Below are 57,432 nucleotides of genomic sequence, written 5' to 3' on the forward strand. Positions count from 1 at the left end.
GGTTCGTGTTCGCGCTGCTCTCCGCCTACACGTTCACGCACGTGTGGACGGTCAACACGCCGGCCGCGAACCAGATCTTCGCGATCCAGATCGGCGGTTACCTCGCGTTCTCGCTCGTGCTCTACGCGTTCTTCCGCCTGCGCCCCGGCGCCTACGCGGGCTGGCTCAAGTACGTGAGCATCTTCGTCGACCTGGCGCTCCTCACGCTCACGGCGCTGGCGACGGCGAGGAACCACTCGGGGATGATCGAGTACTTCTCGAGCTACCTCGCGACCGTCTACGTGCTCTGGAACCTGATGTCGGGCTTCCGTTACAGCCTCGCGGCGTGCCTGTACTCGGCGGGGCTGTCGGTGCTCTTCAACTCGATCGTGCTCGCGATCACGGTCTACACCGGCGCGATCCCGATCAGCCCGGTGTCCGTCTACGGACACAACGCCATCAACATCGCGGACCAGTGCCAGCAGGTCCTGTTCATCGCGCTCCCGGGCGTCGTCGCCGGCATCATCGCGCGGATGTCGCGCAACCTGGTCCTCCGCGCCGAGCTCGAGTCGATGGCCCGCCTCCGCCTCGAGCGCGAGAAGCAGGAGCTCGGCCGGTACCTCTCGAAGGACCTCGTCGATTTCGTCCTGTCCGACCCGGGGCGGCTCAAGCTCGGCGGCACGCGCCGGCACGTCTCGGTGATGTTCACCGACATCCGCAACTTCACGCCGCTCACCGAGTCGGTCGAGCCCGAGGCCGTGGTCTCGTTCCTGAACGAGTACTTCACCGAGATGGTCGAGATCGTGTTCCGCTACGGGGGCACCCTCGACAAGTACATCGGCGACGGCCTGATGGCGGTGTTCGGCGCGCCGCTCTCGGTCGAGGACGCGCCGAAGCGCGCCGTCATCGCGGCGATCGAGATGGTGCAGGCCCTCGAGCGCATGAACCAGCGGCAGCTCCTCGGCTGCGGCGAGATCAAGATGGGCGTCGGGATCGCGACCGGCACCGTCATCTCCGGCAACATCGGGTCGCTCCAGCGAATGGAGTACACCTGCATCGGAGATACGGTGAACACGGCGTCGCGCCTCGAGCAGTTCAACAAGGAGCTCGGCTCCAAGATCATCATCTGCCAGGCGACGTACGCGAACCTCGACGACTGCGTCCCGGCGACGCCGACCGGCGCCCTGAGCATCCGGGGCAAGAGCCGCCAGGTCCACCCTTACATCGTGGACCACCAGGAGCTCTCGCCGGCGCGCCTGGAGGAGCTCCGGCGAGAGCTCCTCTCGCGGCCCCGCCGCATGGAATCGATGCCGCCGCGGGCCGACGCCGCGCGGGCGCCGGCCGCCTTGCAGAGCACGGGGCGCGGCGGCGCGCGGTAGCGGCGCGGCGTCAGGGGGGCGCCGCTCGGAAGCGGCGCGGCGTCAGGAGGGCGCCGCGCGGCAGCGGCGCGGCGTCAGGAGGGCGTCGCTCGGAAGCGGCGCACCCGGGCCGAGCCGGGGCCGCCGTCCTGCGTCGACAGGCCGAGCGCGGTGCGCGCCGGCGCGTGCAGGCGCTGGAGGACGCGATCGAGCAGGCGGAGCGCGCCGTCGCTCATCTTCACGCCGCGCGGCGAGCGGTAGCCGAACGCGACGCCGTCCACGACCTTGTAGGCGTTCTCCGTGGGCGAGGCGGGGCGCATCTCGACGACCAGCGCGCCGTCGCGCGTCTTCATGATGACGACGATCTCGCCCGGGCGCGCGGAGGCCTCCACGAAGGTCCACCCGCCGGAGGTCGCCTCCTTGATCCCGAGCTCGAGCACGCGCTGCAGATCCTGCCCCGCGGGCGCGAGCGTCGTCGCGCCCTCGACCCGGATCTCCCCGCCCGGCGGGACCACGCCGGTGCCGAGCGGCATCGCCGGCCGCCGCATCTCGCGCGGCCCGGGGAACGACCACATGTCCGGCGTGATCTCCCCGCCCTCGCGGTACGCCATCTCGATGAGGCGGCTGCGCTCGCGCGAGAGCGCGTCCTCGGACCAGCCGAGGCACGAGCGCATCATCAGCGTGAACGGGTCGAAGCGGAGCTCGAACGACGCCGGCGCGCGCGTCATGAGGTCGTCCGGGAGGACCAGGCTGTGGAAGATGCGGACCTTGCACGGGAGCTCGCGCGCGCGCTCGAGCGTGCGGCGGAACGTGATGGGTCCGTCGCCCGGGAGGCCGAGGAGGATGTCCACCTCGATGTCCGTGAAGGTCGAGAGCTCCTCGATCACCTTCGCGAACTTCGACTCCCGGAAGGGGCGCTGCGTGCCGTCGCCGGTGTCCTTGTTGAGCGGCGGCAAGCGCGCGTCGAGCGACACGCGCGCGACGCCGCGGAGGAACTCGAGGTGCTCGTCGTGCACGTGCTCGGGATCGATCGACGCCGAGAGCGTCGCTTGCTTGAAGAAGCCGACCTGCTTCTCCGCGGCCACGAGGTTCCGGAACGCCTCCGCGTTCAGGTTGAGCGGCGCGTCCACGATCTGCGCGCCCGGGGCGCCGGCGGCGCGGAGCGCGCTCAGCTCCTCGACGAGGTAGGCCTCCGAGAAGACGCCGGCGGAGGCGTCGCCCGTCGAGACGCCGCAGGTCGGGCAGCTCATGACGCCGCCGCGACAGATCTCGATCGGCACGATGCGATCGGTCGGGAGCAGCTTCATCCGGATCGGCGACGGGAGCTCGTCGGGCGCCACGTGAGGCGCTTCGCCCGTCGAGACCCAGCCGCCGGCGGTGAAGACGTGCAGCCCGGGCACGGTGCGCAGCGCCTCGGGCGAGCGATCGCTCAGGCGGACGATGTTCCGGAACGTGAGCTCGTTGCCGTGCACGAGGGCGTCGATGCAGGCGGCGGCGTCGCGCCACGGCGCGAGCGCGAACATCGCGGGGCGCGCGAGGGGACCGCAGAGGACGATCGTGCGCCCCGGCCGGTTGCGCTGGAGGTGGCGCGCGACCTCGACGAACGTTGGAAAGGACCAGACGTGCGCGGCGAGGCCGACGATGTCGGCATCCACGGTCTCGACCTCGGCGACCGACGCGTCGACATCCCTCGTCTGCGCGTCGATCACATGGATCGGCACACCGGCGAGCTCCGGATCGGCGAGCAAAGAGGCTTCGACACGACGGATTCCATGGCTGAACGGCGCTCCCCCACCGTCCGGCATGGTTGGCTCCATCGCGAGTAGCGCGACGCGGCGTTCGCCAGGCATCCATGGGAGTCTACCAGGGTGTCTCCCCCGTCGGGGAGTCCGTTCGCGCTCTCTGTTTGCTCCCAACTCCCGGTCCGCTCTGCCCGACGTCCGGGGTACGCCCGGGCTTACGTCCGGGGCCCGTCCGGAGTTGCATCCCGAGCGCGGCCGGGCTTTCATAGTGCCCGGGGCGAAAGAGGGGGAGGGACTACGCCGGATCGCCGGAGTGCGGCGGTCTGTCTGTCGGGCTGCGCGCTTCGTCATCGTGGACGCGGCGCGCTGCGGCGAGCGCTCCGGAGCGCGTAAATCCGTTCGCCTGGCCGCTCGTCGCGCCGCGCCGTCCTCGAGGGGCCTGTGCCGCGCCGGCGACCGGCCTGTCGGGGCGCGCGCCGCGCGCTCGTCCGGCGCGGGACAGGAGGGCGCGCCGCCCTGCAGAGCGGCCCCGCTTCCGAGGAAAGCCGAGGGGAGCCATGCGTGGCAAGCACGTGATCCTGGTTGCAGAGGACGACATCGACACGGCGGCGATGCTGGAGGAGCTCCTGACGCTGGAGGGGTACGAGGTCGAGCTGACCGCGACCGCGCGCGCGGCGCTCGACGCGCTCGCGGAGCGGCGCTTCCACGCGGTCCTCCTCGATCTGACGATGCCGGGCATGACGACGGACCGGTTCGTCTCCGAGATCGCGGGGCTCGGCACGCCCTCTCCCCTCATGATCTTCTCGGCCCGCCGGCCCCACGAGATGAAGGCGATCGCCGAGCGGCTGCACGCGGCCGCGCTCATCCCGAAGCCGGTGGACATCGACGTGTTGCTGAGCACCCTCTCGAAGGTGGTGCTCGGCTCCGCGGGCGAGGCAGGTTGACGCTGCCCGCTCGATCCGCGCCGCACGCGCGCGCAGCCGCTCGGGTGGCGTCGCGCGGCTGCGCTCCAGCGCGCCGGTGGTACCATCGCCGGCGCATGACCTGGCGGAGCACGACCGAGCCGCGCGATGCTCACCCTGGCTGGCCGCAGATCGGGCAGAGAGCGTCTTCGCCGGAGCGTCACCCTGCTGTAACATCGGGCTCGACCGCCGACGATCGAGCACGATGCGCACGCCCGAACCCCTCCTGCCCGACCTGTCCGGCGTGAGGGCCGTCGACTCCGCGCGGGTCCACGGCCCCACGGTGGCGCGCGGCGCTCGAGCGGGCTCCGTTCCGAGGCGCCCCCGCGGCGCTCCTTGCCGCAGAGAGACCTTCATGCGCGCCCCTTCTCGCAGAACAGGCCTGATAAAGCGGACCCCGAGCAGGGATTCAGGGCTTTCCCTGTTTCGCCGTGACGTCAGGCTTTCGCATAGTGGTTGATGCACCGTGCCTGCCACTCCCTTGAAGAGGATCCTCGTTGTCGATGATGATCCGGATATTCGAGAGACCCTCGCCGAGCTCCTGCAAGAGGAGGGCTACGCCGTCACGTCGGCGGCGCACGGCGGCGAGGCGCTCAGCGCGCTTCGAACGGAGCCCAAGCCCGGTCTCATCCTGCTCGATCTCATGATGCCGATCATGGATGGCTGGCAGTTCAGGGCGGAGCAGAAGAAGGACCCGGAGCTCGCCTCGATCCCGGTCGTGATCATCTCGGCGACGGGCCGCGACGAGTTCGTGTCGTCGCTCGGCGCGGCGCAGTTCCTCAAGAAGCCGATCAACCTCGAGCAGCTGCTCGCCGCGGTCGAACAGCACTGCCGGTGACGGCGCCGTGCCCCTGTTCGTCTACGGCACGCTGATGCGGGGCGAGCGCTCGCACCGGCTGCTCGGGCGCGCGCCTTTCCTCGGGGTCGCCCGCACTGCCCGGTCGTTCGAGCTCGCCGACCTCGGCGCCTACCCGGCGCTCGTGCGCGGGGGCTCGGCCGCGGTCGTCGGGGAGCTCTACGAGCCGGATCGGGAGACCCTCGCGTCGCTCGACGTCTACGAGGGCTGCCCCGACCTCTTCCGGCGCGAGGTGATCGAGCTCGACGGCGGCGCGCGCTGCGAGGCGTACCTGATGCCCGCCGGCCAGGTGCTCGGATATCCCCGCCTCGCCTCGGGGGACTGGCGGGCGCGCGGGCGGTGAGCGCGTCAGTCGGAGCCGGCGCGGCGCGCAGGCCGTAGCCCCGCCTGCGGGGGCTCGTCCTTCTCGGGCCCCGTCCTGTCCTCGACGACGAGCAGCAGGGCCGGGAGCTCGCCCTCGTCGGCCTGGAGCCGGAAGGCGGAGAACGACAGCGTCCGGCGTCCGGCGTGCGCGAGCACGGCCTCGACGCGGAAGTCGACGAGGGCGGCGCTGCGGCGGAGCACGTCCCGGAGCCGCTGCTCCAGCTGCGGGGTGTTCCACCCGGCGTCGATGGCCGAGAGGGGCCGCCCCTCGATGTCCCCGAGCGAGACCATGAACAGCTCGCAGTAGCGCCGCGTGGCCGCGCGGATCCGGAGCTCGCCGTCGAGCAGGAGGAACGGGTGGCGCAGCACCTCGAAGACGGCGGAGATGCGGTCGCGCGCGCCCGCGAGCTCGCGCCCGTCGCGGTCCTCGACGCGCCGCTCGACGCCGCTCCTCGTGTCGAGCACCTCGGCGACGATCGGCGCGATGTCGGCCGCGCTCCTCGGCCTCACCTCGAGGATCGATCGGCCCACGTCGCTCGCGGCGAGGCCGAGCAGCTTGTCGGCCACGCCGGCGACGCGGCGGATCCGGAGGTCCGCGTCGAGCATCAGCACCGGGGTGCTCATGCTGCCGAGGAGGTTGCGCAGCTCGTCGTTGGCGAGCCCGAGCGCGACGTTGCTGCTGTGGAGCTCCTCGTTGATGGCCGTCAGCTCCTGGTTCGCGGACCGGAGCTCTTCGTGGGTTGACTCGAGCGCGTCCTTCATCCTGTGCAGCTCGTCGTTGCTCGCGAGGAGCTCCTCGTTCGCGCACAGGAGCTCCTCGTTCGTCGCCTCGAGCTCGTCGATGATCGACTGGAGGTGCTCCCTCGTGGTCACGAGCTCCCGGCGGAGCTGGGCGACCTCGAGGCCCTTCTGGGGGTCGCTCTGGGCCGGGTCGTCGCCTGGCCGGTCCAGCCTGGCACCGCCCGACTCGGAGAAGACGACGAGGAAGCAGCGCCCCTGCGGGAGCCGCACCTTGAGCGGCCACACCTCGATGTCGACGTAGCGGAGCTTGTCTCCCTGCCGGACCTTGATCTGCTCCTTGCGGGCCATCACCTCCGAGTTCATCGACGTGTCGATGGCGGCCCGGAGGCCGAGCAGGAGCCCTTCTCGGGCCATCTTGAAGAGGTGCAGGCTGGCGTCGCCGGGCGTCGGCTCGAGGTAGGGCCCTGTCTTGCCCCGGAACTGGACGATCTGCATCTCCTCGTCGACCACCACGCCCGCGGGGGCGTAGCGGGCCATCACGATGGCGTCGGCCTCCTTGCGCAGCGCGTCCATGAGGAGCCCCTCGGTGCTCCGCGGCTCGTCCTTGTCCAGCTTGTCCAGCGCGGGCGCAGGCGGGGCGGGGAGGGCGGGCGCGGCAAGGTCGTGCGCGCTGGCCGCCTCCGATGCGGCGCGCTTGCAGAAGATCCTGTGGGTCCTGTCCACCACCCCGAACAGGTCGGACATCGCGCTGACGCTCTCGGAGGAGCCGAGGAGCAAGAAGCCCGTGAGCTTGAGGGCCTGGTGGAAGGTGTGCAGCAGCCGGCGCTGCAGGCTCGGCTCCATATAGATCATCAGGTTGCGGCAGCTGACGAGATCGAGCTTCGCGAGGGGCGGATCGGCCGCGGCGTTGTGGCGCGAGAAGATGCACAGATCGCGGACCGACTTGTTGACCTGGAAGCCGCCGTGCACCCGGACGAAGAAGCGGCGCAGCCGGTCGGGCGAGACGTCGAACGAGATGCCGTCGACGTAGATCCCGGCCCGCGCCTGCTGGATGGCGGCCTCGCTCAGGTCGGTGCCGAAGATCTGGATGGCGTGATCGTTCGCGTCGTCCTCGAGGAACTCGAGCAGCGAGATCGCGAGAGAGTAGACCTCCTCGCCCGTCGAGCAGCCCGGCACCCAGATGCGAACCGGGGAGTCCTGCGGCCTGTTGTGCATGAGCACCGGGAACACGTGGGTCTTCAGCGCGGCGAAGGCGCCCGGATCGCGGAAGAACGTGGTCACCTTGATGAGGAGGTCCTGATAGAGGTGCTCGATCTCGTCCGGGTGCGCTCTCAGGTGATCGAGGTACTCCTGCAGGGACGCGAGCCGGTGGAGCGTCATTCGGCGCTGGATACGGCGCCTCAGCGTGCTCTTCTTGTAGTGGCTGAAGTCGACGCCCACCGCGGCGTGGAGCAGCCTGAAGAGCTTGCCGAGCTCCGGGTCGACCCCCAGGGCCGTGCCCTGCGCGGGCCACAGGGCGGGCGCGTGACCGGGGCGGCCCATCCTCGCGAGCTCCGCGGCGATCGCCTCGACGCCGCGGATGAAATCGACGCCTCCGGCCGCGATGGCGTTGCGCGGGAGCGCCGGCCGCTCGGCGGTGCGCGGATCCTCCGCGAAGGTGACCCCGCCCTCCGCCTTCACGTCCTTCAGCCCGAGGGCGCCGTCGCTCCCGGTGCCGGACAGCACGACGCCCGCCGCGCTCGACCCCAGCTCGCGCGCGAGCGAGCGCAGGAAGGCATCGGCAGGGCCCGGACCGGACTCGCCGCGCGGCGCGAGCTCGACGCGCGCGCCGTCCAGCGTCGCTCGCGTGTCCGGGGGCAGGACCTGGACGTGACCTGGCATGAGCCTCGCCCCGGATCGAAGCTCGGTCGTGGGGAGCGGGCTGCTCTGCGCCGCGAGCTCGAAGACCGGGATCTCCCCTGGCTCTGCGCTGTAGACCAGCACGAGGGAGAGGCTCGTGTCCCTGCTCGGCAGCCGCCGGAGCAGCTCCGCGATCGCGCCGCGCCCGCCGGCCGACGCGACGACGCAGACGACCGGAAACCGCTGCTCGTTGCCGAGGTGCGGCTCCGCCGCGGCGGCCTGCTCGCCGGCGTCCTCGGACGAGTCCGGCGCGCGCCGCTGCGCAGCCGCCCTGCCGGCGTGGGGCGCGGCGTCGCTGTGGCCCGGTGCCCTGAATTGCGTCCGGCGTGACTTCTTCGGTTCCGGCATGGTTGCTTGAACGGTTAAGCGCTCTCTCGGGCGTCCCCAGCCGCGGGGCACAGGCGAAGCCAATGTTGCGGCGATCGATCGGTCGATATGCCGGTCCTTGCCTTCGCGGAGCGCCCGACACGGTGTCTTACCGCCACCTCACCTCGATCAACGCGCCCCTTCAAGGCGCTTCAGGAGTTGCTCGAGCTGCTCGAGGACACGCGCCGACCGATCGGACGCGATGCGGGCGGAGTCGTTGAGCCTCATCAGCGTCATCTCATCCATCTTCCCGCCGGGCTCTAGCCTGCTCATGGCTTCCAGCGCGGCCTCGTGGCGCGCTCGGGCCGCCTGCGCTGCCGCCATCGCGCGGCGCAGGCGCGCGCGCGGGGGCTCCGCGCCCTCGACCGTGGGCGACCTCCTCTCCGGCGGCTCGCGCCGCGCCTTGTCCTCGGCCCGCGCCTCGCGCTCGGCGGGCGCCGGGGCCTCGTGCGCCTCGAGCAGCGCTGGCGCCTTGGCCCCCCGCGGCGCGGGAGCCGCCTGAGCCCCCGCGTCGCGCGCGCGATCCCCGCGCTGGTCGTCGGCCTCGACGTGGGTGCTGACGTCGATCTCCCGGTCCGCGCCGGGCCCTCGGGCGTCCTCCCACGCTCGCTCGTCGACGACCTGCTTCGTCGCGTCGTTGACGAGGAACACCTGATCCGCGTCGTGGAACCGCTCGGCCCGCAAGGCCTGTAGCGAGGTGCGCGCCGACTCGAGCGAGCGGATGTGCTTCATGAGCGCGAGCCGTCTGCCCCGGAACCGAACGTAGATGCTGTAGGTGGTCTGGAGCGCCATCTGCATCGCCTCGTGGGCCTGACCCCGTCATGCGGTGTTCATCGCTCTTCTTGGCAGCTGCTTCGAGGGATCGGCGCTCCTCGGCGCCGGCGCGAGCCGGCGAGATCCGAGCGTTGCCCGGTTCGCGCCGGTCCGTCGCCGTGAGCCCTCAGCGCGGGCTCTGGGCGCGCCCCCTGCTCTCCGCCTCACGCCTCGGGCACCGTCGTCAGCAGCACCAGCCGTCCGGCGCTCCGCTCGGCCGTCCTGCAGGCGGTGCGCACGAGGGGCCACTCTGCCTTCACGAGCTCCGCCATCAGCGATCTGTCCTGGGAGAGGGCTTTGCACAGGGACTCCTCGGCGTCTTCTCCGAAGGAGAGCACGCGTATCGCGATGGCGAGCGCGAGGTCCCTGGTCAGCTGGACGCGCAGGTCGACGTCCGGCGTGAACACGTGGAGCGCGTGCTCCGCGAGGGCAGCATCGAGCCTGTCTGCGATCGACCTCTCCGTGTCAGCGCGCCACTCCAACGAACGGCACGTCTGCCGGAGCAGCTCCTGGATCAACCGTCTCTCGCAGCCCGATCGTGTGCTCATACAGCCCCCCTCGACAGCCCCATTCCCCGCGGAGAGCGCCTGTTGTCGTCCAGCGCGCGCGATGGTCGCCATGGCGCGGTCGAACGATCAGGCAGCTCCCCAGGCTGCGCTCTTCCGGGTCGCCTGAGCGGTTCCCCTCCGGCGCCCCGATTCACCCCCTCACTGTCCCGAGGCCGAAGTCCCCGTTGACTGTTAGCTCTAGCTCAGCTGCAGCCCGACCGACCGCTAGGGCAATGAGGAATCACGGGTCAGGGATTCCCTGTACAATTTGCCCGGTGCGCACCGGGGATCCGCGTGCTCCGCTCAGGCGACGCCCTACAAGGCGCACCGTGCCGCGGCTGTCGGGCGGCTCGCCGCCGGAAGGCAGCGCGGATGCCACATGGGCGGTGCGCGCTTCATCCGCCCTGGACGTTCGTGCGCCGGGCGGCGAGCGTCTCAGGTCGCCTTGGCCTTGGAGCGCCGGCGCTCGCCGCCCGGCGCTGACGCGGGCGCCGCGCCGGCGGTCTGACGCGCGCTGCGCGGCGGCGCTTCGGCGCCAGCGGTCTGACGCGCGCTGCGCGGCGGCGCTTCCGTGACCGGCAGGTCAGCGAAGGCGCGCGCCTCCGGGGTGAGCAGGCCGTGCAGGAAGAGCTGGAGCACCTGACCACACCAGGCGGCGATGTCTGGCCGGGACGGCGCGTCGATGAGCTTGCGGACCAGGCGATCGAAGGCGCCGGAGATGAGCGCCGCGAGGACGCTGGGATCGAGATCGCGCCGGTAGAGGCCGATGTCGATCGCGTACCGGACGCGGGTCTCCACGAGGCGCGAGACGCGCTGGGCGAACTCGTCGATCAGGTAGGCGTAGGGGGCTCCGCCGCCGCCCGCGAGCATCATCTTGAGCAGCGCCCGGTTCTGCCAGCAGAACTCGAGCACCTCGACGTCGTGGGCGAGGAGCCGCTTGAAGTACGCGTCGACCGACCCCCGATCGACGCCCTCGACGGCGATGGGCGGCAGCTCCACGCACCCCGCGAGCCGCGCGATGAAGGTCTCGACGATCTGCTTGAAGCAGTCGTCCTTGCTCTGGAAGTGCAGGTAGAAGGCGCCCTTCGAGACGCCTGCCCGCTCGGTGATGTCCTCGACCCTCGCCGCGGCGAGGCCGCGCTCGGTGAACGCCGCCTCGGCGGCGCGGAGCAACTCGATCCTGGCGCGGCGATCGGCGAGGCGGGGCATTCTGACCGGTGGGTCAACTAGAGGGACTCGGGCACTATGGGAAGGCCGCCCGGGGCCGTCAAGCCGGCTCGGCCGTGCGCCGTCGCGACGCGCTGCGTTCGAGCGCGTCGCGACGGCGCGCGGGTGGCACGCGCGATGCTGCTCGGGGAAACCATGGCGACCGTGGCGAGACGAAATGCAGCAGGGCGCGACGCCGACGCCGGCGAGGCGACGGCGGCGGCCCTGGTCCCCAGCCATCCTTCCTTGCCGCGCCTGCGCGAGGCCGCGGCGGGCTGCCGGGCTTGCCCGCTGTGGGAGCGGGGGACGCAGACGGTGTTCGGCGAGGGCGCGGCGCGCTCGGACGTGCTCCTCGTCGGCGAGCAGCCGGGCGACAAGGAGGATCTTGCCGGCAAGCCGTTCGTGGGCCCGGCGGGGCAGCTGCTCGATCGGGCGCTCGAGGCGGCGGGGATCGACCGGCGGCGGACATACGTGACCAACGTGGTCAAGCACTTCAAGTGGGAGCCGCGCGGCAAGCGCCGCCTCCACAAGAAGCCCGACGCGCGCGAGATCCGCGCGTGCCTCCCGTGGCTCGCCGCGGAGATCGCGGCGGTGCAGCCGGGGATCGTGGTGTGCCTCGGCGCGACGGCGGCGCAGGCGCTGCTCGGCAGCTCGTTCCGGGTCACGCGCGATCGCGGCCGGCTCGTCGCCTCGCCGCTCGCGCCGCGCACGCTCGCGACCGTGCACCCTGCGTCGATCCTGCGCATGCCGGACGAGGCTTCCAGGCAAGCCGAGCTCTCCCGCTTCATCGACGATCTCGCCGCGGCGGCGCGCGCGCTCGGCTGAGGTGGCGCGCCGCGCCTCCTCGCGGTGAGCGTTCGCGATGGAGTAGGATTCGCCCCGATGACGACAAGCCCACAACCGGCCGAGGGCGCAGAGCGCCGCGCGGCGTCCGCGTCGGCCGAGCGCGCCCACGGCTCGAGCCCGAAGAAGATGTGGCCGCTGATGCTCGCGGCGCTCGGCGTCGTCTACGGCGACATCGGCACGAGCCCCCTCTACGCGATGAAGGAGTGCTTCAGCCCGAGCAGCCCGCACCACGTCGCTCCGACGCCGGACAACGTGCTCGGCGTGCTCTCGCTGATGTTCTGGTCGCTGATGATGGTGGTGACCGTCAAGTACCTGACGTTCATCACGCGGGCCGACAACGAGGGGGCGGGCGGCATCCTCGCGCTCCTCGCGCTCGTGCCGAGCAGCGACCGCAAGGGCGACGGCCGCGGCCTGCTCGTGCTCCTCGTCCTCTTCGGCGCCTCGCTCCTCTACGGCGACGGCGTGATCACGCCGGCGATCTCGGTGCTCTCGGCGGTCGAGGGCCTCGAGGTCGCGACGTCGACGCTGAAGCCCGCCGTCGTGCCGATCACCTGCGCCGTGCTGTTGGCCGTGTTCCTCGTGCAGAAGCGCGGCACGGCCGGCGTCGGGACGATCTTCGGGCCGGTGACGCTCGTGTGGTTCATGGCGCTCGCGCTGCTCGGGGCCAAGGAGATCCTCCACAGCCCCGGCGTGCTCCGGGCCGTCTCACCGACCTACGCGGTGAGCTTCTTCGCCGAGAACGAGGTGCACGGCTTCCTGATCCTCGGCGCCGTCGTCCTCTGCATCACGGGCGGCGAGGCGCTGTACGCCGACATGGGCCACTTCGGCCGCGGGCCCATCAAGTACACCTGGTACACGATCGTCTGGCCGGGGCTGCTCATCAACTACTTCGGTCAGGGCGCCAAGCTCCTCGAGGACCCCGCCGCCGCGGCGAACCCGTTCTACGCGCTGGTCCCGTCGTGGGCGCTCTACCCCACGGTGGCGATCGCGACCGCGGCGACGGTCGTGGCATCTCAGGCGCTCATCTCCGGGGCCTTCTCGCTGACGCAGCAGGCCGTGCAGCTCGGGTACTTCCCGCGCGTCACGGTGATCCACACCTCGAAGGACGAGGCGGGGCAGATCTACATCCCCGAGGTGAACAGCGGGCTCCTGATCTCGTGCATCGTGCTGGTGCTCACCTTCAAGAGCTCGAGCGCGCTCGCGGCCGCGTACGGCATCGCCGTGACGGGCACGATGGGGATCACCACGGTGGTCTACTACGTGGTCACGCGGAAGACGTGGGGCTGGCCGGTCTGGAAGTCGCTCCCGCTGGCCGGGCTCTTCCTCGTGATCGATCTCGCGTTCTTCGCGGCGAACAGCGCCAAGTTCTTCCACGGCGGCTGGGTGCCCATCGTGATGGGCGCGGCGATCTTCACCGTGATGACGACCTGGAAGACGGGGCGCAAGCTCCTCGCCGCGGCGATCAAATCGGCGATCTTGCCGCTCGACACGTTCCTCGAGGACGTGAAGCGCACGAAGCCGCACCGGGTGCGCGGGACGGCGGTCTTCATGGCGTCGAGCCCGGAGGGCACGCCGCCGATCCTGCTGCACCACGTGAAGCACAACCAGGTGCTGCACGAGCAGGTGGTGCTCCTCTCGATCCAGGTGCTGAACGTGCCGGAGGTGCCGGCGGAGCGGCGCACGACGGTGATCCCGCGGGGCGAGGGCATCTACCAGGTGACGGCGTGTTACGGCTTCATGCAGACGCCGAACGCCCCGTCGGTGCTGGAGGGGTGCAAGCGGCACGGGCTCCACATCGATCTCGGGCGGACGAGCTACTACCTCGGCCGGGAGACGCTGCTGACGACGGGGCGGTCGAAGATGTCCCGGTGGCGGAAGGGGCTGTTCGCGTTCATCTCGCGCAACGCGCGGCCGGCGACGGCGTACTTCGGCCTGCCGCCGAACCGCGTGGTCGAGCTCGGCATGCAGGTCGATTTCTAGAGCGCGGCCGTCACGGCCCCGTGTACCGGGCGCGGGGCCGCAGCATGTACCCGGCCTCCCGCTGCTCGAAGGCGTGGGCGATCCAGCCCGCGGCGCGGCCCACCGCGAAGAGCGCCGCCGCCGAGCCGGACGGCAGGCCGAGCGCGGCCGTGATCGCGACGAGGCCCATGTCGAGCGACGGCGGGTCGTGGCCGGCGTCGCGGAGCGCGTCGACGAGCGCGAGCACCGTGCGCAGCGCCGCGCTCTGCGGCGCGAGCGCCCGGGCCGTGTCGAGCAGCGCCTGAGCGCGGGGGTCGCCCTCCGGGTAGAGCCTGTGCCCGAAGCCGGGGATGGGCTCCCCGCGGCGCAGCCGCTCGTGGACCGCGGCGGCGGCGCGCTCGGGCCGGGCTGCCTCGGCGACCAGGGCCTCCACGCGATCGGTGGCGCCGCCGTGCCTCGGGCCGGAGAGCGCCGCGAGCCCTGCGCTGACGCAGGCGTAGAGATCGGCGCCGGTGGACGCCGCCACCCGGACCGCGAACGTCGAGGCGTTCAGCTCGTGATCGGCCGAGATCGAGAGCGCCCGGTTCACGGCGCGCTCGGCCTTCTTCGAGGGGCTCGCGCCGAGGGCGACGAGCAGGCGCCGCGCCGCCCCCTCGGCCTCGAGGGCCGCGGTCGCCCTGGCCGGGTCCCGCCCGAGGCCGACGAGCGCCGCGAGCGAGCGCACGAGCGCCCGCGCCCGCGCGCGCTCCGCGTCGCTCGTGGGGATGCGCCCGTCGCCCGAGGGCGCGCCCACGTGACGGGCCGGGTCGTGCGCGCCGAGCGCGGGCACCACGAGCGCGAGCGCGGCGAGCGGCGGCGTGCCCTCCGGGAGGAGCGCCGCGAGCTTCGCCGGGCGGACGCCCAGCCGGCCGGGTCGCGCCGCCGGCGCGCCTCCCGCCGGCAGCTCGCCGGTCCACAAGAGCTCCGCGACCGCCTCGAACGGCGCGTCCTCGAGCGCCAGCGCGACCGCCTCCTTGCCCCGGTAGACGGGCCCGCGCGGGCCGATCGCGGTGAGCGCCGACTCGAGCACCGGCTCGCCCCACCGGAGCGCCTCGGCCGCGACCGGCCCGTGGCCGGCCCGCGCGTCGTGCCGCGCCTTGAGCCGCTCGATGTCCGCCCGGAGGTACAGCCGCGCGCGCCCTCGGCCGCCGGGCACGCCCCGGAGCACGCCGCGGCTCGCGTACGCGTAGAGCGTCTCCCGCTTCACGCCGAGGAGCTCCGCCGCCTCGGCGCCGGTCACGTACGCCGAGGGCCGCTGCTCCGAGTCAGGTAGATCAACCATGATGGGCCATCAACGTCAGGTCCGAACCCTGTCCGCCGATCCAGGAGGCGCGGCCCGCGGATCGCCGGACGCATGCGTCCCTCCTAGCACCGGATTCCCCGGTCCTCGCCGGGATTCTTCGCCGAGGTACGGCCCGCGCGCCGCGCGTTTTGCCCACGCCTACCCCTCGGCGCGCGGCGTCCTCCGCGCGCCGCGCCCGGGCCGGGGCGCGGGCCGGGCGATCGCGCCCCGGCGGCGTCCTCGATGCGCTTCGATAGCGTGCATGGTTGATTGTACAATCAAGGTTGATCAACCTCATGCGATGCCCAACATGTCCCTGGCGGAGGTGATCGGATGAAGGACGTGGCGGCGCCGCTCGCGAGCGGCCTGGAGGGTGTGGTGGTGGCGGAGACGCGGCTCTCGGAGGTGGACGGCGAGCGGGGGAGGCTCACGCTCGCCGGCCACGACATCGAGGCGCTCGCCGGCGGCGGCGGGGTGACGTTCGAGGACGCGTGCGGGCTGCTCTGGGGCGGCGCGCTGCCCTCGGCGACGGAGCGGGAGTCGCTCCGGGGCGCGATCGCCGAGGGGCGGACGCGGGCGTTCGCGCTGCTCGGCCGGCTCGGGGACGCGCTCCACGCGGGCGACGGCATGGACGCGCTCCGCGCCGCGGTCGCGCACCTGCGCGGCGACGCGCCGCCCGCGGCGATCGCCGGGGCGGTCGCGACGTTCGCGGCGGCCTGGTCGCGGCGCCGCGCGGGCGAGGAGCCGGTCGCGCCCGATCCGGCGCTCCGGCTCTCGGCCGACTACCTGCGCATGGTGCGCGGCGCGGCGGCGAGCGAGGCCGAAGCGCGCGAGCTCGACACGTACCTCGTGACGGTCTCGGACCACGGCATGAACGCGTCCACCTTCACCGCGCGCGTGGTCACCTCGACGGGGTCGGACGCGATCTCGGCGGTGGTCGCGGCGATCGGCGCGCTGAAGGGGCCGCTCCACGGCGGCGCGCCGGGGCCGGTGCTCGACATGCTCGACGCCATCGGGGCCGCGGCGGGCGAGGGCGGCGCGCCGTCGCCTGGCAGCGCCGAGCGCTGGATCCAGGCGGAGCTCGCGGCGGGGCGGCGGATCATGGGCATGGGGCACCGGATCTACCGGGTGAGGGATCCGCGGGCGGCGGTGCTCGAGCGGGCGATCGAGCGGCTCGGTCGGACGGCGGGCGGGGCGCAGGGCGCCCGGCTCGCGCTGGCGCGCGCGGTCGAGCGGGCGGCGGAGGCGGCGCTCCGCGCGCGGCACCCGGAGCGCCCGTTGCGCGCGAACGTCGAGTTCTACACGGCGGTGCTGCTCGACGCGCTCGGGCTGCCGCGCGCGCTCTTCGCGCCGACCTTCGCGGTGGGCAGGGTCGCCGGCTGGTACGCGCACATCGACGAGCAACGGCGCGTCGGACGGCTCATCCGGCCGAGCTCGCGTTACGTTGGGGACGTTCCAAGGGCTGCCGCTGCCCCCGGAGCGGCAGCCCCGCCGCACTGACGCCGGAGCGGCAGGAGCCCTCGCCCGCGCGCCGGCGACAGGAGCGCCGCGACGTCCTGACCCGCCCTAGGTCGACAGGGCGCCGGAAGGACTTATTGAAGAACCCGGGACGGCATTCCCCTCATCCCCGCCGTCCTGTCATCCCTGCCGCCCAAAGATCACCGACGGCAGCCATCCCGCCGTCCTGCAACGGCGAAAGGGGAACGCGCCGGGCGCGGGTAGGACGTTGTTCGTCCTGCAAAGTTGGCAGCTTCGCGAGGGTACTGGTACCATGTTCAGTATGTCGCCCGTCGCTCTTGCCGCTCCTCTCGCCCGGGACCTGCTGCGCCACACCCTCCCCGAGTTCGAAGCGCGCGCCAAGACGCTCCCGCTCAGTATACAGGAAATTAACGACGCGCTCCCGGAAGGGGGTCTGCCGCGCGGGGGGGTAGTGGAGCTCGCCGCGCCGCGGGGGCTCGGGCGTTCCACCTCCATCGCCCTCTCCGCGTGCGCGTCGGCGCAGGCGGAGGCGCGGCTGCGCGGGACGAGCGCGACGGCGGGGGCGTGGTGCGCGTGGATCGACCCGAGCGGCTCGCTGTTCGCGCCGGCGGTCGCGCGCGCGGGGGTCGACCTGAGCCGGCTGCTCGTGGCGCGGCCCCCCGCGGAGATGCTCGCCAAGGTCGCGGTCCGGATGGCGATGAGCCGGGCGTTCGCGGTGCTCGTGATCGACGTGGCCGGGGTCCCGGGGGCCTTCGGTCAGGGGGCGGGGAAGGGGGAGCGGGGCGCGTCCGCGGCGGGGCGCCGCGAGGAGGACCTCGCGCGGTGGGTCAACGTGGTGCGCAAGCTCGCCCTGGCCACCGAGGGGAGCGACGGGACGATCCTGCTCCTCACCGACCGCCAGGCGGCGCGGCCGATGCCGTTGCCGGTCGCGATGCGGCTGGAGCTCGAGCAGGTCGCCGAGGGGCGGCTCATGGTGCGCGTGGCCAAGGATCGGCGCGGGCGCGTGACCTCGCCGACGCCGGTGGTGCTCGGGGAGCGGGCGCGGGAGAAGGCGGAGCGGGCGGCGGGAAGCGAGCCGCGGCCCGCGCTGTCGCGGGCGTGAGGAGGAGAGGCGATGGCGGCGAGGCGAATTGTGGCGATCGTGCTCCCGCAGCTCGCGTGCGAGCTGGTGAAGCAGCGTGGGCCGGTCTCACCGAGCGGGAAGGCGCCGCTCGCGGTGATCATCGGCGGCGAGGAGGAGCGCCGGGCCGCGCTCGCCGCGCGGTCCGAGCGCGAGGCGCCGGCGCCGGTGGCCGTGATCGACGTCGTCGACGACGAGGCGCGGCGGTACGGGGTCAGGCCGGGGCAGAAGGTCGTCGAGGCGGCGGCGCTGGTCGCGCACCTCGCGATCCACCGGGTGACGTTCGCCGAGATCGACGCGGCGCTCGGCCGGGTCGCCGAGGTGGCGCTCGGGCTCGGGGCGACGGCGGCGATCCAGCTCGGCGAGCAGGGCGCGCCGGCGCGCGCCGGCGCGCGCGCGGGGGCGCCGCGGGCGAGCCGCCCCGGCGAGCGCGCCGCGAGCGTGGCGAGGAGCCCCTGGGGCGACGGCCCGTACGACACGGTGTGGCTCGACATCACCGGGGCGTCGCACCTCGTCGGCGGCGAGGAGGCGCTGCTCGGCGATCTCGGCGAGCGCGTGGCGGCGCTCGGCCACCGGGCGCGGCTCGCGATCGCCGACGGGCCGCGGCTCGCGCAGGCGCTGGCGCGCTTCGGCGCGCACGCGGACGGCGCGCCGGGGGCAGACGCCCCGATCGCGCCGCCGGGCAAGGGGGCGCAGGCGATCGGGCCCCTGCCGGTGCAGGCGCTCCCGGTCGAGCGCGAGGTGGCGAGCTTCCTCGTCCGGCTCGGCGTGCTCCGCGTCGAGGACCTCGCGCGCCTGCCGCGGGCGCAGGTGGCGGCGCGGCTGGGCCCGCGGACGGTCGAGGTGATGGAGCTCCTCGCCGGGCGCGATCCCGTGCCGCTCCTGCCGTACGAGGTGCCCCGGCTGATCGAGGAGGAGGTGCTCTTCGACGATCCGGTCGAGAGCGCCGAGTCGCTCCTGTTCGTGCTGCGCGGCATGACGTCGCGCATCGCGTCCCGGCTCGCCGCGCGCGGCGAGGCGTGCGGGCGGCTCAACGTCGCGATCGCCTACGACCGCTCGATCGCGCGGCTCCGCCTCGGCGATCGCGATGACGACGTCGCCGCCGCGCTCCTGGAGGACGAGGAGCGCGGCCCCTCGCTGCGCTTCCACGTCGACATGCCGGTGCCCCTCTCGGACGCGGGCGATCTGCTCCGCCCGCTCAAGGCGAAGCTCGAGCGGATCGAGCTCGCGGCGCCCGCGGTGGGGGTCCACCTCATCGCCTCCCGCATCGCGCGCGCCCGCCGGGTGCAGCTCGATCTGTCGCGCGACCGCTCGGTCGATCCCGACAGCCTGCCGGCGCTCCTGGCCGAGCTCTCGGCGGAGATCGGCGCGGAGCGGGTGGGCGTCCTGGAGGTCGCCGACGCGCACCGCCCCGAGGCGCGGTCGCGGCTCGTGCCGGTCCCGGACGAGGCGGCCGCGGGGCGCACGTCCGCCGCGGCCCGCGCGCGCGCCGCGGCGGAGCAGGGGGCCGCGGGGGAGCGCGCGGAGGGGGCCGACGCGCCGGCGCCGGAGCCCGCGCGGCTCCTCGCGCAGCCGATCCCGCTCGGCCGCGTGGGGCGCGGGGCGATCGTGGCGGTCGACCGGCACCTCTACGCGATCGAGCGGCTCTCCTTCGTGATGCGGCTCGACGCGGTGGAGTGGTGGACGCCCACGCCCGCCTCGCGCGATTACGCGCGCGCCTGGCTGGTCTCGGGCGCTCCGTCCGGCAGGGCCGCCCCGGCGCGCCTCGGCGAGCTGCGCTCTCCCCGCGACGGCGCGAGCGCGAGCTCCTGCGGCGAGGCGTGGATCTATGTCGATCGCGCGACGGGCGAGGCCTTCCTGCAGGGGTGGTGCGAGTGAGCGCCGGCGCCTCGGTGCCGTTCGCGGAGCTCTGCGGCCGCTCCTGCTTCTCGTTCCTCGAGGGCGCCTCGCACCCCGAGGAGCTCGTGCACCGCGCCAAGGAGCTCGGCCTCGAGGGGCTCGCGCTCTGCGATCGCGACGGGATCTACGGCAGCGTCCGCGCGCACACGGCGGCGAAGAAGGTCGAGCAGCGGGTGATCGTCGGGGCCGAGCTGACGATCGGCGCGACGCGCGCGGCCGTCGAGCGCGCCGCGCCGCGCGCCGAGCGCGCGCCGGAGGTCCAGCCCTCGGTGGTCCTCCTGGTCGAGGACAGCGAGGGGTACGCGAACCTCTGCCGGCTGCTCACGCTCGCGCACGCCGATTGCGAGAAGGGGACGGCGAGCATCTCGGCGGAGGCGATCGCGGCGGCGCCGCGGGGACTCTCCGCGATCGTGCCGCTCGATCCGCTCGTGCCCGCCGCCGTCTCCGGCGCGCTCATCGGCGCGCTGCGCGACGCGTTCGGCGAGCGCGCGCTCGTCGCGACCTGGAAGCACCTCGACCGCCGCGACGGCGAGCGGGTCGCGGCGGCCCTCGCGGCGGAGCGGCGCTACGGCCCCTGCGTCGTCGCGACCGCGCGCCCGCTCTACCACCACCCGTCGCGCAAGCCGCTCGCCGACGTGCTCACGTGCATCCGGACCAAGGCCACGCTCGATCAGGCCGGGACGCGCATCGCGCCCAACGCGGAGGCGTACGTGCGGTCCGGCGCGCAGATGGCGGCGCTGTTCCGCGATCATCCGGCCTGGGTCGCGCGCACGGTGGAGGTCGCCTCCCGCTGCCACTTCTCGCTGGCCGAGCTCCGCTACAGCTTCCCGAGCGACGCCCTCTGCATGCCGGGGGAGACGTCGGATCAGGCGCTGCGGCGCCTGACCGAGGAGGGCTGCCGCGACCGTTACCCGGAGGGGACGCCGCCGCAGGTGCGCGCGCAGATCGAGAAGGAGCTCGCCCTGATCGCGAAGCTCGGCGTGGCGCCCTACTTCCTCAGCGTGCAGCAGGTCGTGAAGATCGCCCGCGCTCGCCAGATCCTCTGCCAGGGCCGCGGCAGCGCGGCGAACAGCGCGGTGTGCTTCGTGCTCGGCGTGACGGCGGTGGACCCGGCCCGGTCCAACCTGCTCTTCGAGCGCTTCCTGTCGGAGGAGCGCAACGAGCCGCCGGACATCGATGTCGATTTCGAGCACGAGCGCCGGGAGGAGGTGATCCAGGCGATCTACGAGATGTACGGCCGCGATCGGGCGGCGATGGTCTCGGAGGTGATCGCCTACCGCGGGAAGAGCGCGCTCCGCGAGGTAGGCAAGGCGTTCGGCTTCTCGGCGGATCAGGTCGACAGGCTGAGCGGCCTCGTGCTCCACCACGAGGCGGACATCACGGAGCAGCGGGTGAGCGAGGCGGGGCTCGATCCGGACGACGTGCGCGTCCGGCAGGCGGTCCTGATGGCGAGCGCGCTGGAGGGCTTCCCGCGCCACCTCTCGATCCACGTCGGCGGCTTCGTGCTCTCGTCGGAGCCGCTGCACAAGGTGGCCCCGGTCGAGCCAGCGCGGATGGAGGGCCGCACGGTGATCCCGTGGGACAAGGACGACCTCGACGATCTCGGCTTCTTCAAGATCGACGTCCTGGCCCTCGGCATGCTGACGGCGATCCGCAAGGCGCTCGCGTTGATCCACGCAGATCGGTACGCCGAGCTCACGGGCCGGCCGGGGGACGCGGCTGGTGACGCCGCGTCCGCGGATCCCTCGTTCCACGCGGCTGGTGACGCCGCGTCCGCGGGCCCTTCGGTCCACGCGCGCCGAGGCGCCGCGTTCGATCCGATCGCGGCGCTCGCGCAGATCCCGCCGGAAGACCCGGCCGTCTACGAGGCGATCGGCCGGGCCGACACGGTGGGGGTGTTCCAGATCGAGAGCCGCGCCCAGATGGCGATGCTCCCGCGGCTGAAGCCGAGCAAGTTCTACGACCTGGTGATCGAGGTGGCGATCGTGCGTCCCGGGCCCATCCAGGGCGGGATGGTGCACCCCTACCTGCGCAGACGGACGGGGCAGGAGCCGCCGGTGTCCCCGCACCCGTGCCTGGACCCCATCCTGGAGCGCACGCTCGGCGTGCCGCTCTTCCAGGAGCAGGTGATGCAGATCGCGATGGTCGGCGCGGGCTACACGCCGGGCGAGGCCGATCAGCTGCGCCGCGACATGGCGGCCTGGAAGAAGCACGGACGCCTGGAGCGGCACCGCGGGCGGCTCATCCAGGGCTTCGCCGAGCGGGGGATCTCGGCGAAATTCGGGGAGATGCTCTACCAGCAGATCCAGGGCTTCGGCGAGTACGGCTTCCCGGAGTCGCACGCGGCGAGCTTCGCGCTGCTCGTGTACGCGTCGGCCTGGCTCAAGGTCCACCACCCGGCGGCGTTCACCTGCGCGCTCCTCAACGCGCAGCCGATGGGGTTCTACAGCCCGTCGGCGCTGGTGCAGGACGCGCAGCGGCACGGCGTCGAGGTGCGCCCGGTGTGCGTGGTGCAGAGCGCGTGGGACGCGACCCTCGAGCCCGGCGAGGCGCCCTCGGGGGGCCCGGCGCTGCGGCTCGGCATGCGCCTCGTGAAGGGGCTCGGGGAGGCGGCGGTGGCGGCGATCGTGGCGGCGCGCGAGGAGGCGCCGTTCACGGGCCTCCCGGATCTCGTGAGGCGCACGGAGCTGAAGAAGAACGAGGTGGAAGCGCTCGCCGAAGCGGGCGCGCTCGCCGCGCTGGTCCCCGCCCGGAGAGAGGCGCTATGGCGGGCGCGGGCGCCCCGCGTGGAGGGGTTGTTCGACGGCGTGCCGATCGAGGACGACAGCGATGTCGGGCTACCCCCGCTCAGGCCGCTGGAGCAGCTCGCGCTGGATTACGGGCGCGTGGGCCTGTCGCTGCACGATCACCCGATGCGGCACCTGCGGCCGGCGCTCAAACGACGGCGCGGGGCCGGGCGCGTGCGGACCGCCGAGGAGATCAAGGCGGCGCGCAACGGGGAGAGCGTGCGGGTCGCCGGGATGGTGGTCGGCCGCCAGCGGCCCGCGACGGCGAGCGGCGTGACGTTCGTGACGCTCGAGGACGAGACCGGCGTGGTCAACGTCATCGTCCAGAAGCAGGTCTTCGAGGAGCACTACCAGGTGGCGCGGCACGCCGCGCTGTTGCTCGTCGCCGGGCGGGTCGAGCGCCAGGGCGAGGTGATCCACGTGCTCGCGCGCGAGCTGGAGCGGCTGGAGCTGCCGAACGACGAGGAGATCACGCTGAAATCGCGCGACTATCACTGAGGGCGCCGGAAGCGCGCGCCCCGGCGGCGCGCGAGGAGCAGCGCCGCGCGCCTCAGGGCGCGGCGACGACCTCGTCGACCAGCGAGAGCAGCGTCGCCGCGTCGAACGGCTTCAGGAGCAGCCGGGCGTTGACCTGCTGCAGGAACGCCTTGCTGCGCTCCGTGAAGGCGCCGCCGGTCAGGAACACGACCCGGCGCTGCTGCTCGGGCGCGTGCTCGGCGAGCGACGCGTAGAAGTCCATCCCCGTCATGTCGGGCATCATGAGATCGCACAGGATGGCGTCGTAGCGCTCCCCGGCGCGGATCCGGGTGAGCGCGTCGCGCGCGCTCGCGGTCGCGGTCGTCTCGTGCCGCGGCTCGAGCGTCCCCGCGATGGCGCGCGTGAGCAGCGGCTCGTCGTCGATGATGAGGACCCGCTGTCGCGGCATCGCCTGCGGCGCGGCCCCGTCGAGCCCGCCGCCATCGCGCCGCCCGCTCGACGCGCCGGAGCCGGTGGCCGCCGCGGCCCGCGCCTCGGCGGACGCGGCGGCGGGGAGGACGACGCGGAACGTGCTCCCTTGGCCGGGGCGGCTCTCCACCTCGATCCGACCCCCCAGCGCCGCGACGATCGCGTGGCAGATCGCGAGCCCGAGGCCGAGCCCTTCGCCCTCTTCCTTGCTCGTGTAGAACGGCTCGAAGATCCGCTCGAGCGACTCGGACGCGATCCCGGCGCCGGTGTCGCGCACCTCGACGACGACCCACCCCGCGGCGTCGCAGCGCGTCGAGAGCTCGATCACGTTCTGCTCGGCGAGCCCTTCCGGGATGGCCTGCGCGGCGTTCACGATGAGGTTCAGGAAGACCTGCGCGAGCCGCGGCTCGTTCGCCTCGACCGGCGGCACCTCCTGGAAGCTCCGGACGACGCGGGCGCGGTGCCGGATCTCGTTCATCGCCATGTGGACGCACGAGTCGAGCACCCGCCTGGGGTCGACCGACCCGCGGCGATCCTCTTCGGCGCGCGAGAAGCTGTGGAGATCGCGCACGATGAGCCGCACCCGCTCCGCGCCCTCGCGGGCGTCCTCGAGGAGGCTCAGCACCTCGGAGAGCTCGCTCGACGGCCCGCGGCCGTCGGCGTGGGAGCGAGCCCACGGGCCGCTGCGCGGCGCGCTGTTCCGCCGCTCCATCGCGCCGATGCGCCGGATGGCCGCGTCGACGTTCGTGATGACGAAGGCGAGGGGGTTGTTGATCTCGTGGGCGACCCCGGCGGCGAGCGTGCCGACGCTCGCCATCCGACCGGCGAGGACGAGGCGGGCCTGCGTCTGCGCGAGCGCCTGGCGCGAGGCGGCGTCGCGCGCGGCGCGCTCGCGGGCGACGGCGAGCCGCGCCCGGGCGCCCGCGCCTTCGTCGCCCACGAGCAGGAAATCGCTCGCGCCCGCCGCGAGGAGCCCGTCGAGGTCCGCGTCGCGCTCGGCGAGCGCGAGGAGGAACACCGCGTCGCCGCCGGGCTGCGCCCGCACGCGGCCGCAGAACGCCGCGGCGCCGGCCGGGTCGCTGGCGTCGACCGCGAGCACCAGCGGCGGCTCGCGCAGGCACCGCGAGAGCGCGCGCTCGGGATCGGAGACGACGCAGACGTCCGGCACGTGGCGTCGGATCAGCGCCTCGAATCGCTCGCTCGCCGCGGCGCGCCCGCGGAGGAGCAGGAAGGCGCCCGACTCAGCGCTGCCCATCGACGTCCTCTCCGTGTCCTTCGCAGGCCCTTTACCGCATCTCCATGCCGGCGTGCACGCAGGACGTTCCGTCCCCCCGGTATCTGCCGCGCCGTCGGCCGCTTTCGCGCCGTCGGTCCGGCGATCCGCTGGCCCGCTGCCCGCCCTGCGATCGGTTCGCCCGTCGCGAGGCGCCGTCGCCCGTCGCGCGGCGTCCTCGCCCGTCGCGCGGCGCTAGCGAGCGCTCGCCGTCGCGTCGTCGTCCGGATCCCCGTCGTCGGCCACCCTCGACGCGCCGTCCGTGAGCGGCGGGTACAGGCTCTCGACGAGCTCCGCGGAGAGCCGGTCCGCGAGGCGCGCGTCCATCCGCGCCATCGCCTCGCGCAGCCGATCGATCTCCGCCGAGAGCGCTTCCTTGAGCGGCCGCCGCTGCGCCTCCTCCATCGCGGCGAGCTCCGCCAGCGCCTCCTCGAGGCGGGCGCGCGCCGCCTCGTCCGCGCCGCCCGCGTCGGATCCCCGGAGCAGGTGCTCCGCGACGCGCACGCGCCCGCGGTAGCGCACCCGCGTCCGCTCGAGGAAGTCCCGGTACGGCTTCACGGCCCCGCTGAGGGCCTGCACCGCGGCCCCGAGCGCCCGCGCCTCGCCGCGCAGCGCCTCGCGATCGGCATCGGCGAGCGCCGGGTTGTGCTCGACGTGGGCCTCCAGCGTGGCCAGCACCTCGCGGGCCCACCGCAGGTGCCGGAGCCCCGAGGCGCCGCGCGACAGGCGCCGCCCGCCCGCGTGAGGCCCCGCGCTCACGCCACCGCCGCCGCCGGCGCCGCCTCGCGCTCCGGCCGCTTCGCCGTCTCGTTGATCCGCACGCTGACGAGCTTCGAGACGCCGGGCTCCTGCATCGTGACGCCGTACAGCACGTCGACCGACTGCATCGTGCGCTTGATGTGCGTGATGAGGATGAACTGCGAGTGGCTCGTCATGCTCCGGATCGCCTCGTTGTAGCGGGCCACGTTCGCCTCATCGAGCGGCGCGTCGACCTCGTCGAGGATGCAGAAGGGCGACGGCTTGAACTGGAAGATCGCGAAGATGAGCGACACCGCGGTGAGCGCCTTCTCGCCGCCGCTCATGAGCTCGATGTTCCCGAGCTTCTTGCCCGGCGGCTGCGCCAGGATCTCGATGCCCGTCTCCAGCATGTCGTCGGGGTTCGTCAGCCGGAGCTCCGCCTGGCCGCCGCGGAACATCTTGGGGAACAGCGCCTTGAAGCGCGCGTTGATGCCGTCGTACGTCGTCTTGAAGAGCCGCTTCGACTCGCGGTTCATCTGGGCGATAGCCTTCTCGAGGTCGTCGAGCGCCTTCTCGAGATCGGCCTTCTGGGTCGAGTAGTACGTGTACCGCTCCTCGGCCTCGGCGTGCTCGCGCACGGCGTCCAGGTTGACGGGGCCCATGCGGTCGAGCAGCTCCGTCAGCTCCTGGATGCGCGCGCGGTGCGAGGCGTCGACGGGCGGCCGCTTGTGGTAGTCGCCGACGACGCGGGCGAGCTCCAGCCCCCGGAAGCGCTCGCGCACCCCCTCGATGAGGTGGTTGTGCTCGACGCGCAGCCGCTCCAGCGCGAGCTCGTGCTTGCGGAGCTGCTCCGACACGTCGGCGAGCTCCTGGCGCAGCCCGCGCAGGTCGGCCTCGCGCCCCGCGTGCGCCTGCCGCGCCTCGTCCAGCGCGCGCCGCGCCTCGGTCAGCGTGGCCTGCGCCGCGTGCGCCTTGGCGACGGCGTGGACCAGCGCCTCGCGCGCGATCACGATCGTCGCCGCGGCCTTGCCGGCGCCGATCGCGCTCTCCGTCCGCTCCTGGTCGAGCCGGGCGATCCGGCCCTCTAGCTCGCTGCACGACCGCGTGAGCCGCTCGATCGTGCCCCGCGCCGCCGTCGCGCGCTCGCGCACGCGCGCGAGCTTCACCTTGCGCTCGGTCACGACCGACTGCTGTCCGAGCACCCGCTCGCGCCACTCGGCTGCCACCTGCTCGGCGTGCTCGAGGCCGGCCGCGGCCGCCTCGCGCGCCGCGCGCCCGGCCGCGAGCTTGTCGCGCGCCGCCTGCTGCTCGCTCCCGCCGGCGTCGAGGTTGTCGGCGAGGTCCTCGAGCTCGGAGCGCACCACGCCCTCGCGCTTCTGCGCCGCGGCGAGCTGCTCCTCCGCGCGGCGGAGGTCCTTCTCGGCCGTCACCAGCGCGAGCTCCCCCTCGTGCGCCTCGCTCCGCGCGCGCTCGAGCGCCGTCCCCACCTCGGAGATCCGCAGCCGGAGCTTCTGCTGCGCGTCGAGCAGCGCCGTCACCTCCTCCGACTTTGTCGCGACGAACTCGTGCAGCGCGCGCATCTCCCGCTTCTGCTCGATCATCCCGGCCGCGACCGCGTCGCCCGAGCCGCCGCTCACCACGCCGTCCTCGCGGATCACGGTGCCGTCGAGCGTCACGAGCGTGCACCCCGCGCCCTCGGCCGCGAGCCGCGCCGCGACCTCGGCGCTCGCGACGACCACCGCGTCCCCCACGAGCGCGCGCGCCAGCGCCTCGTCCTCGGGCGCGAAGACGAGCCGATCCACCAGCGGCCCGAGCACCCCCTCGCCGCGCGGCGGCCGCCGCGCGGCGCCGGCCACGAACGGAGGACGCGCCGCGATCACGCTGGCCCGCCCGCGGTTGTTCTTCGACAGATCCGCGAGCAGCGCGATCCCGCGCTCGACGTCGCTCACGACCGCGCACTGCAGCCTGTCGCCGAGCAGCCCCGCGAACGCCGCGGTCAGCTCGGCCGGCGCCTCGATCCGGTCGGCCACGAGCCCGAGCAGCGCCGGGTCCTTCGTCTTGAGGAGGTTCTTCACCCCCGCGCCGACGCCCTCCAGCCGGGCGTGCAGCTCCTCGAGCGCGCGGAGCCGGTTGCGCCGCTGCCCGAGCTCGTTCTTCGCGTGCTCCACGGCGCGGTCGCTCGAGACCGCCTGCTCCCGCAGCGCCTTCATCTCGGCGTCGAGCCGCGTCCGCTCCTCCGCGGAGAGCCGCTTCCCCTCGGCGAGCTCCGCCACGTTCCGCGTCAGCGACGAGCGCCGCCGCTCGAGCTCCTCCGACTCGTACATCAGCCGCCCGAGCTCGTCCTCGAGCTTCGCCCGCCGCTGGCTCATCTCCGCCATGCGCCGGTCGAACCCGGCGAGCGACGCCTCGGCGGCCGCGACCGCCGCGGTGGCCTCGGCGGCGCGCCGGCGGAGCGCGGCGACCTCGTGCTCGGCGGTGCGCTCGCCGTGCCGCAGCTCCTCGAGCCGCTCGTGCTGCTCGAGCGCGAGCTCGCTCTCGCGCGCCTCCTCTTCCTCGACGCCGGCGAGCTGCGCCTCGAGCTGCTCCTTTTCGGCCTTGAGCTCCGCGACCGTCTTCTCGAGATCGCCCTGCTCCTTCGCCGCGGTGACGAGCCGCTCTTCCAGGTGCCGCAGGCGGTCGCGCGCCCGCGCGATCTCCGCCTCGTGGGTGCGCACCTGGTTGTCGGCCGCGAACGCCTCGTTCTGCGCGCGCTCGGCCCGCTCCTCGCAGGCGAGGGCCTCGAGCCGGGTGACCTCGATCTCGGCCTCGCGCGCGGCGAGCGCGGTCCGGGACGCCTGCTCGCGCTCGGCGTGCTCGGCCCTGCCGATCGACTCGCGCTGCGTGAGCACCGTGATCTCGAGGAGCTTGTGCGACGCCTCGTGGAGCACGAGGTCCTCCAGCTCCTTGCGGTAGTTCACGTACCGCTCGGCCTTCGCGGCCTGGCGCTTCAGGGACGCGAGGTTCCGCTGGATCTCGGAGACGATGTCCCCCACGCGGAGCAGGTTCTGCCGCGTCTGGTCCATCTTCTGCTCGGCCTGCTTCTTCCTGGCCTTGTACTTCGTGATGCCGGCGGCCTCCTCGATGAGCATCCGCCGATCCTCAGGGCGCGCCGAGACGATGAGCCCGATCTTGCCCTGCTCGACGATGGAGTAGGCCTTCGTGCCGACGCCGGTGCCGAGGAAGAGATCGGTCACGTCCTTGAGCCGGACCTGGGTCTTGTTGATGAGGTACTCGCTCGTCCCGTCGCGGAAGAGCCGGCGCGTCACCGCGATCTCGGCGTAGTCCCGGTACTCGAGCGGCAGCTGCGACGCGGCCGTCGGCTCGCTGTTGTCGAAGGTGAGCGTCACCTCGGCCATCCCGTGCTGGGCGCGGGTCTCGGAGCCGTTGAAGATGACGTCGGACATCGACTTGCCGCGCAGGTGCTTCGCGCTCTGCTCGCCGATGGCCCACCGGATCGCGTCGACGATGTTCGACTTGCCACAGCCGTTCGGACCGACGATGCCCACCACGTCCGTGTCGAAATGGACCACCGTCCGATCCACGAACGATTTGAACCCGCTGATCTCGAGCTTCCGAATGCGCATGGCGTCCCCGGGACCGGACGGGCGGGCTTAAACGTATCGTCACAGCACGCCACGTACCGTCACATCTGGCTTCCACCCCGGGTCTACGTGGGCAGGCGCCGCGCGGCAAGGCCGGATCCCGCCTCCTCGCGCGCCCATTGAGGACCAAGTCTTGCCCAGGACGTCGAGCGTCGATGGCGTGGACCGACGTCGAGACACGACGCGAGTGATGTGAGCGGCGTTACGGTGTGACCGCGCGGGAGCGTCGAGCGGATCGGCGCTCCGAAATGCGACGGACCGACGTCAGAAACGCGACGGACGCTTTTGGCAGCCGCCTTGACAGGTGGCTAACGTAGCCATATCCCTCGCGTTGTTCCGAGGAGTAGAAACGCCATGCCCACGTACGAGTACGCTTGCACATCCTGCGCGCATGAATGGGAGGCCGAGCAGTCCATCAAGGAGGCGCCGCTCTCGGAGTGCCCGTCGTGCCACAACGCGACGGCCCGGCGGCAGATCTCGCGCGGCACGGGCTTCATCCTCAAGGGCGGTGGTTGGTACTCCGACCTGTACGCCTCGGGCTCGAACAAGCCGCCCGCGAAGTCGGAGAGCGGCTCGGGCAGTTCCTCAGGGTCCTCGGGGACGAGCTCCGACTCCGGATCGAGCAGCTCCTCGTCGACGAGCAGCAGCAAGAGCGACTCCAGCGCGTCGTCCGCCTCCGCAGCGGCCTGACGCGACCCGGCGATCCAAGGCGACGTGTGGCCAGCCGTGCGAGGTGCGGCGTCGCGGCCCTGCGCCCGGAGCGCTGCGAGTCCACCTGCGCCGGGGGCGGTGCTAGGGTGGCCGGGATGGATGAGAGAAAGCGACTTGAGGAGCTCCGCCGGCAGCTCACGGAGCTGGATCAAGAAATCCTACGAAGCGTCGAGCGCCGGGCGCGCATCGCGCACGAGCTGGCCAAGCTGAGGACGGGCACGGCCCGGTTCGCCCCCACGGCAGACGCCGCCCATATCCAGGCGCTCGAGCGCGCCGTGACGCCGCCGTTCCCGCAGCGCGCGGTGCGGCCGATCTTCGTCGCCATCGACGCGGCCTCGCGCGCGTTCGAGCTCGCGCCCCGCGTCGCGTACCTCGGCGCCGAGGGCGACTTCGGCTGGACCGCGGCGCACGATCACTTCGGGGTCGGCGGCGAGTTCGTCCGCGCGGACAGCCCCGCCGCCGCCATCGAGGAGGTCGCGCGCTCGCGCGCGGACTTCGCCGTGGTCCCCTACGAGTCGCTCAAGGAGGGGCCGATCTTCCCGACGATCCAGGCGATCGGCGGCGCCGACCTCAAGGTGGTCGGCGAGCGCCAGCTGGTGCAGGCGCTCGACCTCGTGAACCGGACCGGCAACCTCGCCGACGTCGAGCGGGTGTACGCCTCGCCGCAGGACCACGTGGCCTGCGTGCACTACCTCGAGCTCCAGCACCCGCGCGCGCTGGTGCTCGACGTCCGCTGCCCGCAGGCGGCGTGGGAGCTCGCGGCCGAGAACGACGGCAGCGCCGCCATCGTGCCCCGCGGCTTCAGCGGCGCGCCGGAGCTCCGGGTCGCCCGCGAGAACGTCGGCGACGAGGGCGAGCTCCGGATCCGCTACGCGGTGCTGTCGCGGCTCCCGGCGCCGCGCTCGGGCCACGACGCCACGGCGATCCTCTTCAGCGTCCACGATCGGCCCGGCGCGCTCCACGACATCCTCCAGCACTTCAAGGAGCGCAGCTGCAACCTCCGGCGCGTCCACTCCCGCCCCGTCCCCGGCGAGGGCTGGGACTACGTCTTCTACGTCGAGGTCAGCGGACACACGACCGATCGCGCGCTCGTCGCGGCGCTCGAGGGCGTGAAGCGCGAGACCAAGATGCTGAAAATCATCGGCTCCTTCCCCCTGGAGCGCCCCGACCCGCCGCACGAGCGACCTTGATGACGAACACGATGGAGCGGACGCTGCTGCAATCCCGGGGCGCCGCCGCCCTGCGCCGCGCGGCGCTCGCGCTCGCGCTCGCGGCGCCCGCCGCCCCGGCGCTCGCCGGCTGCGGGGGCGCGGACGACAGCCTCGCGCTGGTCGGCGGCGAGAAGATCGACGCGACCGCGATCGACCGCGATCCCCTGGCGGTCCTGCCGAGCGGCGTGGTGATGCTCGGCTACCTCGACGCGGCGGCGATGTTCACCTCCGGCCTGGGCGGCGAGGTGAACCAGCTGATCACGAACCTGCTCCCGCTGGGCCCCGAGTCGAACTTCGTCCCGTCGCGCGACATCGTGAAGATCTACGGCGGGCTCTACGCGATGCAGGGCGCGGACTTCTGCGCCGTGATGCAGGGCAACTTCGACGTCGACGCGATCCGCCGCTCCGCCGACGCGAGGTCGGTCACCGTCATCGGCGCGCCGCTCGTGAAGACGCGCTACGCGGACAACGATCTCTTCACGGCCGGCAACGTGGGCTTCGTCGTGCTCACGCCGCACACGATCCTCACCGGCAACGAGACCGGCATGCGGCGGGCCCTCGACCGGCTCCGCTTCAGCGCGCTGAAGCGGTCCGTGCCCTCGTGGATGGTCGAGCTGCTCGGCACGAAGAACGCGTCGTTCGCCTTGGCCGGTGATCTCTCGAGCCAGCCCGCGGTCGCGTCGGCGGCGGGGCAGCTCCCGTTCCTCGCGGGCCTCCAGTACGTGCGCGTCATCGGCAACTTCCAGCCGCCCGGCGTCAACTTCGCCGGCGCCCTCACGTACACGGACCCGCAGAGCGCGGCGAACGGCGCCGTCGCGCTCCGCAACCTCGAGCAGATCGCCAGGATCGCGAGCCTGCTCTCGTCGTGGGGCTTCGGCTACGGCTCGATCCCGCCGATGCAGGTGGCGCAGCGCGAGAGCGACGTCGGGTTCACGCTGCCCCTCGGCGAGGGGATCGTGCGGATGCTCCTCCGCACGGCCGCCGAGACGGCGAGGGCCGCGGCGCTCGTGCGCTGACTCATCCCTTACGGAGCGGCGCGCGCGACGGCGGCGCCGCGCGCGCGGGGTCGTCCGGCCACGCGTGCTTCGGGTAGCGGCGGCGGAGCTCCTTGGCGATCGCCGGGTAGTGGCGCGCCCAGAACCCCGAGAGATCGGTCGTGACCTGCACGGGGCGCTGGTTCGGCGCGCACAGGTGCAGCACGACGGGCACCCGTCCGCCGGCGACGCGCGGCCCCTCGGCCATGCCGAAGAAGTCCTGCAGCCGGGACGCGAGCGACGGCGGCGCGTCGGCCGCGTACTCGAGGCGCGCTCGGCGGCCGCCGGGCAGGACGATCGACTCGGGGGCGAGCTCGGCGAGCGCTCGCGCCTGCGCGGGGCTCAGCGAGGCGCGCACGGCGGCCGCGAGGTCCGCGTCGCGGAGCTCTGCGAAGCTCCTGCGGCCTTCGCAGAGCGCCTCGAGCGCGGCGAGCACCGCGTCCTCGCCCACGTCGGGGAGCCCGGCGTCCGGGCAGTGCGCGCGCACGAACGCGACCCGGAGGAGCCAGCCGTCGAGCGCGTCGCCCTTCACGAACGCGCGCCACCCCTTCGCCTTCGCCTGCGCGGCGAGCTCCCGCGCCGCCGCCTCCGCGAGCGGCCCGCCCGCGCTCGCGGCCGGCCGCGACTCGTCGAGCACGAGGCCGTCGTACGAGAGCCGGCGGACGACCTCGACGCGCTCCGCGGCGGCGTTCCACGTCGCCTCCGTCGTGTCCCGGATCGCGTCCGTGAACAGGTCGAGCAGCCAGTCGGCCTCGATCGCGCTCGCCGACCGGACGACGGTGCGCGCCGAGCGCCCCTCGCTGCGCTCCTCGATGTCGACCGCGACGACGAGGTCGACATCGTCGATCACGCTCGACTCGGAGAGCGCGGCCGTCCCGCCGGCGGCCAGCACGACCTCGCGCCCGCTCCGCCCCGACGCGTTGGCCGGGCGGCGGAGGCGCCCCACCCGGTCCGGGTAGCCGGAGAGGATCGCGATGCGCTGCGCGATCTCGCGCGCCTCCGCGGTCTCCGGCGGGGCCGCGCTCCGGTGGTCCGCGAGCCGCGCGAGCTGCTTGCGCGTCCGCTCCACGGCGAGCGCGCGCGCCGGGTCGACGCCGAGCCAGCGCAGGCGGTCCGCCGCGAACCGCGCGCGGTCCGCCTCGTCGAAGGTCTGGAGCGCGGCGAGCAGATCGGAGCTGTGCCGCGCGTGCGCCGCCCGCGGGCCCTGGGGCGCGCCGAGGTCGCGCTCGGCGGCGAGCGCCGCGAGGGTGCACCCGTCCTCGGCGACGCCGCGCCGCTCCGCCTCGACGATCATCCGCGCCTGCCGCGGGTGCGCCGGGAAGCGCAGCATCCGCCGGCCGATCGGCGTCACGCGCCGCGCCTCGTCGAGCGCGCCGAGCCGCACGAGCAGCGCCTCGGCCGCGGCGAGCCCGGCGGCGGGCGGCGCCTCCAGCCACCCGAACCCCTCGAGATCGGTGACGCCCGCGGCGCAGAGCTCGAGCACGGTCTCCGCGAGATCGAGCCTCCGGATCTCGGGCGCCTCGTGCTCCGGCCGCGCGGCGAAATCTCCGCGCGTGTAGAGGCGGAGGCAGCGGCCGGGCCGCGTCCGTCCGGCGCGCCCCGCGCGCTGCGCCGCGGAGGCGCGGGCGATGGGCGCGACGCGGAGCGTGGGCAGCCCCGACCAGGGCGCGTGCGCGGCCACGCGCGCGAGGCCGCTGTCGACGACCGCGACGACGCCGTCGATGGTCACGGAGGTCTCGGCCACGTTGGTCGAGAGGATGACCTTGCGCCGGTCCGCGGGGCGCACCGCGCGGTCCTGCTCCGCCGGCGACAGCGACCCGTGCAGCGGCAGGAGCAAGAGGTCGGCGCTCTTCGCGAGGGGCGCGCACGCCTCCATCGAGCGCCGGATCTCCGCGGAGCCCGGCAGGAACACCAGCACGTCGCCGTCGAGCCCTTCGTCGAGGAGCTGCCGCACGGACGAGGCGACCAGGCTCTCGAGCGTCCTGTCGCCCCAGTGCGCCGGAGCGCGGCGGTCGCCCGCGGCGCGGGCCGACGCGCTCACGCGGGCGGGCTCCAGGTGCTCGATCGCGACGTCGAACATCCGCCCCTCGGCGCGCAGGGTCGCGCAGAGCGGGGCCTCGGCGGCCAGCGCGCCGCCGGCCTCGGCCGCGGACGTGGGCCGCGCCTCGCGCGCGCCCAGGAACGCCGCGATCGGCCCGGCGTCGAGGGTCGCGGACATCACGACGAGGCGGAGATCGGGCCGCGCGCCGCGCTGCAGCCGCCGGAGCAGCGCCAGCGCGACGTCGCCCGCGAGGTGCCGCTCGTGGAACTCATCGAGCACCACGGCGCTGACGCCCCGGAGCTCGCGATCGACCAGGAGCCGCCGCGTCAGCACGCCCTCGGTCACGAAGCGGATCCGCGTGGCCGGGCCGGCGGCCTCTTCGAAGCGCATGGTGTAGCCGACGGTCTCGCCCACGCGCTCGCCGAGCTCTTCGGCGACGCGCCGCGCGGAGAGGCGCGCGGCCAGCCGCCGCGGCTCGAGCACCAGGATCTCGCCGCGCTCGGCGAACCCGGCGTCGAGCAGCGCGCGCGGCACGCGCGTCGTCTTGCCGGCGCCGGGCGGCGCCTCGAGCACCAGGCTCGGGTGCGCGCGCAGGGCGGCGCAGAGATCGGGGAGGATCGGATCGATCGGCAGCGGCTGCATGGCTCCGGCGCTTCCCCCGCGAACGGCGCGGGGCACCGGAGCCTAGCAACCCTTCGAGCGCGCGGACCTGTGATACTCGTCGAATCACCGTGAGCGCCTCGACCGATCCGACCCGCCTCACCGCGACCGCGCTGTCCTCGCTCCTGGCCGCGCGCGAGGTCAGCGCCGAGGAGGTCACGCGGGCGCACCTCGCGCGCATCGAGGCGCTCGACCCGCGCCTCCGCGCCTTCACCCAGGTGCTCCACGACGAGGCGCTCGCGGCCGCGCGCGGGCTCGACGACGAGCGCCGTCGCGGGGAGATCCGCGGCCCGCTCCACGGGCTGCCGATCACCGTGAAGGAGTCGCTCGACATGGCCGGCATGGCCTCGACGCTCGGCGTCGCGGCCCGCAGGGGCCACCGGGCGGCCGGCGACGCGGGCGTCACCGCGCTGCTCCGCCGGGCCGGGGCCGTGATCCTCGGGCGCACGAACGTCTCGCAGCTGCTCCTGTACAACGAGGCGCGCAACCCGCTCTTCGGCCAGACGGCGAACCCGTGGAGCCTCGATCACAGCCCGGGCGGCTCGTCCGGCGGCGAGGCCGCCGCCATCGCGGCGGGGATGTCGCCGCTCGGCATCGGCACGGACATCGGCGGCAGCATCCGCGTCCCCGCGCATTGCTGCGGGATCGCCGGCATGAAGCCCACGCTCGATCGCTGGACCAACCTGGGCAGCAACACGGCGCTGCTCGGGCAGGAGGCGATCCGCTCGCAGGTCGGGCCGATGGCGAGGAGCGCGCGCGACCTCGCGCTCGTCATGTCCGAGCTCGACCCGGTGGCCATGGCCGCGCTGGACGTGCGCGTGCCGCCGTTCCCGTTCACCGAGCCGGCGAGCGTCGAGGTGGCGCGGCTGCGCGTCGGGTTCTACTGCGACGACGGGCTCGTCCCTTCGTCGGCCGCCGTCGCCCGCGCCGTCGTGAAGGCGGCGTCGGCGCTGCGCGCGCGGGGCGCCACGGTCGTGCCGTTCACGCCGCCCGGCATCCCCGACGCGGTCTACGCGTACTTCGCCGCGCTCTCGGCGGACGGCGGCGCGACGGCGATGTCGCTCCTCCAGGGCGACGCGGCCGACGTCGACGTCTCGCTCCGCTCGCTCCGCGCGATGGCGTCGCTCCCGCCGTTCGCGCGCCGCGCCGCCGCGCGCGTCGCCGGGATCGCGGGCGAGCGGAGGCTGCAGCGCCTCCTCGAGGTCACCGGGCCGAAGTCCGTCGCCGAGCTCTGGCGCGTCACGCACGCGCTGCGCGAGGCGAGGGCCGCGATCGCGTCGGCGATGCGCGCCGAGTCGCTCGACCTGCTGGTCTGCCCGCCGTATGCCACGCCGGCGCTGCCGCACGCCGCGTCGCGCGACTTCGTCCTCACGGGCAGCGCCGCCATGCTCTGGAACCTCGCGCAGTTCCCGGCCGGCGTCGTCCCCGTGACCCGCGTGCGCGCCGGCGAGGCGCGCCGCGAGCGGCCGCGCGATCGGCTGGAGAAGCGGGCCGCCGAGGTCGACGCGAAGAGCGAGGGGCTACCCGTCGGCGTGCAGGTCGTCGGCTTGCCCTTCAGCGATCACGCGGTGCTGGCCGCGATGATCGCCATCGAGGACGAGCTCGCCGGCGAGCCGGATCGGCCCGTCACGCCCGTCTCACCGCCCCCGCTCGCCGGATGACGCGGTGAGCCCCGGGCGCCGGGTGGCGTGAGCGACACCGGGACGCGATGGCGGGGCCACGCCGCCGTTGCCCGGCGCGTCCACCGTCGACGAGAACTGAAGCCCTACAAAGCCGAAAGGTCCGCCGGAGAACCTTCTCCGCCGGACCAGTCGGGGCGAGTGGATTCGAACCACCGACCCCTTGACCCCCAGTCAAGTGCGCTAACCAGGCTGCGCTACGCCCCGAGCCACTCCGCCGCCTCGTTTCGGTGCGGAGCGAGGCGCACCGTAGTCGAAGCCTTGGGAATTGCAAGGACATCGCATCGCGGATCGAAGACTCGCTCCGGATGGGGCGTCCGGCGCTGTCCGGAGCCGGGCGCGCACCGCGGGCGGCCCAGCGAGAACGCACCGCTTTCAGCGCGAACGCGCGGGCGCGCGGTCGTTCAGCGCGAACGCGGTCGTTCAGCGCGAACGCGCGGGCGCGCGCTCTGGGCGGCGCGGCGGGACGGCGCGGAGCGCGGCCACGAGGCTCTCCGCGGTGCCTTCCGCGACGAGGATCCCGTCGTCGGCCCTGGCCCACGCGACCACGTCGCCCGCGTCGCACGCGATGACGGGCACGCCGAGCGCGCGCGCCTCGCGGATCACCGTGGGGGCGGCCTCGTGCGATGACGGGTGCAGCAGCACGTCGGCCGCGCCGATCCACGCGAGCGCCTCGCTCCGCGGGAGCGTGCCCGTGAAGCGCACTGCCGCGCCATCTGCGCCGCGCGAGCTCGCCGCGGCACGCGAGGCGCTCGCACGCGCGAGGCGCTCGAGCGGGGCGCGCTCCGGGCCGTCGCCGACGATGACGAGCCGGAGCCCGGCGCCCGCCGCGCGCGCCGCCTCGATCGCGAGCTCGACCCGCTTCGTCGGGATCAGCCGGCACGCCACGACGGCGAGGCGATCGCCCGGGCGCTGGACGAGCTCGCTCCGGAGCGCCGCCGCGCGCTCGGCGACGGACGGCAGATCGATCGCGGGCGGCGCGACGCGCGAGGCGGAGGCGAGCGCGCGCGCCTGCTCCGGGGCGAGCGCGGCCGCGAGGGCGTCGCGCAGCGCGCGCGCGGCGAAGACGAAGCGCGCGTCGCGGCGGAGGAGCGCGCCCATCACCGCCGCGCGCGCGGCGCGCGGAGCGCCGAGCAGGAGCCGCACGTCGGCGCCGTGCGCGTGCACCTCGAGCGGCGCGCGCGGCAGGGCGAGCAGGAGCGGCCACGCGCACGGGACGATCCAGTGCGCCACCGCGCGGTCGACCTGCCCGAGCCGGCGCAGCCGCTGGAGCGCGGCGGCCGCGAACGGACCCGCGGAGAGCAGCCGGAGCGGCGCCTCGCGCGCGCGCGCCACGGCGCCCGGCCACGCGAACAGCGCGCCCCCGCCTGCCCGATGGACGACGAGATCGCCGTCCCGTGAGGGTGGGTCGAGGACCGAGCCCCCGGCCGCGATCACGTGGACCTCGGCGCCGCCGCGCGCGAGCGCCTGCGCCGACGAGCGCACGAAATGGCCCGAAGGATCCTCGTCGCTGATCGGATAGGACGTCGTGAGCACGACGGCGCGCATCGGGACCTCTGGAGCGGGGGCGCCGCGGGCGCCGCCGTGGCACCGGCACGCGCAACCCGGGGGCGCGTCGCGCCGCCGAGGCGGCTCTGGGACGAAGACAAAAATGACAAGACGCAGAGCACACCGCGGAGGCTTGGTTCAAGCGTCCGCGCGCGTCTTCTGCGTCTTGGCGGGTGCCGTCGCGCGAGGGACCGTCGCGCTAGGCGACCATGTCCATCTTGGACCGCTTCCGGCGGCGGCGAGCGGCCTCGGAGGCCTTCTTCCGCCGCTTCACGGACGGCTTCATGTAGTGCCGGCGCCGCTTCAGCTCGCGGAGGATCCCCTCGGCGGCCATCTTCCTCTTGAGGTGTTTGATGGCGCGCTCGATGCCCTTGTCGCCCACGGCGACCTCGAGCGGTTTGCACTGAATGGCGTCGGTCGGCATGTCTTGCAGCGTCCTCTTTTGCTGGAAAAAAACTTGCCCCGTTGGCGGGCGAAAATGCAAGCCGGCGGGGGGCCGGCGGCGCGGGGCGCGCACTATGACAGAGGCTCTCCGGCCTCGCAAGAGCCAACCCCGGCCGCACCGCGCGCGACGCCGCGGCGCGTCGTCTAGGCTCGACCAGCCTGGACGCGGCAGATCTGCCTGATCCGCCCCGGATTTGCCAGGCTCATCTGCCGTGATTGTTAGGACTTGCAACTGAGAAACTTTCTAAGTATCACTCTCGCCGTGGCCGCCTCGCGAACACCTGCCGCCAAGGGGCCTGCGCCCCGCGACGCCCAGGGGCGCGGAGTCGGCTTCGATCGCGAGGGGATCGAGGAGGATGCGCGGGTCGCGTCGATGCTGGCCTGCGTGCGCTCCTCGGGGCTCAAGCTGACGCCGCAGCGCCTGGCGATCGTGCGCGAGCTCGCGGCCGATCCGACGCACCCGACCGCGCAGGAGCTGTTCGAGCGGCTCCGGCCGGCGCTGCCGACGATGAGCTTCGCCACCGTTTACAACACGCTGGACGCGCTGGCGTCGGCGGGGCTGTGCGTCGCGCTGTCGCTGTCGCCCGGCGCCTCGCGCTTCGATCCGAACATGGCGGCGCACCATCACGCGGTCTGCGATCGCTGCGGGCTCGTCCGCGACGTGCCGTGCGAGCCCTCGGGCGAGCGCCCGGACGAGGTCGCCCCCGCGCCGCTCGCGGCCGCGCCCGGCTTCGAGGTTCGCGCCGTGGAGCGGATCTACCGGGGGCTCTGCGCGGCCTGCGCGAAGGCCGGGCAGGAAGACGAGGGCGCGCAGGCAGCGGCACGCGACGTCGGGCGCAGCGAGGAACACAGTCGACTCCGCCCCGCAGGGGCTCGACGGGCGCAGCGCCCCGAACGTGGCTAGCGGAGCCTCCGCGCCGCCGAGCCGACCTGCGCGGGCATCAGGGATCCATCGTCCCAGCCGTTCAACCAAGGAGAGCGAACACCATGACCACCAAGCAGCTTACGGGCACGAAGACGCACCAGAACCTGAAGGACGCGTTCGCCGGGGAGTCGCAGGCCAACCGCCGCTACCTGTACTTCGCAAAGGTCGCCGACGTCGAAGGTCGCCCCGACGTCGCGGGTCTCTTCAAGGACACGGCGGACGGCGAGACGGGCCACGCGCACGGCCACCTCGACTACCTCCGGCAGGCCGGCGACCCGGCGACGGGCCTGCCGATCGGCAGCACGGAGAAGAACCTGAAGGCCGCCGTCGCCGGCGAGACCCACGAGTACGAGACGATGTACCCGGGCTTCGCGAAGGAGGCCCGCGAGGAGGGCTTCGACGACATCGCCGAGTGGTTCGAGACGCTCGCCAAGGCCGAGAAGTCGCACGCCGGGCGCTTCCAGAAGGCGCTGCAGTCGCTCGACTTCTGATCTCGACCGATGCGTGAGCGCGAGCGCCCCGGATCGCGCCGAGCCGCCAGCGGCTCGATTCGGGGCGCGCGCGCCGCCGCTGCAAGCGCGGCCCGTCCGGCGCCGCGCCGCGCGGCCAGCCGCCCCTTCGCCCCGTACTCCCAAAGGATGTTGAGAGGAACCGACCCGTGAGCGTCATTCGGCGTGCACCAGACCGTCCGCCGGCGACATCGCCGAACGACGAGCGATATCTCGATCCCCGCGACCTCGAGGCCGAGCTGCGGCGGACGTTCCAGATCTGTCACGAGTGCCGCATGTGCGTCGGGTACTGCGGCTCGTTCCCCGAGCTCTTCGCCCGCGTCGACAGGGACATCGAGGCCGGCGTCGCCGAGGGCGCCGAGGCCCTCACCTACGACGACTTCAAGGCCGTCGGCGACGAGTGCTGGCAGTGCAAGCTCTGTTACATCAAGTGCCCGTACACCGCCGACGAGCACGCCTACGAGCTCCTGGACTACCCGCGCGTGCTCGCGCGCGAGCGCGCGGTGCGCGCCCAGCGGGAGGGCATCCCGCTCGTGGACAGGATCCTCGGCGAGCCGCAGGTGATCGGCGCGCTCGGCTCCGGCCCCGCCGCGCCGCTCGCGAACCTCGTACAGGCGAGCCGCCTGCTGCGCAAGGTGCAGGAGAAGGTGACGGGGATCTCGTCGGAGTTCCCGCTCCCGGAGATGGCGCGCAAGCCGTTCTCGTCGTGGTTCGCGGAGCACAGCGCCGCGGCGGACGCCGGCAAGCAAGGCTCCGTCGTGCTCTTCGCGACCTGCTACGGCGAGTACAACACGCCCGGGGTCCCCGAGGCCGCCGTCCGCGTGCTCGAGCACAACGGCTACGCGGTGCACGTGCCCGGCTGCGCGTCCCCGGACGATCCGCAGGACGCCCCGACGGACGCGCTGACGTGCTGCGGGATGCCGAACCTCGACGGCGGCGATCTCGAGGCGTTCACCGCGAAGGTGAAGCAGAACGTCGCGCTGCTGCTCCCGCACGTCCGCAAGGGCAGGAAGATCGTCGTGGTCGGCCCGACGTGCGGCTACACGATGAAGAAGGAGTGGCCCGAGTACCTGCAGACGGCGGAGGCGCGCGAGGTCGCGGCCGCGACGGTCGACATGATGGAGCTCCTCGTCCAGCTCGGGCGCGAGAAGAAGCTCAACCGCGAGTTCAAGCGGGGGCTCGGCACGATCGCGTACCACGCCGCGTGTCACCTGCGCGCCCAGAAGATCGGCTTCCCCGGCGCCAGGGTGCTCGGCGTCGTGCCCGACACCGAGGTGCGCGTCGTCGAGCAGTGCTCGGCCGTGGACGGCACCTGGGGGATGAAGGCGGCGCACTACGAGACCGGCCGCAAGTACGCGTCGAAGCTGGTGCGCGGCGTCGCGGGCGCGGACGTCATCGTCAGCGACTGCACGCTCGCCGGCCTCAGGATGGTCAAGGAGAACGGCGCGAAGGTGCTGCACCCGGTCGAGGCGCTCGCCCACGCGTACGGGCTCGGGCCGACGTCGTACATCGAGCCGAAGTCGTGAGGGAGACGTACCGAGACGTAAGCGAGACGTCGAAGAGAGGAGCCGTCATGCGTCCCATCGATCGCAACGAGGTGCTCGGGATCGGCGAATACGAGGCGATCCGGGAGCGATTCCGCAACCGCATCATCGAGGAGAAGCGGCCCCGCCGCGTGCGGATCGGAGACCACCTGACCGCAGTGTTCGAGAACCGCGACTCGGTGCTGTTCCAGATCCAGGAGATGCTCCGCACCGAGCGCATCACGAGCGAGAGCGGCATCCTCCACGAGATCGAGACGTACAACGATCTCATCCCGGCGGAGGGGCAGCTCAGCCTGACGCTCTTCGTCGAGATCCCCGACCGGGCGCTGCGCGACCAGATGCTCGTCGATCTGGTCGGGCTCGAGGACACCGTGTCGCTCGACATCGACGGCGTCGCCGCCAAGGCGCGGGGCAAGCGCGACGCGGCGGTCCTGGAGGACCGCACGACGGCGGTGCACTACCTCAAGGTGGATCTCCCGCCCGAGGCGCAGGCCGCGATCAAGGCCAAGAAGGCGGCCGCCTCGCTCGTGGTCGCGCACCCGCGGTACTCGGTGAAGGCGCCGCTCGGGAGGGCGACCCTGGAGAAGCTCGCCGAGGACCTCTCCTAGCCGCGATGGTCTCCCTCGATCGCCCGATCAAGTTCGAGGACGTCGACGCCGCGAGCATCGTCTTCTTCGCGCGCTTCCTCAACTACGCGCACGAGGCGATGGAGCGGTTCTTCGCGCCGCTCGAGGGAGGCTACGCCCGGCTCATCCTCGAGCGGCGGATCGGGCTGCCGGCGGTGCGGGTCGAGGCCGACTACGCGGCGCCGGCGCGCTACGGCGAGACGCTCCGGATCGAGACGTCGGTCGTCCACCTCGGGAGGCGGAGCGCCACGTTCCGGTACCGCATGGTCCGCGCTCACGACGGCGTGCAGTCGGCCGAGCTCCGGCACACGGTGGTGACCACCGATCTCGTGCAGCTGGTCTCGGTCCCGATGCCGGACGACGTCCGGGCCCTGCTCAGCGCCCACCTCGAGATCGAGCAGGCGCCTGCCGGCGCCGGTCAACGGGCGTGAGCCCTCGGCCGGCGCGCCCGCGCGCGCGGGCGCGCAACGCGGAGGCGACGCCGCGGACCCAGCTCAAGCGGCGGGTCGAGCTGACGCTCCTCCGCGACAGGGCCCACTACGACGCGCTCGTGATGGGCGCGGTCGCGAACGCGCGCGTCTCGGTGTGGATCGCGACGGCCAACGTGAAGGAGCTGCGCGTCGAGGCGCCCATCGGATCGAGGGCGCGGGCGCGCGGCCGGTACATGTCGTTCCTCGACCTGCTCGACGCGCTCGCCGCCCGCGGGGTCGAGCTGCGCCTGCTACACGCCGGCGTCCCGTCGCGCGCCTTCCGCGCCGAGCTCCGCCGCCGGCCCCGGCCGCCGATCGAGATGCGGCGCTGCCCGCGGGTCCACCTGAAGATGATCGCCGTCGACGGAGCGCTCCTGTACCTCGGCTCCGCGAACCTCACCGGCGCCGGGCTCGGGGCGAAGGGCGAGGGGCGGCGGAACTTCGAGGCGGGCGTGCTCACGGACGACGACCTCCTGCTCGACGAGATGCAGGCGACGTTCGAGGCCATCTGGACGGGCGCCGAGTGCAAGGGCTGCCGGCTCCGGCCGCTTTGCCCCGCGCCGCTCGATGAGCTCGAAAAATCCCGTTGCGCTGGCGGCCGCGATGACCGATGAGCAGCGCATGAACATCGCGGCGCTGGACCCTGCCGATCTGGATCGTGTCGCTGTCGCTGCGCTCGCGCGCATCGACAGCGGGATGTTGCTCGGGCTCGGCTCCGGGCGCACGGCCGAGGCGTTCATCCGGCGCCTCGGGGAGCGCGTCCGCGGCGGCCTCCAGATCCAGGGCGTCGCCACGTCGGAGCGCTCGGCGGCGCTCGCCCGCCGCGAGAACATCCCGATCTTGCCGTTCGAGGAGGTCGAGCGCCTCGACGTCGCCGTCGACGGCGCCGACGAGGTGGCGCCCGATCTCGGCCTCATCAAGGGCCTCGGCGGCGCGCTCCTCCGCGAGCGCGTGGTGGCCTACGAGGCCGCGCAGTTCATCATCCTCGTCACCCCCGAGAAGCTCGTCGAGAAGCTCGGCTCACGCGTCCCCGTCCCGATCGAGGTGGTGCCCTTCGCGAGCGCGTCCGCCGCGCGGCACCTGGCGGCGCTCGGGGGCAAACCGGCGATCCGCAAGAACGCGGACGGGTATCCCTACCAGACCGACAACCACAACTGGATCCTCGACACGGCGTTCGGCCCGATCGACGCCCCGGCGGCGCTCGACGCGCGCATCCGCAAGATCCCCGGGGTCATGGACACGGGCCTGTTCCTCGACATGGCGACGCTCGTGCTGGTGGCCGAGACGGGCGCGGTCCGCGAGCTCCGCCGGCAGCGCTAGCTCGTCGGCAGCGCCGGCCAGCCCTGCAACGTCTCCCGCGCACCGCGGGCGCGGGCTCGTGATGGACGCGGCGCTAGAACACCGATCACGCTGATCCAGCGAAAGATCAACCGGCAAGACGCCAAGAAAGGATTCTCTTCTTGGCGTCTTGCCGGTTCGAAATTCTGCGCTTTTCAGGCAGATTCAACCCGTTTGTCGCTCTAGCGCGCGTTCCGTTCCAGCCTGCGGGCCAGGTCGTCGAGCGCGAGGTTGCCCGGGGCGCCTAGGGACACACGCGCGCGGAGGCTCGCCGCCGCGTCGCCGGCGGGGAGCGCCGCGATCTCGGCCGCGACCTTCCGGTAGGCCTCGCGGAACGGGACGCCCTGCACGGCGAGCTCGACGGCGCGATCGGTCGCGAAGCACTCGGGCGTGATCGCCCGGGCCATGCGCTCGCGATCGAAGGCGAGCCCCTCGACGAGCCGCGGCAAGAGGCGCGAGGTCGCGAGCGCCTCGTCGAGGCCGCGCATCGTCGGGCCCTTCGTGAGCTGCAGATCGCGGTGGTAGCCGGACGGGAGCGCCACGAGCGACTGCACCTCGGCGAGCGCCCCCTGCACGACCGAGCACGCCGCGCGCATGAGCTCGACCACGTCGGGGTTGCGCTTCTGCGGCATGATCGACGAGCCGGTGGTGAACGCCTCCGGGAGCCGGATGAACGCGAGCTCGCTCATCGCGAACAGGCTGAGATCCCACGCCAGCCGGCGGCTCACGGCGACGACCTGCCACGCGGCCGCGAGGATCTGCGCCTCGATGATGCCGCGCGACGTCTGGGAGGCCAGCGGGTTCAGGGCCACGCCGGCGAACCCGAGCTCGCGCGCGACGCCGACGCGATCGAGCGGCAGGTTCACGCCGAAGCCGGCGGCGCCGCCGAGCGGGCACCGGTCGACGAGCGCCCGCGTCGCGCGGAGGACGTCGACCGCGTCGGCGAGCCCCTCGACGAACGAGGCGGCCCAGTAGCCGACGGACGACGGCACCGCCCGCTGCAGGTGCGTGTATCCGGGCATCGGCGTGTCCGCCTCGCGCCGGGCGAGATCGAGCAGCGCGCGGGCGCCGGCCGTCGCGTGCTCGGCGAGCTCGTCCAGGGCGTCGCGCTCGTAGAGGCGCATCGCGACGAGCACCTGGTCGTTGCGGCTCCGGCCGGTGTGCACCTTCTTGCCCGCGTCGCCGATGCGGGCCACCAGCGCCGCCTCGATCGCGCTGTGGCCGTCCTCGTCGTCCTCGGTGAGCCGCAGCTCGCCGGCCTCGTTCTGCGCCGTCAGCACCTCGAGCTCGCGGACGAGCGCGTCGCGCTCCGTCTCGGTGAGCACGCCGATCCGCGCGAGCCCGCGGACGTGCGCGATCGTGGCCCGCAGGTCGTAGGCGAGCAGGCGCTGATCGAGCTGCCAGTCGTCGCGCGAGGTGTACCGCAGCATTTGGGCGTCGGTCGCGCCCCCTTTGTCCCAGAGTCGTACGCTCATTCAGCTCCCTAGGCTCTCGTCCACGAGAGCACGGATCTCCGCAAGCTTCTTCGCCTTGCCCTCATCCAACGATCGCGGCCTCGCCGCGCCGGCGGCGGGCGCGAGCTCTCGCTCGAGCTCGCGCAGATCGTCCTCCGCCGTCCGTGCCGGCCGGCGCTTGCCGAGGCCGAGCGCGCGGGCCAGCCAGCTCCTCGACTCGCCGATCGCGTAGTCGTCCGCGGCGATCCGGTCCGGGGCGGCGCGCAGCATGCGGACGAGCGCGATGTTGGAGCTCGCCCAGACCGCCGACTCGTCGAAGTGGGCGCGCGGCGTCACGTCGAGGTGCCGCGCGGCGGCCCGGTCGGGCACCTCGTGCAGCCGGCAGTAGACGGCGAGCGCGAGCGCGAGCTCGTCGACCGGCATCTTCGTCGCCGAGTGCACCTGCACGCCGCCGCAGCCCTTCGCGTACAGGTACGAGCCGTTCGTCACGAGGACGCCGAAGCCGAGCAGCACGGCGGCGAGATCCACGGCAGGATCGCGGTCCGGCGGCACGAGCGCCTCGAAGGCGCCGGCCTCGCTCAGGAACATGAACGACACGGCGCGCACGAACGCCGTGGTGAGCACCGTCGGGTTGCGGAGCTCGCCCGCGGAGAGGGCGACCCGGTAGCCGCCGTCGTCGCGCCGGGCGACCCGCTCGAGCTTCGTGTCGAGCGCCATCCCGCCGCACGCGCCGCTCGAGCAGCTCACGGTGCTCGCCTGCCCCTCCGGCGTGACCACCGCCAGATCCACCGGCAGATCCTGGAGCCCCGCGTGCTCTTGCACCCGCAGCATCAGGGCGGCCACCGTCTTCGGCGAGCCGTCGTAGGGGTCGGGGAAGAACTCGGCCGTCGGCTGCACCAGCCCGCGCACCGGCTCAGCGCCGTGCTGGAGGAGCGTGGAGGATGTGCGAAGGATCCAGCGGATTTGCGATTCGTCCGGGAGGTCCATACGGCTACTTTATGCCACGGCCGGGCGCCGGTCGCGCGGTCGCTGCAAGAGGGCGGGGGCCGGCGGCCGCAATCTGCGCCGGTGCGAAGCTCCAGACGCGATTTTTGTCGATTTTTTGTCCATGCCACTTCCTTTTCGACGGCGGTCAGCGACCGCGTAAAGTTGTGCTCCCATGACGGAAGAGGCGAAGGACATCTCCGAGAGGAAAGCGGATCACATCGAGCTCTGCGCGACGGGGGATGTCGGGTTTCGAGCCAAGACCACGCTCCTGGAGCAGGTCGAGCTGATCCACGACGCGCTGCCAGAGCTCTCCCTCGACGCGATCGACACCTCGGTGCTGCTGCTCGGCAAGCGGCTCCGCGCGCCGCTCCTCATCGCGGCCATGACCGGCGGGACCGAGCGCGCGCAGGCGATCAACCGGGAGCTGTCGCAGATCGCCGAGGAGCGCGGGTACGGCTTCGGCCTCGGGAGCCAGCGGGCGATGCTCAACGGCGACGCCTCCGCCTCGTACGAGGTCCGCGAGCGCGCCCCGACGACCCTCGTCCTCGGGAACATCGGCGCCGTGCAGGCGCGGTCGCTGTCGACCGAGGCGGTCGCCGAGCTCGTGGCGCAGGTCGGCGCCGACGCGCTCTGCATCCACATGAACCCCGCGATGGAGCTGGTCCAGCCGGGCGGCGATCGCGATTTCGCCGGCGCGCTGGACGCGATGAGCCGGCTGGCGAACGGCCTCAGCGTGCCGGTCGTCGCGAAGGAGACCGGCTGCGGGATCGGCCCGGGGACCGCCTACCGCCTGATCCGGGCCGGCGTCCGGAACATCGACGTCTCCGGCGCCGGGGGCACGTCGTGGGTCGCGGTCGAGACGGAGCGCGCCAGCGGCGCGGCCCGCTCCCTCGGGGAGGCCCTGCGCGAGTGGGGCGTCCCGACGGCCGCCTCGGTGCTCATCGCCCGCACCATCCGTCCCCGCTTCAAGACCGTCATCGCGACCGGGGGCATCACCAGCGGCCTTGACATCGCGCGGGCGCTCGCGCTCGGCGCGCATGCGGCTGGGATCGCGCGCCCGGTGCTCCAGGCCTTCGTCTCGGGGGGACGGGAGGCCGCGCTGCGGTACCTGGAGAACATCGAGGCGGAGCTCCGGGCGGTCATGCTGCTCGTCGGGGCGCGCGACATCGCGTCGCTCCGGAAGACGCCTGTGCTGCTCGGCCGGGAGCTGCGCCAGTGGACCAAGTTGCTGAAGCAGATGGAGAAGGCGTAGTCGTGGAGGCGGGGGTGGGCGGGCCGGGCGGGCGGGGGTCCGGTCTCCGAGGTAGGGCGAGCGCGCCCGAGCCGACGTCATCGATGGCGGCCGCAGCGGCCGCCCCTTGGGGGGCGAGGGCGGGGGTGGGTCCGGGCGTCGCCGGCGGCCCGCGCTCGACGCTTCCGTCCGGTCAGCCCCGCATGATACGGTCCGAAGCTCTGGAGAACCCCGGGATAAAATGACGGAGAAAAAAGGGCGTCCGAGCGATCGTCCCCCCGAGGACCTGAAGAAGGAGCGTGATGCCTTCATTCAGCAGTTCTTCCGCAAGGGGGCGCAGCTGACCGAGGAGCTCCTCCGCGAGAACGAGCGCCTTCGTGACAAGATCACCGAGCTCGAGTCGGAGAACGGCAAGCTGCGCGCGCACCTCGCGAGCGACTCGGCCATCCGCGACCTGCTCCGCAAGATCGAGGAGCTCGAGCAGGAGAAGCGCGATCTCGTGACGCAGTCGGTGCGGATGGTGGCGGCGTCAGACCGCTTCAACAGCCGCTACTCGGAGGCGGAGGGCGAGCTCGCGAACCTGGCGAACCTGTACGTCGCGCTCTCGCAGCTGCACGCGGCGCGCAACGTGCGCCACGTCCTCCGCAACCTGAAGGAGCTCCTGGCGCAGTTCCTCGGGGCGGGCGCCTTCTCCGTGTACCTGGCGTCTCCCGATGGTAAGGAGCTCGTCTCGATCGCGAGCGAAGGCGTCGCCGTCGAGGAGATCGCGCGCATGCCGGTGACCGAAGGCGTCGTCGGCCAGGCATTCTCGAAGGGGGAAATCTTCTTCGACGAGACCAAGGACGTCTCCAAGGGGAGCATCGAGGATCCGGCGGCAGTGATCCCGCTCGACTTCAACGGGCGCACCGTGGGTGTCATCGCGATCTTCAGCACGCTCCCGCAAAAGACGGAGTTCGTGAACGTGGACACCGAGCTCTTCAAGCTCCTCGGGGCCCAGGCCGCCCCCGCCCTCATCAACGCGCGGCTCTTCACCGACGCCGGCCGGAAGGTGCCCGGCGTCCAGGCATTCCTGGACCTGGAGGACTGATCATGGCCGAGTACTCGTGTCTGATCGTTGAAGACTCGCCCATGATGCGGCAGCTCTTGGTCTTCGCGCTTGCGCGCGTGAAGAACCTCCGCGTCACCGAGGCGGATGATGGCGTCGACGGTCTCCGCAAGCTCGCCTCGACCAAGTACGACGTGATCATCACCGACATCAACATGCCCATCATGGACGGGCTCAAGCTCGTGAAGCGGGTGCGCACCGATCCGGTCCACAAGGACACCCCGATCATCATCATCACCACCGAGGGGTCTCAGGAGGATCGCCAGCGCGCGCTGCAGCTCGGCGCGAACGCGTACATCACGAAGCCGATCCAGGCGCCGCAGGTCATCGCCAAGGTCAAGGAGCTCCTCAAGATCGACTGAGGCGCGTGGCGACGCCGCGCGCCGGTGCCGCGGCGCGTGCTCGCGGCCGCGCGGAGGCGCGGCCGTCGCGGCGTTCGCGCGTGGCCGCCGCGGCGCGCGCTCGCGGCCGCGCCGGCTGACCTGCTGCGCGCCCCTCGCCGGGCCTACGGCTTCGGGCCGAACTTCAGGAGCACGCGGTTGCGGCCGGTCCGCTTCGCCTCGTAGAGCGCCTCGTCGGCCGCCGCGATGAGCTGGAGCCCGCTCTGCACCGGGACGACCGGGTGCGCCGCCACGCCGACGCTGATCGTCGTCGGCACGCGGACGCCCTCGTGCTCGAAGACCGACCCCTCGATGAGCAGGCGCAGCCGCTCGCCGAGGATGCCCGCGTTCTCGAGCGCCACCCCGCGGCACAGGATGCCGAACTCCTCGCCGCCGTAGCGCGCGAACACGTCCTCGGTCCGCACCGTGTTGCTCGCGATCTTGGCGATCCGCGCAAGGACGTAGTCGCCGGCGAGGTGCCCGAACGTGTCGTTGATCCTCTTGAAGTGATCGACGTCGAACATGAGCAGCGACAGGTGCGCGCTGTGCCGCCGGGCATACGAGACCTCGGTCTCGAGCCGATCCAGAAAGTACTTCTTGTTGAACGCCTTCGTGAGCGCGTCGCGCAGCGCGGCGTCGTACATCTGCTGCTGAAACGACTCGTCCAGGTGGTCGTGGTAGGTGAACTTGAGGATCGTCGTCGAGCCCAGGCGGATCTTGTCGCCGTCATGCAGGGCGACGCGCGTCACCTGCTCGCCGTTCACCAGCGTCCCGTTCGAGCTGTTGAGATCCTCGATCAGCACCTGGCTGTCCATCTGGAGCAGGCGGGCGTGGCGCCGCGAGATGCCGTCGTCGTTCAGCCGGATCGTCGCCCCGGAGGCCCTGCCGATCACGATCTCGGCGCCCTCGACCCGGTACATCTCGCCGACGTTCGAGCCGGCGAGCACGATGAGGTAGGCGCGATCCTTCGGCGAGCGCGCCGGGAGCTCCTTCTGGAGTTCCCCAACGTTGGCCACCCGCGTGGCCTCGAAATCATCGTCGGGGGAGTAGCTGCCCATGCTCCCCGAGGATGATCCTAAATCCTTGATATAGGTTCAAGCGGGAGGGCATGGCGCGCGCGTTGTTCCTCTCCTTGTTCCTCGCCTGGTACGATGCGTGACGAGCGCCGCGCGCAGCTCCGCGCGTGCCTTGCGCGGTGCCGCGCGGCTTCGGGGCGCTCCCCGTCGCGGCGCGCCCGTCGCTCCTGCGCTCCGGCGCGCTCAGGCCGCCCTACCGAGCGGCACCACGAGCTGCTCGACCCAGAGCTCGCCCGCCCGGAGCTCGATGAACGTCGCGTCGGCGTGCCCTGCCCCGTAGGACACGGGCCCGCTGCGCACAAGCTCGCCGGCAGGGCGCCCACCGACGCGCACCCGGTCGACGTCGCCCCGCATCGAGCACGGCGCCTCTCCCACCGAGCCGACGTTGATGATGCGCACGCCCCCCACCATCCGGTCGAACGGGACGTGGGAGCCACCACAGATCACGACATCCGCCGGGTCGTCGCCGAGGAGCGAGAGCACCTCCTCGTCCGTCATGTCGTGCGAGATCGGCTCCATCGGATCCGCGGGTGAGCCGTGGACCAGGACGAGCTCGCCGCCGTCCTCGAGCGGCAGCCGGTACGTCGGGGCGAGGCGCGCCAGCCGGGCCAGGATCAGCTCGCCGAGCTCCGTGCGCGTCTGGGCCAGGCGATCGAGCCGCGCCCGCTCGTGCTCGCTCCGCGGCCTGACCTTCTCGATGTCCAACGTCGCCAGGGCGCGATCCGATACGCCCTGTACGCAAACCGCCTTGGCCTGCGTCAGCCGGCGCCACGTCTCGAGCGGCTTCGGGCCGGGAAAGCAGAGATCTCCGGCGACCAGGAGCTGGGTGTAGCCTCGGCGCTCGGCGGTGGCCAGGACCGCCGCGAGCGCGTCGGCGTGGCCGTGGATATCCGAAACGCAGAGCAATCGCACCCGGCGAGCATAGGATCGGAGGGCGACGTCGCCAAGGCGCGAGGTGAGGGCTCCGGGCGATAAACTGGCGGTCGGGCGCTGCGGAACCGGCGTTCGCGACGCCAGGGTCTTGCTAGCCTCCCGCCATGCAACAGGTCTCGAGGCTCCTGGAGATCGCGAACGCGATCGACGAGCAACGCGTGAAGGAACGCGCGGCGCGGCTGTCGCCCCGCCTGCCGCCGGGGACGATGGCCTTCGCCATCGCGGCGCTCCTCACGGCCGCCTACCCCGCGATCGGCGCGACCATCGAGGCAAATCCGGACATCGCGGAGCGGCTCGCGGCGGAGGGGCACCAGACGGCCCGCGATCGCGCCACGTACCTGTCGCGGATCCGCGGCCGCGTCGGCGACGTCTCCGACGCCGATCGCGTCCGGCGGGAGCTCCGGCGCGTGGCGCGCGAGGAGCGGATCCGCATCGCGCTGCGCGAGCTGCTCCCGCCGTCGGCGGGGGGCGCGGACATCGACGTCACGGCGCGCGAGCTCACCGCGCTCGCCGAGGCCACGATCGAGGTCGCCCTCGCCGAGGCGGTCTCGGCCGTGACCGCGCGGTTCGGCGAGCCGCGCACCGCGACCGGCGCGCGGTCGAAGTTCGTCGTCCTCGGCATGGGGAAGCTCGGCGGCGAGGAGCTCAACGCGGGCTCCGACGTGGACCTGATCTACCTCTACGACACCGACGAAGGGCAGGTGGGCCCCTCCGGCGACCGCGCCGTGTCGGTCACCCTGCACGACTTCTGGACCCGCGTCGCGCGCCGGCTCACGGCGACGCTCGAGGAGGTCACCGAGGACGGGTTCGTGTGGCGCGTGGATCTCCGGCTCCGCCCCGAGGGGCGGAGTGGCCCGCTCGTCAACTCGCTGGCCGCCGCCGAGCGCTACTACGAGTCGTTCGGCCGGCTCTGGGAGCGCGCCGCGCTGCTCCGCGCCCGCGAGATCGCCGGCGATCTCGACTTCGGCGCCGAGGCGCTCGGCGTGCTCGGCCCGTTCGTGTGGCGGCGCCAGGTCGATCCGCAGCTCGCCGTCGACATGATCGAGCTCGTCGAGCGCGCCCGCGCGGAGCTCTCGCACGACGCGTCGCGCGACCTGAAGCTCGGCCCCGGCGGGATCCGCGAGGCGGAGTTCTTCGTGCAAGCCCTGCAGCTCATCTGGGGAGGGCGCGAGCCGCGGGCGCGCGCGCAGGGCATGCTCGACGGCCTGCGGCGCCTGCGCGCGCTCGGGTACGTGACCGACCGGGAGGGGCGGGAGCTCGTCGAGGGGTACCTCGCGCTCCGGCGCGCGGAGCACGCCGTCCAGTCCGCGACCGGCGTGCAGACGCACCTGCTCCCCGACAGCGAGGCGGAGATGGAGCGCCTCGCCCGGACGCTGCGCTTCGAGGACGCCGCGGCGTTCCTCGCCGACACCGAGCAGCGCCGGAGCCGGATCAAGGCCCGGCTCCTGTCGCTCCTGCCGAAGGGGAGCACCCGGCCGTCGCGGTGGATCGAGGCGATGGCCGCCCTCGACCGCGGCGATCGCGACGCCTTCGCCGACGCGCTGGCGAAGCACGCCGTGCTCGTCCTCGGCGGCGCCGGGGGAGAGCCGGAGGCCGCCGAGCTCGCCGCGCCGGCCGCCGGCGCGCCCCCGGAGCCGGGCGCGAGCGCCTCGCTCACCGCGCGGTTCCGCGACGTCGCCGACGACCTGTTCGAGCTCTCGCGCCACCCCGACGGCCTGCTCGGCGCGCGCAGCCGCGAGGCGTCGTCGTCGCTCGCGGAGACGCTGCTCGCCGCGGTCGTCGACGCCGCCGACCCGGAGCAGGCCGCGCGCTTCCTCCGGCTGTGCTTCTCCCGCATCAGGCACTCCGCCGTCTACGCGCGCATGCTCGGCGACGATCCGCGCGCGCTCCGCAGGCTGGTCGAGGCGCTCGGGTCGAGCGCGTTCATCGGCGACGCGATGGTCAGGTACCCCGAGCTCGTCGACGTCGTGCTGTTCGCGCGCGGCGCGCCGAGCGCCGGCGTGATCAGGCACACCATCGAGGAGAGCCTCAGCGAGGCCGCGCCGGACGAAGATCCGGAGGAGGCGCTCATCGCCGCGCTCCGGCGCGCGAAGGCGCGCGTCACCATCGAGGTCGGCCTCGCCGATCTGAGCGGCGAGGTCGGCACGCGCGAGGCGACGCTCGCGCTCTCGGACCTGGCCGACGCGTCGCTCGAGGCCGCGACGCGCTTCGCGCTGGGGACGCCGCCCGGGGAGCCGGTGCGGGGGCTCGCCGTGATCGCGATGGGCAAGCTCGGCGGGCGCGAGATCGGCTACGGCTCGGATCTCGATGTCTTCTTCCTGTTCGATCCGACGTGCGCGCCGTCCGGCGATCAGGGGCCCGGCTCGGACCCTGGCACCTACTACGCGCGGCGCGCGCGGCAGATCATCCGGCTCATCTCGATGTCGCACGCGGCGGGCCCGGGTTACGAGCTCGACACGCGGCTGCGCCCGTCGGGCAGCCAGGGGCTGCTCGTCACGTCCCTCGACGCGTTCGCCCGCTACCACGGCATCCGCCGCGGGGGCGGGGCGGCCCAGGCGCCCGCGGAGCCGGAGTCGTCGCCCGGGGCGCGGCACATGCGCGCGGCGATCTGGGAGCGGCTCGCGCTGATCCGGGCGCGCGCGTCGGCCGGCGATCCGGAGCTCGGGGCGGAGGCGATCGCGATCGCGCACGAGGCCGCGTACCTCCAGGCGGACGACTTCGATCGGATGGCCGAGGAGATCCACCGGCTCCGGATGCGCATGGAGCGCGAGCTCTCGCACGAGCGCCGCGGCCGGCGCGACTTCAAGCTCGGGCGAGGCGGCCTCGCGGACATCGAGTTCGCGGTGCAGCTCCTGCAGATCCGCCACGGCGCCGATCCGCGCGTCCGGACCTCCGAGACGCTCGCGGCGATCGACGCGCTCGCCTCGGCCGGATACCTCTCGGCCGCGCACGCCGAGATCTTCCGGGACGGCCACGCGTTCCTGCGCAAGCTGGAGCAGCGGATCCGCATCGTGCACGCGGACGCCTCGCAGCTGCTCCAGGAGAACGCGCCCGGGGTCCCGCTCCTCGCGCGGCGCACGGGCATCCGGGGCCGCACCGGCGCCGAGGCCGCGAAGGAGCTGCTCGCGCGCTACGGCGCCATCACCGAGCGCGTCCGCCGCGCGTACGAGGCCATCGTCGCGCGGGGCGCGGCGGCGAGCGCGGCGAGCGGCGGCGAGGCGAGCCGCGGCGAGGCGAGCGGCGACGAGGCGAGCGGCGACGAGGCGAGCCGCGACGAGGCGCGCTGATGCGCTGACGGTTGCCGTTGACCCTCGACGGGCGCGGTGGAATGCCAGGCGACCCGATGAACACCCAGAGCGAGCAGAACGCAGCCGCGGCGGCCGGGCGCCGCCTCATCACCCAGGTGTCCTCCCTCGACAGCCTCATCGGCGCGCACCCCGACGCGCTCCGGCAGATCTACCGGGCGGGGAAGCCGGCGGATCCGGCGGAGCTCGGCGACGCGCCGCGAGGGCGCCTGCTCTCCCTGCAGCCGACCGCCGGGGTTCACCTGGCGGTGCGCCCGCTCATCAGGGCGCTCGCGGCGGACTGGATGCCCTGGAAAGGGAACGAGTTCGACCACGGGGGCAACTCCGGCACGAACCTGGTCCTCGGGAGCAAGGTGTGCCGCTTCAAGGCGCAGCTCGTGCCTTCGGAGCTCGATGGCGCGCCGACGCTCGCGCTGACCTACGGCGAGAAGGCGTTCGGCAATCCCTGGCCCGTGAGCGCGCTCAAGGACGAGCTGCGGACCCCGTCGCCCGGGCTCGCGCTCGGGCCGGTGCTGCTGAAGTGGCACGAGCGGTGGCACGTCGTGCTCTGGTTCGGGCTGACGCGGGTCGATCCGCAATAACCGGCGCTCCGATCTCGATTGGACCGAGACCGCCGCCCGCGCGCGGCCTCTGCGCGGCGGCGCCGTCGCTCGAGGCGCGGTCGCGAGCAGCCGCTTTGGCGGCGCGCGCCCTCCAAAGAGGCACGCGTCGATTTTGCGCGGCATCGGGTCGCCCACCATGTCGCAGGCGCGGAGATCCGCTGTTCGATATGTCCGACGCCGCGGTGTGCGCGTCCTGCGCGGAGTAGGTAGTCAGGGGTATCAGGGCTTACCTTAATCTACTATCGCTTCATTCCTGCTCTTCGCTGGACATACTTCCCGATTTCTACGCTCTGGCCTACGATAGAGACTGGGCGGTAGCAGGGTACCTTTGCTCGCACCGCCCGGGAGGCTCGAAATGTTGACTTGGTCGGGCAAGGCGGGAGTCTTGATGGCTGCGATCGCTGTAGCGCCGGGCGTTGTCTCCGGCTGCTCCTGCGGCGATACGGGAGGCACGGCGCCCCCGGCGTCCGGCGGCGCGGGGCCTGGCGGCGCGGGCGGAGACGGCGGCGGGATCGGCACCGGCTTCGGCGGCTTCCCGGCGAATGTCGGCGGGGGCGGCCTGGGGCTGGGAGGAAACGGCGCGTGCGAGGGCCTCGAGTGCCAGCAGGTCGAATGCGAGAACGGGGCGAAGACCACGGTGAGCGGCACCGTCTACGACCCTTCGGGCAAACTGCCCCTCTATAACGTGATTGTCTACGTCCCCAACGAGCCGCTCGACCCCCTCACCGACGGCGCGACCTGCGATCAATGCAGCGCGACGCTCTCGGGCTCGCCCATCGTGACGGCGCTGACCGATACGAAAGGGAGCTTCGTCCTGGAGGACGTGCCGGTCGGCGAGGACATCCCGCTCGTCGTCCAGGTGGGCAAGTGGCGGCGCGAGATCACGCTCCCGGCGGTCGAGAAGTGCAAGGACACCCCGACCGAGGCGGGGACCATCCGGCTGCCGCGCAACCAGGCGGAGGGGCACATCCCCAAGATCGCCCTCACCACGGGCGGCGCCGATCCGCTCGAGTGCCTGCTGCACAAGCTCGGGATCGACGAGAGCGAGTTCACGCCGGAGACCGGGACGGGGCGGGTCCACCTGTTCGCCGGCCGCGGCGACGCGGGGCACCCCGTGACGACGCGGTATGCGGACGGCCTCAATCAAGGCGTGGAGTTCACGTCGGCCACGAGCCTCTGGGGGACCGTCGACACCCTGCGCCAGTACGACATGGTGATCCTCGCCTGCGAGGGCGATCCCTACGCCGCGGACAAGCCGGAGACGGCGCGCCAGGCGTTGTTCGATTACACCTCGCTCGGCGGGCGCGTGTTCGCCTCCCACTGGCACAACTACTGGCTGAAGCGGGGGCCGGATCCGTTCCCGGACACGGCGGTCTGGGACAACTTCAACGAGGACCCGGTGAGCCCCCTCACGGCGCTCGTGGACACCACGCTTCCGAAGGGGCAAGCCCTGGCGGACTGGCTCGTCAACGTCGGCGCCTCGACCGAGCACGGCGAGATCGTGATCAACGGGGCGCAGCACACGGTGAACGACGTGGCCGAGGGCATCTCGACCCGGTGGATCTATTACAACGAGCCGGAGCCGGCAGGGGTCCAGTACTTCACGTTCAACACGCCCATCGGCGTCGACGAAGATCAACAGTGCGGACGCCTGGTGTTCACAGACATCCATGTCTCCGCGGGAGACCTCACGGGCCCGCCCTTCCCGGAGGGGTGTTCCACGGACGAGCTGACCCCGCAGGAGAAGGCGCTGCTCTTCATGCTGTTCGACCTGTCGTCGTGCATCGTGCCCGACGACGAGGTGCCGCAGGTCCCCATCCCCCACTGACGCGCTCCTGCCGATCCCGCCCGCCCGCTGTCGTCCGCTGCGCGGCCCCGGAGCCCTCTGCCGGGGCCGAGCGCCGGACATCGGCGTTCTCCTGACGAGCGTCGTATCCCTCCCGAGCTGCCCGCAAACGATGCTCGGCCGTGCGCGGGGATCGGTCACCCCCGCGCGCCGCCGCGCGCCGCCGCGCGCCGCCGCGCGCCGCCGCGCGTCGGCATGTCCTCGGGGCGCGCCGCAGCGGCCCTCCGGAGCCCCCTGCTGCGCTCCGCTGCCGACGCGCGAGGCCCGCGCGCCTCGTCGCGTCGGTCCTCGCATTGCGCGCGAGCGGCCAGCGGCTCACGCTGCGAGCCACTCCGCCGCTCCGCTCCCGCGCCGCGCAGCGACATCGATTGAGCAGAGGAGCAGAGAAAGACGGCAAGGAAAACGACAGCAGAGACAAGAGGCTGTCGCGGTGGGAAGCACCACGCATCTACGGAATGTCATCCATGCATGGTCCGGGGATCCTGCTAGGATGAATCTCGGCCGCAGTGCGGCGCCACATCCCGAGCCTGGGTCGCTGGTGTTCGGCTCGCCCGAAGGAGCATTCCTACGATGGTCCAGCATCGCCCTACGCCAGCGGCTGCAGGTCGGACCATCGAGCGCGGGCCTCGCGAGGGCGGCCGCGCGCCGCGATCGATCGGGGCACCGTACGGCACCGGGCGCACGGAGGCGCTTCCGCCGCAGGGCGAGATGGGGGGTATGTGCGGAGCGATGGAGGACGATGAAGTTCAGGTCTGTCCTGCGTCCGTGCCGCCGTCCTCGCGCCGGTACCTCATCGGCCGGCGCGGGGACGCGGGCTGCCCGCTCTGCGCGAGGCGCGCGCGGGGCGGGGCGACCCTCCCGGGCCTCGGCGGGACGTCGTACCACTTCCTGACCGCCACCTGGGTCGTCCTCATGGTCGGCGATCCGGCGTCG

Annotated in this window: 44 protein-coding genes and 1 tRNA gene (2 of these 45 only partly in view); 28 read left to right on the top strand and 17 right to left on the bottom strand. The window is 73.1% G+C overall.

Annotated features, from left to right (window positions below; translation table 11 throughout):
• Positions 1 to 1,358: the 3' portion of an adenylate/guanylate cyclase domain-containing protein gene (locus WME83_RS11000; RefSeq protein ID WP_437319230.1), read on the top strand. It extends 82 nt beyond the left edge of the window; only the last 1,358 of its 1,440 coding nucleotides appear in the window; its start codon lies off the left edge, out of view; the stop codon is at positions 1,356 to 1,358.
• A 74-nt stretch (positions 1,359 to 1,432) separates the two neighbouring features.
• On the opposite strand, the gene WME83_RS11005 is transcribed toward WME83_RS11000, so the two are convergent.
• The gene (locus WME83_RS11005; protein WP_437319231.1) at positions 1,433 to 3,142 is read right to left on the bottom strand and encodes a B12-binding domain-containing radical SAM protein; all 1,710 of its coding nucleotides are present in this window, start codon (positions 3,140 to 3,142) and stop codon (positions 1,433 to 1,435) included.
• Positions 3,143 to 3,636: 494 nt separating this feature from the next.
• Here WME83_RS11005 and WME83_RS11010 point away from each other — a divergent pair, with 494 nt between their 5' ends.
• The 3 genes from WME83_RS11010 (at position 3,637) to WME83_RS11020 (ending at position 5,240) form a co-directional block, all read left to right on the top strand.
• Positions 3,637 to 4,023: a response regulator gene (locus tag WME83_RS11010; protein ID WP_437319232.1), complete on the top strand. Its 387-nt coding sequence runs from the start codon at positions 3,637 to 3,639 to the stop codon at positions 4,021 to 4,023.
• A gap of 484 nt (positions 4,024 to 4,507) precedes the next feature.
• Positions 4,508 to 4,879 carry a response regulator gene (locus WME83_RS11015; protein ID WP_061625775.1) on the top strand — a complete coding sequence of 124 codons (372 nt, stop codon included), beginning with the start codon at positions 4,508 to 4,510 and terminating at the stop codon, positions 4,877 to 4,879.
• Positions 4,880 to 4,886: 7 nt separating this feature from the next.
• Positions 4,887 to 5,240 carry a gamma-glutamylcyclotransferase family protein gene (locus tag WME83_RS11020; RefSeq protein ID WP_437319233.1) on the top strand — a complete coding sequence of 118 codons (354 nt, stop codon included), beginning with the start codon at positions 4,887 to 4,889 and terminating at the stop codon, positions 5,238 to 5,240.
• 5 nt (positions 5,241 to 5,245) lie between these two features.
• On the opposite strand, the gene WME83_RS11025 is transcribed toward WME83_RS11020, so the two are convergent.
• The 4 genes from WME83_RS11025 to WME83_RS11040 form a co-directional block, all read right to left on the bottom strand.
• Positions 5,246 to 8,248: a CheR family methyltransferase gene (locus WME83_RS11025; RefSeq protein WP_437319234.1), complete on the bottom strand. Its 3,003-nt coding sequence runs from the start codon at positions 8,246 to 8,248 to the stop codon at positions 5,246 to 5,248.
• 147 nt (positions 8,249 to 8,395) lie between these two features.
• Positions 8,396 to 9,058 carry a hypothetical protein gene (locus tag WME83_RS11030; protein WP_437319235.1) on the bottom strand — a complete coding sequence of 221 codons (663 nt, stop codon included), beginning with the start codon at positions 9,056 to 9,058 and terminating at the stop codon, positions 8,396 to 8,398.
• 185 nt (positions 9,059 to 9,243) lie between these two features.
• A complete protein-coding gene (locus WME83_RS11035; RefSeq protein ID WP_129574189.1) occupies positions 9,244 to 9,627 on the bottom strand; it encodes a hypothetical protein in 384 nt (127 codons plus the stop codon).
• A 435-nt stretch (positions 9,628 to 10,062) separates the two neighbouring features.
• Positions 10,063 to 10,836: a TetR/AcrR family transcriptional regulator gene (locus tag WME83_RS11040; protein ID WP_437319236.1), complete on the bottom strand. Its 774-nt coding sequence runs from the start codon at positions 10,834 to 10,836 to the stop codon at positions 10,063 to 10,065.
• Between the two features lie 135 nt (positions 10,837 to 10,971).
• Here WME83_RS11040 and WME83_RS11045 point away from each other — a divergent pair, with 135 nt between their 5' ends.
• Both WME83_RS11045 and WME83_RS11050 read left to right on the top strand, forming a co-directional pair.
• The gene (locus tag WME83_RS11045; RefSeq protein WP_437319237.1) at positions 10,972 to 11,658 is read left to right on the top strand and encodes a UdgX family uracil-DNA binding protein; all 687 of its coding nucleotides are present in this window, start codon (positions 10,972 to 10,974) and stop codon (positions 11,656 to 11,658) included.
• 147 nt (positions 11,659 to 11,805) lie between these two features.
• Positions 11,806 to 13,659, top strand: coding sequence for a potassium transporter Kup (locus tag WME83_RS11050; RefSeq protein WP_437321983.1), 1,854 nt, complete (start codon positions 11,806 to 11,808; stop codon positions 13,657 to 13,659).
• Between the two features lie 10 nt (positions 13,660 to 13,669).
• Here the strand turns inward: WME83_RS11050 and WME83_RS11055 are convergent, their stop codons facing one another.
• The gene (locus tag WME83_RS11055) at positions 13,670 to 14,959 is read right to left on the bottom strand and encodes a citrate synthase family protein (protein WP_437319238.1); all 1,290 of its coding nucleotides are present in this window, start codon (positions 14,957 to 14,959) and stop codon (positions 13,670 to 13,672) included.
• Positions 14,960 to 15,292: 333 nt separating this feature from the next.
• On the opposite strand from WME83_RS11055, the gene WME83_RS11060 reads away from it, so the two are divergent.
• The 4 genes from WME83_RS11060 to WME83_RS11075 all read left to right on the top strand — a co-directional run bounded on the left by WME83_RS11060 (position 15,293) and on the right by WME83_RS11075 (position 22,741).
• Positions 15,293 to 16,459 (top strand): citrate synthase, encoded by a 1,167-nt coding sequence (locus WME83_RS11060; protein WP_437319239.1) that lies wholly within the window; start codon positions 15,293 to 15,295, stop codon positions 16,457 to 16,459.
• Positions 16,460 to 16,739: 280 nt separating this feature from the next.
• A complete protein-coding gene (locus WME83_RS11065; protein WP_437319240.1) occupies positions 16,740 to 17,540 on the top strand; it encodes a recombinase A in 801 nt (266 codons plus the stop codon).
• Positions 17,541 to 17,552: 12 nt separating this feature from the next.
• Positions 17,553 to 19,436 carry a DinB/UmuC family translesion DNA polymerase gene (locus WME83_RS11070; protein WP_437319241.1) on the top strand — a complete coding sequence of 628 codons (1,884 nt, stop codon included), beginning with the start codon at positions 17,553 to 17,555 and terminating at the stop codon, positions 19,434 to 19,436.
• Positions 19,433 to 22,741 carry an error-prone DNA polymerase gene (locus tag WME83_RS11075; protein WP_437319242.1) on the top strand — a complete coding sequence of 1,103 codons (3,309 nt, stop codon included), beginning with the start codon at positions 19,433 to 19,435 and terminating at the stop codon, positions 22,739 to 22,741. Before WME83_RS11070 ends, WME83_RS11075 begins: the two co-directional genes overlap by 4 nt.
• A gap of 52 nt (positions 22,742 to 22,793) precedes the next feature.
• Here WME83_RS11075 and WME83_RS11080 read toward each other — a convergent pair whose 3' ends face one another.
• The 3 genes from WME83_RS11080 to smc form a co-directional block, all read right to left on the bottom strand.
• Positions 22,794 to 24,443 carry a hybrid sensor histidine kinase/response regulator gene (locus WME83_RS11080; RefSeq protein ID WP_437319243.1) on the bottom strand — a complete coding sequence of 550 codons (1,650 nt, stop codon included), beginning with the start codon at positions 24,441 to 24,443 and terminating at the stop codon, positions 22,794 to 22,796.
• 213 nt (positions 24,444 to 24,656) lie between these two features.
• Positions 24,657 to 25,220, bottom strand: coding sequence for a hypothetical protein (locus tag WME83_RS11085; RefSeq protein ID WP_437319244.1), 564 nt, complete (start codon positions 25,218 to 25,220; stop codon positions 24,657 to 24,659).
• A complete protein-coding gene (gene smc / locus WME83_RS11090; RefSeq protein ID WP_437319245.1) occupies positions 25,217 to 28,822 on the bottom strand; it encodes a chromosome segregation protein SMC in 3,606 nt (1,201 codons plus the stop codon). Before smc ends, WME83_RS11085 begins: the two co-directional genes overlap by 4 nt.
• Before the next feature lie 372 nt (positions 28,823 to 29,194).
• Between smc and WME83_RS11095 the strand changes: the two genes are divergently transcribed.
• From WME83_RS11095 to WME83_RS11105, 3 genes are all read left to right on the top strand, one after another.
• Positions 29,195 to 29,530 (top strand): FmdB family zinc ribbon protein, encoded by a 336-nt coding sequence (locus tag WME83_RS11095; protein WP_080682071.1) that lies wholly within the window; start codon positions 29,195 to 29,197, stop codon positions 29,528 to 29,530.
• 116 nt (positions 29,531 to 29,646) lie between these two features.
• Complete coding sequence (locus WME83_RS11100; protein WP_437319246.1) at positions 29,647 to 30,741, top strand: bifunctional chorismate mutase/prephenate dehydratase; 1,095 nt, start codon at positions 29,647 to 29,649, stop codon at positions 30,739 to 30,741.
• Positions 30,741 to 31,778, top strand: coding sequence for a hypothetical protein (locus tag WME83_RS11105; RefSeq protein ID WP_437319247.1), 1,038 nt, complete (start codon positions 30,741 to 30,743; stop codon positions 31,776 to 31,778). Before WME83_RS11100 ends, WME83_RS11105 begins: the two co-directional genes overlap by 1 nt.
• A gap of 1 nt (position 31,779) precedes the next feature.
• Here WME83_RS11105 and hrpB read toward each other — a convergent pair whose 3' ends face one another.
• The gene (gene hrpB / locus WME83_RS11110) at positions 31,780 to 34,479 is read right to left on the bottom strand and encodes an ATP-dependent helicase HrpB (protein ID WP_437319248.1); all 2,700 of its coding nucleotides are present in this window, start codon (positions 34,477 to 34,479) and stop codon (positions 31,780 to 31,782) included.
• 89 nt (positions 34,480 to 34,568) lie between these two features.
• On the opposite strand from hrpB, the gene WME83_RS11115 reads away from it, so the two are divergent.
• Positions 34,569 to 36,158: an amidase gene (locus WME83_RS11115; RefSeq protein ID WP_437319249.1), complete on the top strand. Its 1,590-nt coding sequence runs from the start codon at positions 34,569 to 34,571 to the stop codon at positions 36,156 to 36,158.
• 150 nt (positions 36,159 to 36,308) lie between these two features.
• Here the strand turns inward: WME83_RS11115 and WME83_RS11120 are convergent.
• From WME83_RS11120 to rpsU, 3 genes are all read right to left on the bottom strand, one after another.
• A tRNA-Pro gene (locus WME83_RS11120) sits at positions 36,309 to 36,383 on the bottom strand.
• Between the two features lie 216 nt (positions 36,384 to 36,599).
• Positions 36,600 to 37,724 carry a glycosyltransferase gene (locus WME83_RS11125; RefSeq protein WP_437319250.1) on the bottom strand — a complete coding sequence of 375 codons (1,125 nt, stop codon included), beginning with the start codon at positions 37,722 to 37,724 and terminating at the stop codon, positions 36,600 to 36,602.
• 199 nt (positions 37,725 to 37,923) lie between these two features.
• Complete coding sequence (gene rpsU, locus WME83_RS11130) at positions 37,924 to 38,148, bottom strand: 30S ribosomal protein S21 (RefSeq protein ID WP_012234386.1); 225 nt, start codon at positions 38,146 to 38,148, stop codon at positions 37,924 to 37,926.
• A gap of 246 nt (positions 38,149 to 38,394) precedes the next feature.
• Between rpsU and WME83_RS11135 the strand changes: the two genes are divergently transcribed.
• From WME83_RS11135 to rpiA, 7 genes are all read left to right on the top strand, one after another.
• Positions 38,395 to 39,072, top strand: coding sequence for a Fur family transcriptional regulator (locus WME83_RS11135; RefSeq protein WP_437319251.1), 678 nt, complete (start codon positions 38,395 to 38,397; stop codon positions 39,070 to 39,072).
• 83 nt (positions 39,073 to 39,155) lie between these two features.
• Positions 39,156 to 39,584, top strand: coding sequence for a rubrerythrin family protein (locus WME83_RS11140; protein ID WP_020734163.1), 429 nt, complete (start codon positions 39,156 to 39,158; stop codon positions 39,582 to 39,584).
• 167 nt (positions 39,585 to 39,751) lie between these two features.
• Positions 39,752 to 41,128, top strand: a complete 1,377-nt coding sequence (locus tag WME83_RS11145) for a hypothetical protein (RefSeq protein ID WP_437319252.1) — start codon at positions 39,752 to 39,754, stop codon at positions 41,126 to 41,128.
• Positions 41,129 to 41,175: 47 nt separating this feature from the next.
• Positions 41,176 to 41,754, top strand: a complete 579-nt coding sequence (locus WME83_RS11150; protein ID WP_437319253.1) for a DUF3501 family protein — start codon at positions 41,176 to 41,178, stop codon at positions 41,752 to 41,754.
• Positions 41,755 to 41,759: 5 nt separating this feature from the next.
• The gene (locus tag WME83_RS11155) at positions 41,760 to 42,203 is read left to right on the top strand and encodes an acyl-CoA thioesterase (protein ID WP_437319254.1); all 444 of its coding nucleotides are present in this window, start codon (positions 41,760 to 41,762) and stop codon (positions 42,201 to 42,203) included.
• Entirely contained in the window at positions 42,200 to 42,856 is a 657-nt protein-coding gene (locus WME83_RS11160) for a phospholipase D family protein (RefSeq protein ID WP_437319255.1), read from the top strand. The genes WME83_RS11155 and WME83_RS11160 overlap by 4 nt, the downstream gene beginning before the upstream one ends.
• 7 nt (positions 42,857 to 42,863) lie before the next feature.
• Positions 42,864 to 43,562 (top strand): ribose-5-phosphate isomerase RpiA, encoded by a 699-nt coding sequence (gene rpiA / locus WME83_RS11165; protein ID WP_437319256.1) that lies wholly within the window; start codon positions 42,864 to 42,866, stop codon positions 43,560 to 43,562.
• 200 nt (positions 43,563 to 43,762) lie between these two features.
• Here the strand turns inward: rpiA and argH are convergent, their stop codons facing one another.
• Both argH and WME83_RS11175 read right to left on the bottom strand, forming a co-directional pair.
• Entirely contained in the window at positions 43,763 to 45,055 is a 1,293-nt protein-coding gene (gene argH / locus WME83_RS11170; RefSeq protein WP_437319257.1) for an argininosuccinate lyase, read from the bottom strand.
• Positions 45,056 to 46,021 carry a hypothetical protein gene (locus WME83_RS11175; RefSeq protein ID WP_437319258.1) on the bottom strand — a complete coding sequence of 322 codons (966 nt, stop codon included), beginning with the start codon at positions 46,019 to 46,021 and terminating at the stop codon, positions 45,056 to 45,058.
• Positions 46,022 to 46,193: 172 nt separating this feature from the next.
• On the opposite strand from WME83_RS11175, the gene fni reads away from it, so the two are divergent.
• From fni to WME83_RS11190, 3 genes are all read left to right on the top strand, one after another.
• Positions 46,194 to 47,273 carry a type 2 isopentenyl-diphosphate Delta-isomerase gene (gene fni / locus WME83_RS11180; RefSeq protein ID WP_437319259.1) on the top strand — a complete coding sequence of 360 codons (1,080 nt, stop codon included), beginning with the start codon at positions 46,194 to 46,196 and terminating at the stop codon, positions 47,271 to 47,273.
• A gap of 220 nt (positions 47,274 to 47,493) precedes the next feature.
• On the top strand, positions 47,494 to 48,339 hold the full coding sequence (locus WME83_RS11185) for a GAF domain-containing protein (protein WP_436604990.1): 846 nt from the start codon (positions 47,494 to 47,496) through the stop codon (positions 48,337 to 48,339).
• Between the two features lie 2 nt (positions 48,340 to 48,341).
• Positions 48,342 to 48,719, top strand: coding sequence for a response regulator (locus tag WME83_RS11190; protein WP_012234398.1), 378 nt, complete (start codon positions 48,342 to 48,344; stop codon positions 48,717 to 48,719).
• A gap of 143 nt (positions 48,720 to 48,862) precedes the next feature.
• Here the strand turns inward: WME83_RS11190 and WME83_RS11195 are convergent, their stop codons facing one another.
• Both WME83_RS11195 and WME83_RS11200 read right to left on the bottom strand, forming a co-directional pair.
• Complete coding sequence (locus WME83_RS11195; RefSeq protein ID WP_437319260.1) at positions 48,863 to 49,795, bottom strand: diguanylate cyclase; 933 nt, start codon at positions 49,793 to 49,795, stop codon at positions 48,863 to 48,865.
• A 201-nt stretch (positions 49,796 to 49,996) separates the two neighbouring features.
• A complete protein-coding gene (locus tag WME83_RS11200) occupies positions 49,997 to 50,725 on the bottom strand; it encodes a metallophosphoesterase family protein (protein ID WP_437319261.1) in 729 nt (242 codons plus the stop codon).
• Between the two features lie 125 nt (positions 50,726 to 50,850).
• On the opposite strand from WME83_RS11200, the gene glnE reads away from it, so the two are divergent.
• From glnE to WME83_RS11220, 4 genes are all read left to right on the top strand, one after another.
• A complete protein-coding gene (glnE, locus tag WME83_RS11205) occupies positions 50,851 to 54,033 on the top strand; it encodes a bifunctional [glutamate--ammonia ligase]-adenylyl-L-tyrosine phosphorylase/[glutamate--ammonia-ligase] adenylyltransferase (protein ID WP_437319262.1) in 3,183 nt (1,060 codons plus the stop codon).
• A gap of 56 nt (positions 54,034 to 54,089) precedes the next feature.
• Positions 54,090 to 54,632, top strand: a complete 543-nt coding sequence (locus WME83_RS11210; RefSeq protein ID WP_437319263.1) for a hypothetical protein — start codon at positions 54,090 to 54,092, stop codon at positions 54,630 to 54,632.
• A gap of 409 nt (positions 54,633 to 55,041) precedes the next feature.
• On the top strand, positions 55,042 to 56,481 hold the full coding sequence (locus tag WME83_RS11215) for a carboxypeptidase-like regulatory domain-containing protein (protein ID WP_437319264.1): 1,440 nt from the start codon (positions 55,042 to 55,044) through the stop codon (positions 56,479 to 56,481).
• Between the two features lie 747 nt (positions 56,482 to 57,228).
• Positions 57,229 to 57,432 carry the 5' portion of a hypothetical protein gene (locus WME83_RS11220; protein ID WP_437319265.1) on the top strand. It continues 12 nt past the right edge of the window, so only the first 204 of its 216 coding nucleotides appear in the window; its start codon is at positions 57,229 to 57,231; its stop codon lies beyond the right edge, outside the window.

Source organism: Sorangium sp. So ce385, from assembly GCF_051474135.1.
GTDB classification, from domain to species: Bacteria; Myxococcota_A; Polyangia; order Polyangiales; family Polyangiaceae; genus Sorangium; species Sorangium cellulosum_D.

Bases quoted from the DNA above. Each gene is read 5' to 3' on its own strand.
- WME83_RS11005 (WP_437319231.1), bottom strand. From the start codon at position 3,142: ATGCCGGACGGTGGGGGAGCGCCGTTCAGCCATGGAATCCGTCGTGTC.
- WME83_RS11010 (WP_437319232.1), top strand. From the start codon at position 3,637: ATGCGTGGCAAGCACGTGATCCTGGTTGCAGAGGACGACATCGACACG.
- WME83_RS11025 (WP_437319234.1), bottom strand. From the start codon at position 8,248: ATGCCGGAACCGAAGAAGTCACGCCGGACGCAATTCAGGGCACCGGGC.
- WME83_RS11030 (WP_437319235.1), bottom strand. From the start codon at position 9,058: ATGGCGCTCCAGACCACCTACAGCATCTACGTTCGGTTCCGGGGCAGA.
- WME83_RS11035 (WP_129574189.1), bottom strand. From the start codon at position 9,627: ATGAGCACACGATCGGGCTGCGAGAGACGGTTGATCCAGGAGCTGCTC.
- WME83_RS11040 (WP_437319236.1), bottom strand. From the start codon at position 10,836: ATGCCCCGCCTCGCCGATCGCCGCGCCAGGATCGAGTTGCTCCGCGCC.
- WME83_RS11045 (WP_437319237.1), top strand. From the start codon at position 10,972: ATGCTGCTCGGGGAAACCATGGCGACCGTGGCGAGACGAAATGCAGCA.
- WME83_RS11050 (WP_437321983.1), top strand. From the start codon at position 11,806: ATGTGGCCGCTGATGCTCGCGGCGCTCGGCGTCGTCTACGGCGACATC.
- WME83_RS11055 (WP_437319238.1), bottom strand. From the start codon at position 14,959: ATGGTTGATCTACCTGACTCGGAGCAGCGGCCCTCGGCGTACGTGACC.
- WME83_RS11060 (WP_437319239.1), top strand. From the start codon at position 15,293: ATGAAGGACGTGGCGGCGCCGCTCGCGAGCGGCCTGGAGGGTGTGGTG.
- WME83_RS11065 (WP_437319240.1), top strand. From the start codon at position 16,740: ATGTCGCCCGTCGCTCTTGCCGCTCCTCTCGCCCGGGACCTGCTGCGC.
- WME83_RS11070 (WP_437319241.1), top strand. From the start codon at position 17,553: ATGGCGGCGAGGCGAATTGTGGCGATCGTGCTCCCGCAGCTCGCGTGC.
- WME83_RS11080 (WP_437319243.1), bottom strand. From the start codon at position 24,443: ATGGGCAGCGCTGAGTCGGGCGCCTTCCTGCTCCTCCGCGGGCGCGCC.
- smc (WP_437319245.1), bottom strand. From the start codon at position 28,822: ATGCGCATTCGGAAGCTCGAGATCAGCGGGTTCAAATCGTTCGTGGAT.
- WME83_RS11095 (WP_080682071.1), top strand. From the start codon at position 29,195: ATGCCCACGTACGAGTACGCTTGCACATCCTGCGCGCATGAATGGGAG.
- WME83_RS11100 (WP_437319246.1), top strand. From the start codon at position 29,647: ATGGATGAGAGAAAGCGACTTGAGGAGCTCCGCCGGCAGCTCACGGAG.
- WME83_RS11105 (WP_437319247.1), top strand. From the start codon at position 30,741: ATGACGAACACGATGGAGCGGACGCTGCTGCAATCCCGGGGCGCCGCC.
- hrpB (WP_437319248.1), bottom strand. From the start codon at position 34,479: ATGCAGCCGCTGCCGATCGATCCGATCCTCCCCGATCTCTGCGCCGCC.
- WME83_RS11125 (WP_437319250.1), bottom strand. From the start codon at position 37,724: ATGCGCGCCGTCGTGCTCACGACGTCCTATCCGATCAGCGACGAGGAT.
- rpsU (WP_012234386.1), bottom strand. From the start codon at position 38,148: ATGCCGACCGACGCCATTCAGTGCAAACCGCTCGAGGTCGCCGTGGGC.
- WME83_RS11140 (WP_020734163.1), top strand. From the start codon at position 39,156: ATGACCACCAAGCAGCTTACGGGCACGAAGACGCACCAGAACCTGAAG.
- WME83_RS11150 (WP_437319253.1), top strand. From the start codon at position 41,176: ATGCGTCCCATCGATCGCAACGAGGTGCTCGGGATCGGCGAATACGAG.
- WME83_RS11155 (WP_437319254.1), top strand. From the start codon at position 41,760: ATGGTCTCCCTCGATCGCCCGATCAAGTTCGAGGACGTCGACGCCGCG.
- rpiA (WP_437319256.1), top strand. From the start codon at position 42,864: ATGAACATCGCGGCGCTGGACCCTGCCGATCTGGATCGTGTCGCTGTC.
- argH (WP_437319257.1), bottom strand. From the start codon at position 45,055: ATGAGCGTACGACTCTGGGACAAAGGGGGCGCGACCGACGCCCAAATG.
- WME83_RS11175 (WP_437319258.1), bottom strand. From the start codon at position 46,021: ATGGACCTCCCGGACGAATCGCAAATCCGCTGGATCCTTCGCACATCC.
- fni (WP_437319259.1), top strand. From the start codon at position 46,194: ATGACGGAAGAGGCGAAGGACATCTCCGAGAGGAAAGCGGATCACATC.
- WME83_RS11185 (WP_436604990.1), top strand. From the start codon at position 47,494: ATGACGGAGAAAAAAGGGCGTCCGAGCGATCGTCCCCCCGAGGACCTG.
- WME83_RS11190 (WP_012234398.1), top strand. From the start codon at position 48,342: ATGGCCGAGTACTCGTGTCTGATCGTTGAAGACTCGCCCATGATGCGG.
- WME83_RS11195 (WP_437319260.1), bottom strand. From the start codon at position 49,795: ATGGGCAGCTACTCCCCCGACGATGATTTCGAGGCCACGCGGGTGGCC.
- glnE (WP_437319262.1), top strand. From the start codon at position 50,851: ATGCAACAGGTCTCGAGGCTCCTGGAGATCGCGAACGCGATCGACGAG.
- WME83_RS11210 (WP_437319263.1), top strand. From the start codon at position 54,090: ATGAACACCCAGAGCGAGCAGAACGCAGCCGCGGCGGCCGGGCGCCGC.
- WME83_RS11215 (WP_437319264.1), top strand. From the start codon at position 55,042: ATGGCTGCGATCGCTGTAGCGCCGGGCGTTGTCTCCGGCTGCTCCTGC.